The 57,188-nt window shown below is 33.6% G+C and carries 67 protein-coding genes and 2 pseudogenes (2 of these 69 only partly in view); 16 read left to right on the top strand and 53 right to left on the bottom strand.

Annotation, left to right across the window (positions count from 1 at the left end; all coding sequences use genetic code 11):
• On the bottom strand, nt 1-10 hold the start of the coding sequence (locus tag ACFQU5_RS03185; RefSeq protein WP_390284624.1) for a transglutaminase-like domain-containing protein. It extends 599 nt beyond the left edge of the window; 10 of the gene's 609 nt are visible here — the first part of the coding sequence; the start codon lies at nt 8-10; its stop codon lies beyond the left edge, outside the window.
• 335 nt (nt 11-345) lie between these two features.
• Here ACFQU5_RS03185 and ACFQU5_RS03180 point away from each other — a divergent pair, with 335 nt between their 5' ends.
• Complete coding sequence (locus ACFQU5_RS03180) at nt 346-831, top strand: GNAT family N-acetyltransferase (RefSeq protein ID WP_390284622.1); 486 nt, start codon at nt 346-348, stop codon at nt 829-831.
• Between the two features lie 189 nt (nt 832-1,020).
• Here ACFQU5_RS03180 and ACFQU5_RS03175 read toward each other — a convergent pair whose 3' ends face one another.
• Nucleotides 1,021-1,608: a GNAT family N-acetyltransferase gene (locus ACFQU5_RS03175; protein ID WP_390284620.1), complete on the bottom strand. Its 588-nt coding sequence runs from the start codon at nt 1,606-1,608 to the stop codon at nt 1,021-1,023.
• A 96-nt stretch (nt 1,609-1,704) separates the two neighbouring features.
• Between ACFQU5_RS03175 and pdxR the strand changes: the two genes are divergently transcribed.
• Nucleotides 1,705-3,075 carry a MocR-like pyridoxine biosynthesis transcription factor PdxR gene (pdxR, locus tag ACFQU5_RS03170; RefSeq protein WP_390284618.1) on the top strand — a complete coding sequence of 457 codons (1,371 nt, stop codon included), beginning with the start codon at nt 1,705-1,707 and terminating at the stop codon, nt 3,073-3,075.
• A 30-nt stretch (nt 3,076-3,105) separates the two neighbouring features.
• On the opposite strand, the gene ACFQU5_RS03165 is transcribed toward pdxR, so the two are convergent.
• Both ACFQU5_RS03165 and ACFQU5_RS03160 read right to left on the bottom strand, forming a co-directional pair.
• Nucleotides 3,106-3,453, bottom strand: a complete 348-nt coding sequence (locus ACFQU5_RS03165; RefSeq protein WP_390284616.1) for a DUF3147 family protein — start codon at nt 3,451-3,453, stop codon at nt 3,106-3,108.
• The gene (locus ACFQU5_RS03160) at nt 3,450-3,842 is read right to left on the bottom strand and encodes a MarR family winged helix-turn-helix transcriptional regulator (RefSeq protein ID WP_390284614.1); all 393 of its coding nucleotides are present in this window, start codon (nt 3,840-3,842) and stop codon (nt 3,450-3,452) included. The genes ACFQU5_RS03165 and ACFQU5_RS03160 overlap by 4 nt, the downstream gene beginning before the upstream one ends.
• Nucleotides 3,843-3,996: 154 nt before the next feature.
• Here ACFQU5_RS03160 and ACFQU5_RS03155 point away from each other — a divergent pair, with 154 nt between their 5' ends.
• Nucleotides 3,997-4,191: a hypothetical protein gene (locus ACFQU5_RS03155; RefSeq protein ID WP_390284612.1), complete on the top strand. Its 195-nt coding sequence runs from the start codon at nt 3,997-3,999 to the stop codon at nt 4,189-4,191.
• Nucleotides 4,192-4,290: 99 nt separating this feature from the next.
• On the opposite strand, the gene epsC is transcribed toward ACFQU5_RS03155, so the two are convergent.
• Both epsC and ACFQU5_RS03145 read right to left on the bottom strand, forming a co-directional pair.
• A complete protein-coding gene (gene epsC, locus ACFQU5_RS03150) occupies nt 4,291-5,190 on the bottom strand; it encodes a serine O-acetyltransferase EpsC (protein WP_390284610.1) in 900 nt (299 codons plus the stop codon).
• A gap of 192 nt (nt 5,191-5,382) precedes the next feature.
• A complete protein-coding gene (locus ACFQU5_RS03145) occupies nt 5,383-6,351 on the bottom strand; it encodes a 2-hydroxyacid dehydrogenase (protein WP_390284608.1) in 969 nt (322 codons plus the stop codon).
• 123 nt (nt 6,352-6,474) lie between these two features.
• Between ACFQU5_RS03145 and ACFQU5_RS03140 the strand changes: the two genes are divergently transcribed.
• A complete protein-coding gene (locus tag ACFQU5_RS03140; protein WP_390284714.1) occupies nt 6,475-6,900 on the top strand; it encodes a CBO0543 family protein in 426 nt (141 codons plus the stop codon).
• A gap of 91 nt (nt 6,901-6,991) precedes the next feature.
• On the opposite strand, the gene ACFQU5_RS03135 is transcribed toward ACFQU5_RS03140, so the two are convergent.
• Nucleotides 6,992-7,180 carry a DUF6366 family protein gene (locus ACFQU5_RS03135; protein WP_390284606.1) on the bottom strand — a complete coding sequence of 63 codons (189 nt, stop codon included), beginning with the start codon at nt 7,178-7,180 and terminating at the stop codon, nt 6,992-6,994.
• 446 nt (nt 7,181-7,626) lie between these two features.
• Between ACFQU5_RS03135 and ACFQU5_RS03130 the strand changes: the two genes are divergently transcribed.
• Together ACFQU5_RS03130 and ACFQU5_RS03125 are read left to right on the top strand one after the other, a co-directional pair.
• A complete protein-coding gene (locus ACFQU5_RS03130) occupies nt 7,627-8,259 on the top strand; it encodes a copper amine oxidase N-terminal domain-containing protein (protein WP_390284604.1) in 633 nt (210 codons plus the stop codon).
• A 73-nt stretch (nt 8,260-8,332) separates the two neighbouring features.
• The gene (locus ACFQU5_RS03125) at nt 8,333-8,647 is read left to right on the top strand and encodes a hypothetical protein (protein WP_390284602.1); all 315 of its coding nucleotides are present in this window, start codon (nt 8,333-8,335) and stop codon (nt 8,645-8,647) included.
• 508 nt (nt 8,648-9,155) lie between these two features.
• Here ACFQU5_RS03125 and ACFQU5_RS03120 read toward each other — a convergent pair.
• The 8 genes from ACFQU5_RS03120 to ACFQU5_RS03085 form a co-directional block, all read right to left on the bottom strand.
• On the bottom strand, nt 9,156-9,533 hold the full coding sequence (locus ACFQU5_RS03120; RefSeq protein ID WP_390284600.1) for a hypothetical protein: 378 nt from the start codon (nt 9,531-9,533) through the stop codon (nt 9,156-9,158).
• Nucleotides 9,534-9,778: 245 nt separating this feature from the next.
• A complete protein-coding gene (locus ACFQU5_RS03115) occupies nt 9,779-9,949 on the bottom strand; it encodes a hypothetical protein (protein WP_390284598.1) in 171 nt (56 codons plus the stop codon).
• Between the two features lie 289 nt (nt 9,950-10,238).
• Complete coding sequence (locus tag ACFQU5_RS03110; RefSeq protein ID WP_390284596.1) at nt 10,239-10,700, bottom strand: GNAT family N-acetyltransferase; 462 nt, start codon at nt 10,698-10,700, stop codon at nt 10,239-10,241.
• Between the two features lie 858 nt (nt 10,701-11,558).
• Nucleotides 11,559-12,380 carry an STAS domain-containing protein gene (locus tag ACFQU5_RS03105; RefSeq protein ID WP_390284594.1) on the bottom strand — a complete coding sequence of 274 codons (822 nt, stop codon included), beginning with the start codon at nt 12,378-12,380 and terminating at the stop codon, nt 11,559-11,561.
• 254 nt (nt 12,381-12,634) lie between these two features.
• Nucleotides 12,635-13,246: a PP2C family serine/threonine-protein phosphatase gene (locus ACFQU5_RS03100; protein ID WP_390284592.1), complete on the bottom strand. Its 612-nt coding sequence runs from the start codon at nt 13,244-13,246 to the stop codon at nt 12,635-12,637.
• Between the two features lie 76 nt (nt 13,247-13,322).
• Nucleotides 13,323-14,327, bottom strand: coding sequence for a PP2C family protein-serine/threonine phosphatase (locus ACFQU5_RS03095; RefSeq protein WP_390284590.1), 1,005 nt, complete (start codon nt 14,325-14,327; stop codon nt 13,323-13,325).
• A 2-nt stretch (nt 14,328-14,329) separates the two neighbouring features.
• Nucleotides 14,330-14,743: an anti-sigma regulatory factor gene (locus tag ACFQU5_RS03090; RefSeq protein WP_390284588.1), complete on the bottom strand. Its 414-nt coding sequence runs from the start codon at nt 14,741-14,743 to the stop codon at nt 14,330-14,332.
• Between the two features lie 3 nt (nt 14,744-14,746).
• Nucleotides 14,747-15,109, bottom strand: a complete 363-nt coding sequence (locus ACFQU5_RS03085) for an STAS domain-containing protein (protein WP_390284586.1) — start codon at nt 15,107-15,109, stop codon at nt 14,747-14,749.
• 938 nt (nt 15,110-16,047) lie between these two features.
• On the opposite strand from ACFQU5_RS03085, the gene ACFQU5_RS03080 reads away from it, so the two are divergent.
• Nucleotides 16,048-16,233, top strand: coding sequence for a hypothetical protein (locus tag ACFQU5_RS03080; protein ID WP_301137274.1), 186 nt, complete (start codon nt 16,048-16,050; stop codon nt 16,231-16,233).
• A 349-nt stretch (nt 16,234-16,582) separates the two neighbouring features.
• On the opposite strand, the gene ACFQU5_RS03075 is transcribed toward ACFQU5_RS03080, so the two are convergent.
• The 19 genes from ACFQU5_RS03075 to nikA all read right to left on the bottom strand — a co-directional run bounded on the left by ACFQU5_RS03075 (nt 16,583) and on the right by nikA (nt 32,603).
• Nucleotides 16,583-16,849: a hypothetical protein gene (locus ACFQU5_RS03075; RefSeq protein WP_390284583.1), complete on the bottom strand. Its 267-nt coding sequence runs from the start codon at nt 16,847-16,849 to the stop codon at nt 16,583-16,585.
• Nucleotides 16,850-17,183: 334 nt separating this feature from the next.
• Nucleotides 17,184-17,633, bottom strand: coding sequence for a hypothetical protein (locus ACFQU5_RS03070; protein WP_390284581.1), 450 nt, complete (start codon nt 17,631-17,633; stop codon nt 17,184-17,186).
• A gap of 186 nt (nt 17,634-17,819) precedes the next feature.
• On the bottom strand, nt 17,820-18,404 hold the full coding sequence (locus tag ACFQU5_RS03065) for a hypothetical protein (protein WP_390284579.1): 585 nt from the start codon (nt 18,402-18,404) through the stop codon (nt 17,820-17,822).
• 288 nt (nt 18,405-18,692) lie between these two features.
• The gene (locus ACFQU5_RS03060; protein WP_390284577.1) at nt 18,693-20,006 is read right to left on the bottom strand and encodes an FtsW/RodA/SpoVE family cell cycle protein; all 1,314 of its coding nucleotides are present in this window, start codon (nt 20,004-20,006) and stop codon (nt 18,693-18,695) included.
• Nucleotides 20,003-20,425 carry a PadR family transcriptional regulator gene (locus ACFQU5_RS03055; RefSeq protein WP_390284575.1) on the bottom strand — a complete coding sequence of 141 codons (423 nt, stop codon included), beginning with the start codon at nt 20,423-20,425 and terminating at the stop codon, nt 20,003-20,005. Before ACFQU5_RS03055 ends, ACFQU5_RS03060 begins: the two co-directional genes overlap by 4 nt.
• 3 nt (nt 20,426-20,428) lie before the next feature.
• Nucleotides 20,429-20,980, bottom strand: a complete 552-nt coding sequence (locus tag ACFQU5_RS03050) for a sigma-70 family RNA polymerase sigma factor (protein ID WP_390284573.1) — start codon at nt 20,978-20,980, stop codon at nt 20,429-20,431.
• A gap of 466 nt (nt 20,981-21,446) precedes the next feature.
• On the bottom strand, nt 21,447-22,577 hold the full coding sequence (gene dnaN, locus ACFQU5_RS03045; RefSeq protein ID WP_390284572.1) for a DNA polymerase III subunit beta: 1,131 nt from the start codon (nt 22,575-22,577) through the stop codon (nt 21,447-21,449).
• Between the two features lie 305 nt (nt 22,578-22,882).
• Nucleotides 22,883-23,356: a GNAT family N-acetyltransferase gene (locus ACFQU5_RS03040; RefSeq protein WP_390284570.1), complete on the bottom strand. Its 474-nt coding sequence runs from the start codon at nt 23,354-23,356 to the stop codon at nt 22,883-22,885.
• Between the two features lie 224 nt (nt 23,357-23,580).
• Nucleotides 23,581-24,093, bottom strand: coding sequence for a GNAT family N-acetyltransferase (locus ACFQU5_RS03035; protein ID WP_390284568.1), 513 nt, complete (start codon nt 24,091-24,093; stop codon nt 23,581-23,583).
• Nucleotides 24,094-24,256: 163 nt separating this feature from the next.
• Nucleotides 24,257-24,814, bottom strand: coding sequence for a GNAT family N-acetyltransferase (locus ACFQU5_RS03030; RefSeq protein ID WP_390284566.1), 558 nt, complete (start codon nt 24,812-24,814; stop codon nt 24,257-24,259).
• Between the two features lie 302 nt (nt 24,815-25,116).
• Entirely contained in the window at nt 25,117-25,524 is a 408-nt protein-coding gene (locus ACFQU5_RS03025; protein ID WP_098310206.1) for a GNAT family N-acetyltransferase, read from the bottom strand.
• Between the two features lie 161 nt (nt 25,525-25,685).
• Nucleotides 25,686-26,018 (bottom strand): hypothetical protein, encoded by a 333-nt coding sequence (locus ACFQU5_RS03020; RefSeq protein WP_390284564.1) that lies wholly within the window; start codon nt 26,016-26,018, stop codon nt 25,686-25,688.
• A 196-nt stretch (nt 26,019-26,214) separates the two neighbouring features.
• Nucleotides 26,215-26,646: a GNAT family N-acetyltransferase gene (locus ACFQU5_RS03015; protein WP_390284562.1), complete on the bottom strand. Its 432-nt coding sequence runs from the start codon at nt 26,644-26,646 to the stop codon at nt 26,215-26,217.
• 349 nt (nt 26,647-26,995) lie between these two features.
• Nucleotides 26,996-27,307 carry an MATE family efflux transporter gene (locus tag ACFQU5_RS03010; protein ID WP_390284560.1) on the bottom strand — a complete coding sequence of 104 codons (312 nt, stop codon included), beginning with the start codon at nt 27,305-27,307 and terminating at the stop codon, nt 26,996-26,998.
• Between the two features lie 154 nt (nt 27,308-27,461).
• A complete protein-coding gene (gene nikE / locus ACFQU5_RS03005) occupies nt 27,462-28,301 on the bottom strand; it encodes a nickel import ATP-binding protein NikE (protein ID WP_390284557.1) in 840 nt (279 codons plus the stop codon).
• Nucleotides 28,302-28,333: 32 nt separating this feature from the next.
• Complete coding sequence (gene nikD / locus ACFQU5_RS03000) at nt 28,334-29,164, bottom strand: nickel import ATP-binding protein NikD (RefSeq protein WP_390284555.1); 831 nt, start codon at nt 29,162-29,164, stop codon at nt 28,334-28,336.
• A gap of 18 nt (nt 29,165-29,182) precedes the next feature.
• Nucleotides 29,183-30,013, bottom strand: coding sequence for a nickel ABC transporter permease subunit NikC (gene nikC, locus ACFQU5_RS02995; protein ID WP_390284553.1), 831 nt, complete (start codon nt 30,011-30,013; stop codon nt 29,183-29,185).
• Entirely contained in the window at nt 30,010-30,954 is a 945-nt protein-coding gene (gene nikB / locus ACFQU5_RS02990) for a nickel ABC transporter permease subunit NikB (RefSeq protein WP_390284551.1), read from the bottom strand. Before nikB ends, nikC begins: the two co-directional genes overlap by 4 nt.
• A gap of 17 nt (nt 30,955-30,971) precedes the next feature.
• Nucleotides 30,972-32,603 (bottom strand): nickel ABC transporter substrate-binding protein, encoded by a 1,632-nt coding sequence (gene nikA, locus ACFQU5_RS02985; RefSeq protein ID WP_390284549.1) that lies wholly within the window; start codon nt 32,601-32,603, stop codon nt 30,972-30,974.
• A gap of 106 nt (nt 32,604-32,709) precedes the next feature.
• On the opposite strand from nikA, the pseudogene ACFQU5_RS02980 reads away from it, so the two are divergent.
• The 3 genes and pseudogenes from ACFQU5_RS02980 (at nt 32,710) to ACFQU5_RS02970 (ending at nt 34,523) form a co-directional block, all read left to right on the top strand.
• A pseudogene (locus ACFQU5_RS02980) lies at nt 32,710-32,967 on the top strand (DMT family transporter).
• Nucleotides 32,968-33,247: 280 nt separating this feature from the next.
• Nucleotides 33,248-34,027: pseudogene (locus ACFQU5_RS02975) on the top strand (IS110 family RNA-guided transposase); the annotation flags it as partial.
• 256 nt (nt 34,028-34,283) lie between these two features.
• Nucleotides 34,284-34,523, top strand: coding sequence for a hypothetical protein (locus ACFQU5_RS02970; protein WP_390284547.1), 240 nt, complete (start codon nt 34,284-34,286; stop codon nt 34,521-34,523).
• 235 nt (nt 34,524-34,758) lie between these two features.
• Here ACFQU5_RS02970 and ACFQU5_RS02965 read toward each other — a convergent pair whose 3' ends face one another.
• The 5 genes from ACFQU5_RS02965 to ACFQU5_RS02945 form a co-directional block, all read right to left on the bottom strand.
• Complete coding sequence (locus ACFQU5_RS02965) at nt 34,759-35,691, bottom strand: aminoglycoside phosphotransferase family protein (protein WP_390284712.1); 933 nt, start codon at nt 35,689-35,691, stop codon at nt 34,759-34,761.
• A 236-nt stretch (nt 35,692-35,927) separates the two neighbouring features.
• Nucleotides 35,928-36,383 carry a hypothetical protein gene (locus tag ACFQU5_RS02960; RefSeq protein ID WP_390284545.1) on the bottom strand — a complete coding sequence of 152 codons (456 nt, stop codon included), beginning with the start codon at nt 36,381-36,383 and terminating at the stop codon, nt 35,928-35,930.
• Between the two features lie 3 nt (nt 36,384-36,386).
• Nucleotides 36,387-36,524, bottom strand: coding sequence for a hypothetical protein (locus ACFQU5_RS02955; RefSeq protein ID WP_390284543.1), 138 nt, complete (start codon nt 36,522-36,524; stop codon nt 36,387-36,389).
• A gap of 198 nt (nt 36,525-36,722) precedes the next feature.
• Nucleotides 36,723-37,229: a GrpB family protein gene (locus ACFQU5_RS02950; RefSeq protein WP_390284541.1), complete on the bottom strand. Its 507-nt coding sequence runs from the start codon at nt 37,227-37,229 to the stop codon at nt 36,723-36,725.
• 235 nt (nt 37,230-37,464) lie between these two features.
• On the bottom strand, nt 37,465-38,034 hold the full coding sequence (locus ACFQU5_RS02945) for a hypothetical protein (protein ID WP_390284539.1): 570 nt from the start codon (nt 38,032-38,034) through the stop codon (nt 37,465-37,467).
• 338 nt (nt 38,035-38,372) lie between these two features.
• Between ACFQU5_RS02945 and ACFQU5_RS02940 the strand changes: the two genes are divergently transcribed.
• Entirely contained in the window at nt 38,373-38,735 is a 363-nt protein-coding gene (locus ACFQU5_RS02940; RefSeq protein WP_390284537.1) for a DUF3888 domain-containing protein, read from the top strand.
• A gap of 175 nt (nt 38,736-38,910) precedes the next feature.
• Here ACFQU5_RS02940 and ACFQU5_RS02935 read toward each other — a convergent pair whose 3' ends face one another.
• The 7 genes from ACFQU5_RS02935 to ACFQU5_RS02905 all read right to left on the bottom strand — a co-directional run bounded on the left by ACFQU5_RS02935 (nt 38,911) and on the right by ACFQU5_RS02905 (nt 45,560).
• Entirely contained in the window at nt 38,911-39,444 is a 534-nt protein-coding gene (locus tag ACFQU5_RS02935) for a hypothetical protein (RefSeq protein ID WP_390284535.1), read from the bottom strand.
• A gap of 547 nt (nt 39,445-39,991) precedes the next feature.
• Complete coding sequence (locus ACFQU5_RS02930) at nt 39,992-40,357, bottom strand: hypothetical protein (RefSeq protein WP_390284533.1); 366 nt, start codon at nt 40,355-40,357, stop codon at nt 39,992-39,994.
• 294 nt (nt 40,358-40,651) lie between these two features.
• Nucleotides 40,652-41,020, bottom strand: a complete 369-nt coding sequence (locus tag ACFQU5_RS02925; RefSeq protein ID WP_390284531.1) for a hypothetical protein — start codon at nt 41,018-41,020, stop codon at nt 40,652-40,654.
• 456 nt (nt 41,021-41,476) lie between these two features.
• Entirely contained in the window at nt 41,477-41,833 is a 357-nt protein-coding gene (locus ACFQU5_RS02920) for a hypothetical protein (RefSeq protein ID WP_390284529.1), read from the bottom strand.
• An 865-nt stretch (nt 41,834-42,698) separates the two neighbouring features.
• Nucleotides 42,699-44,000 carry an NCS2 family permease gene (locus ACFQU5_RS02915; RefSeq protein WP_390284527.1) on the bottom strand — a complete coding sequence of 434 codons (1,302 nt, stop codon included), beginning with the start codon at nt 43,998-44,000 and terminating at the stop codon, nt 42,699-42,701.
• Nucleotides 44,001-44,335: 335 nt separating this feature from the next.
• Nucleotides 44,336-44,848, bottom strand: coding sequence for a hypothetical protein (locus tag ACFQU5_RS02910; protein ID WP_390284525.1), 513 nt, complete (start codon nt 44,846-44,848; stop codon nt 44,336-44,338).
• Between the two features lie 364 nt (nt 44,849-45,212).
• Nucleotides 45,213-45,560 (bottom strand): winged helix-turn-helix transcriptional regulator, encoded by a 348-nt coding sequence (locus tag ACFQU5_RS02905; RefSeq protein WP_390284523.1) that lies wholly within the window; start codon nt 45,558-45,560, stop codon nt 45,213-45,215.
• A 136-nt stretch (nt 45,561-45,696) separates the two neighbouring features.
• On the opposite strand from ACFQU5_RS02905, the gene ACFQU5_RS02900 reads away from it, so the two are divergent.
• On the top strand, nt 45,697-46,569 hold the full coding sequence (locus ACFQU5_RS02900) for an SDR family oxidoreductase (protein ID WP_390284521.1): 873 nt from the start codon (nt 45,697-45,699) through the stop codon (nt 46,567-46,569).
• A gap of 239 nt (nt 46,570-46,808) precedes the next feature.
• Here ACFQU5_RS02900 and ACFQU5_RS02895 read toward each other — a convergent pair whose 3' ends face one another.
• The 3 genes from ACFQU5_RS02895 to ACFQU5_RS02885 all read right to left on the bottom strand — a co-directional run bounded on the left by ACFQU5_RS02895 (nt 46,809) and on the right by ACFQU5_RS02885 (nt 48,714).
• On the bottom strand, nt 46,809-47,381 hold the full coding sequence (locus ACFQU5_RS02895; protein WP_390284519.1) for a hypothetical protein: 573 nt from the start codon (nt 47,379-47,381) through the stop codon (nt 46,809-46,811).
• A gap of 223 nt (nt 47,382-47,604) precedes the next feature.
• Complete coding sequence (locus ACFQU5_RS02890; RefSeq protein WP_390284517.1) at nt 47,605-48,009, bottom strand: HIT family protein; 405 nt, start codon at nt 48,007-48,009, stop codon at nt 47,605-47,607.
• A gap of 474 nt (nt 48,010-48,483) precedes the next feature.
• On the bottom strand, nt 48,484-48,714 hold the full coding sequence (locus ACFQU5_RS02885) for a hypothetical protein (RefSeq protein WP_390284515.1): 231 nt from the start codon (nt 48,712-48,714) through the stop codon (nt 48,484-48,486).
• A gap of 333 nt (nt 48,715-49,047) precedes the next feature.
• Here ACFQU5_RS02885 and ACFQU5_RS02880 point away from each other — a divergent pair, with 333 nt between their 5' ends.
• From ACFQU5_RS02880 to ACFQU5_RS02870, 3 genes are all read left to right on the top strand, one after another.
• The gene (locus ACFQU5_RS02880) at nt 49,048-49,551 is read left to right on the top strand and encodes a hypothetical protein (protein ID WP_390284513.1); all 504 of its coding nucleotides are present in this window, start codon (nt 49,048-49,050) and stop codon (nt 49,549-49,551) included.
• A gap of 301 nt (nt 49,552-49,852) precedes the next feature.
• On the top strand, nt 49,853-50,899 hold the full coding sequence (locus ACFQU5_RS02875; protein WP_390284511.1) for an NADH:flavin oxidoreductase/NADH oxidase: 1,047 nt from the start codon (nt 49,853-49,855) through the stop codon (nt 50,897-50,899).
• Nucleotides 50,900-50,944: 45 nt separating this feature from the next.
• Nucleotides 50,945-51,358, top strand: a complete 414-nt coding sequence (locus tag ACFQU5_RS02870; RefSeq protein ID WP_390284509.1) for a MarR family winged helix-turn-helix transcriptional regulator — start codon at nt 50,945-50,947, stop codon at nt 51,356-51,358.
• Nucleotides 51,359-51,772: 414 nt separating this feature from the next.
• Here ACFQU5_RS02870 and ACFQU5_RS02865 read toward each other — a convergent pair whose 3' ends face one another.
• Nucleotides 51,773-53,260 (bottom strand): MFS transporter, encoded by a 1,488-nt coding sequence (locus ACFQU5_RS02865; protein WP_390284507.1) that lies wholly within the window; start codon nt 53,258-53,260, stop codon nt 51,773-51,775.
• 397 nt (nt 53,261-53,657) lie between these two features.
• The gene (locus tag ACFQU5_RS02860; protein WP_390284505.1) at nt 53,658-54,509 is read right to left on the bottom strand and encodes a DUF3221 domain-containing protein; all 852 of its coding nucleotides are present in this window, start codon (nt 54,507-54,509) and stop codon (nt 53,658-53,660) included.
• A 256-nt stretch (nt 54,510-54,765) separates the two neighbouring features.
• Between ACFQU5_RS02860 and ACFQU5_RS02855 the strand changes: the two genes are divergently transcribed.
• On the top strand, nt 54,766-55,329 hold the full coding sequence (locus tag ACFQU5_RS02855) for a DUF7010 family protein (RefSeq protein ID WP_390284503.1): 564 nt from the start codon (nt 54,766-54,768) through the stop codon (nt 55,327-55,329).
• A gap of 193 nt (nt 55,330-55,522) precedes the next feature.
• Here ACFQU5_RS02855 and ACFQU5_RS02850 read toward each other — a convergent pair whose 3' ends face one another.
• A complete protein-coding gene (locus ACFQU5_RS02850; protein WP_390284501.1) occupies nt 55,523-56,590 on the bottom strand; it encodes an Ldh family oxidoreductase in 1,068 nt (355 codons plus the stop codon).
• Nucleotides 56,590-57,188, bottom strand: the 3' portion of a protein-coding gene (locus ACFQU5_RS02845; protein WP_390284499.1) for an Ldh family oxidoreductase. It continues 478 nt past the right edge of the window; only the last 599 of its 1,077 coding nucleotides appear in the window; the start codon falls outside the window, past its right edge; the stop codon is at nt 56,590-56,592. The genes ACFQU5_RS02850 and ACFQU5_RS02845 overlap by 1 nt, the downstream gene beginning before the upstream one ends.

The raw sequence follows: 57,188 nt of genomic DNA, 5'->3' as shown, positions 1-57,188 counted from the left end.
TTAAAATCATATTTTCACCCCAGATGATGTATTTTTATGTATATTTACGAATTATAATACACCATTTTCAAGTTAAGCACTATGAAAATTTATAAACATGTTGACCTTTTTGGTTAACGGGGTCAGTTTTAAACTACAAAACATAGAAAGAACATTGAAATTAACAATTAAATTAATATGTAAGCAACATTAGAATTAGGCGATAGAAAAAAAGCATTGTCCTCCGCAATCCTCTATTACTCGTTTTTTCCCAAATATTCGAAGGAAATGTCCTTTTCTATTAATCGAAATGATATAATGTTTAAAATTATTGGAATTAATTAACAAACAGAAAGGCTGTTGAGATTGAGATTTTTTATTCGTAAAATGAAAGAGGAAGATATTCAGCAAGTGCAACAAGTTGCTAAAACAAGTTGGAATTACACATACGAAGGGATTATTCCTTCTGAAATTCAAGAGAATTTTTTAAAATCTGCTTATAGCGATGAAATGATGCAAAGACGTTTAGAGCGTTCTATCATATTTGTTGCAGAAGTTGACGGAAAAATAGTTGGTTTTGCTAATTACTCTCCTGTAAAAGAAGACGGTAAAGCAGAACTTGCTGCAATTTATTTATACCCAGAGTATCAAGGGAAAGGGATAGGAACAGCTTTGTTGAAAGAAGGTTTTAAATACTTAGATGGTGTCAAAGAAATCTTTATAAATGTGGAAAAAGAAAATAAAATCGGAAAAACATTTTACGAAGCGAAGGGGTTCAAAGTTGTCACAGAATTTGATGATGATTTTGATGGTTACATCCTAAGGACAGTAAGAATGGTACTAATAATTTAAAGCTCGCATAAGCGAGCTTTTTTAGAGTAAGTAGATAGTTAATTAGTTTGATACAAGTTTTAACACAAATCCTTATATATCAATAATAATATAATGTCCAGTTCAAATTGGATTTGAACCTGGACTTACTACACTAATTTGATTTTTGTACTAAAGTAAACCGAACCCGTTCCTTTTTGGTCCATCGTTTCATTTGAAGGTTAGCAATTCTCTTAGAAACCGCTCTTTAATTTGTTGCCACTCTTCCTTAATGATGCTATACATAACCGTATGACGAATTTTCCCTTCTTTACGAATCATGTGATTTCTTAGAATCCCTTCTTTTGATGCTCCTAGACGTTCAATTGCTTTTTGAGAACGGTGATTTTCATGGCCGGTCTTAATTTGCACGCGATTAAGCTCCATCTCTTCAAAGCAGTATTTTAGTAATAAATATTTGCAGTTTGTGTTGATGTTTGTCCGCCAATAATTTGGTTGGATCCATGTCGAACCAATCTCTACTCTTTTATGATTCTCTGAAATATCTAAAAAAGACGTACTACCAATTATCTGATTGGCTGCTTTATCAACAATGACAAACTTATAAGATATATTTGCATCACGTTCTTTAATTGCATTTTCAACATAATTTCGGACATCTTCCTTAGTTAGTAACGAAACCGACATATGCTCCCAAATTTCAGGATACTTTGCAGCATTCAGGATGTCATCAACATCTTCTCTTCCAACAGGTCTTAATTGTACGACTTCATTTTCTAAGCAAATCATTTTTTTCATTTTACTTCCCTCCCTATTTCTAGTTAACTGTAAATTTGATACGATAAAAAGTATCAATAATGAATTTATTTACCATACCAGAGGAAGTGGAGATTCTTGGAGATATCAATTATTTTTTCGCACAAACAACCAAAGTATCTAGATATTTATGAACAATTAAAGAATATGATTGTCAACCAGACACTGATTACCGAAGAAAAACTTCCATCTAAACGGAGCCTTGCCAAAGATTTAAATGTTAGCATTCATACTATTAAGGAAGCTTATGAACAATTAGCAAGTGAAGGCTATATTTATAGTGTAGAGCGTTCTGGCTATTATATTTCACCTTATGATTTGGAGTGGGAACTGCCTAGTGTGAATGAGGAAAACAAAATTTTAAAGCCAGTCCCCCAAGTTATTTACAATTTTAAGAATGGACAGGTTGATCAGCAATACTTTCCACTAAAAGAATGGTTAAAGATTTATAAAAGTCAATTATTGTCTGATATCGTGCCCAACGGACCTTGGCAAGGAGAGTTGGCATTAAGAGAACAAATCGTTCAGTACATAAAAAAATCCAAAGGCGTTACTTGTGGGGTTGATCAAATTTTCGTCTATAGTGGCACACAACATCAACTCAATGAAATGTGCAGGTTCTTAGGTAATGTCCCTGTAGCCATAGAAGAACCTGGTTTCAGAAGAGCAACCTCAATTTTTCAACAAAATCAATTAAATGTCCAATATGTACCCATCGATGCTAAAGGGGCAACTATCCCTAAACAGCCGTGTCAGTATTACTATATAACACCAGCCCATCAATTTCCCTTAGGAGGCGTAATGCCAATCGAGAGAAGAATTGACTTATTAAAATGGGCATCAGTTAACGGTGCTTACTTAATTGAAGATGACTATGATTCTGAATTTCGTTATAAAGGAAGCCCTATTCCCCCATTAGCACAAATTGATCAACTACAAAGGGTCATCTATTTTGGTACATTTTCGAAAACATTAATGCCTTCCGTTCGAATGAGCTATATGATATTACCTAAAACCCTAGTTGAAAGTTTCAATACTTTTTATGGTGACCAAAAGACTACAGTTTCTAAAATCGACCAATTAGTTATTGCTGAATTTATGAAAAGTGGTTTGTACACAAAGCATATTGCAAAAATGCGGACATTATATCGTAAAAAAAGACTAAAATTAATCGAAAGTTTACAGGCTTATTTAGGGAGTAACTATGAAATCATTGGGGATGCAGCAGGTCTGCATATCGTCTTGAAGTTACCGGAATCGCTTAAAGAAACGACTGCTATTAAACTTGCCCTAGACGCTGGAATTGCTCTGGACCCTATTTCAACTTCCTATCAATTAAGTGCAATTGATAATTGCGTGATGATTGGATATGGAGCAATTTCTTATGACGAAATTGAAGAAGCAGTATCCCTTCTTTCGACCCAATGGAAAAATCACCATCAATGTTGAATTTGATGGTGATTTTTTAGTTTATTAAAGTTAGAGTTGAATATTAAAATGTTCAAATAGCATTTTTTGAATACCTAAAAATACACCCCAAGCAATCATTCCGACTACGAGTGATAAAACAAAGGGAAATGAATGTTTTATCATCATATAAACGACTACCAACAAAACAATTGTTGCTGGTAATCCCATTATGACACCCATTGTAAACGTCTGAATTTGTTTAACGGTTTCACCTTGTACAGTTAGCCAAAATATACTTAGCAGGCTTATTAAAGGTAGTGCAGCTATAATTCCCCCATAGAGGGGGAATTTTTTTGCCAGTTCAGTTACAGAGGCAATAATTAAAGCGGAAGTTAGAAGTTTTACCCAGACCATCATTTTGCTGCCCTACTTAATAAACCAAAGGCATGTATAACTTCATTTTTTTCCGCCTCACTTAATTTATTCATAGCTGCTTGCAATTTTAATTTGTCCAATTCAGTGTTTTGTTTCACAACTTGCAAACCCTCTAATGTTAACAGCAGAAATACGATTCGTTGGTCCTTACTACTGCGTTTTTTAATGACCCATCCATTATTCACAAGCTTTTTCACATGCTCGGAAGCGGTATTATGGGAAATGTTTAAAGCTTCTGACACAAATCGAACGGTAACTTCTTGTTCTTTCTGGATCATTTGTAAAATTCGAATACTTTGATGTGAAATTGTTTGTTCATGGGTCGGATGAAGATAATAATAAATATCTGTAAAGTAAGCATTTAGTTCCATAGTGCACCTCTTTTATATCGATAATACAGATTATATCGTATATAACGATATAAAATAAAGTAGTTTTTATTTTATTTCTACATATTAAAAGTCAACTAGTAGTACATAAACCAAATTGAAAATACTCATATTAGTCAAGAAGGGAGCTGAAAGTATGACAAATAATAAAGATTTCGAAAATCAAAACAATAATAATCCATTAGATGTCTCAAAAGAAAAAGTTCGTTTTAGTAAAGATGAAGAATTTGGGCTCATCACGGTTGAGCACCCCGAGAAGAATAACTCTGAAAAGCTGTCGATGAAGGATGTTATTAAGAAAATGGACAATAATCAAGGTGGCATGGCTTAGTAGCTCGTAGTGTCCAATAACTAGTATAGAAAAAGCCTGTCAAGGAGTTAGTTTCCCCAACAGGCTTTTAAGTATGAATCGAACATTTTTAGGATTTAGTTAACTTTTGATATTTGGTGACGGCTGAGTTTGATAAACTCTTGAATTTGCAGATACGGATTGAGTTAACCAAATATTCCCCCCAATTACCGAATTCTGTCCAATAGTTGTATCCCCACCAAGAATCGTTGCACCAGCATAAATGACAACATTGTCTTCAATATTCGGATGGCGTTTAATTCCTTTGATTGGATTTCCATATTCATCAAGCGGAAAGCTCTTCGCTCCTAATGTAACGCCTTGATAAATTTTAACATTCTTGCCAATCGTACATGTTTCCCCGATGACAACCCCAGTTCCGTGGTCTATGAAGAAAAATTCTCCGATGGAAGCACCAGGGTGGATATCAATTCCTGTCAGCTGATGTGCATACTCCGACATAATTCTCGGTATAACTGGCACACCCTCTTTGTAAAGTTCATGTGCAATTCGGTGTATACTCATTGTTTGAATAGAAGGATAGCTTAGTAAAATCTCTTCAGTTGATGTTGTTGCAGGATCACCATTGTATGCAGCTTGAATATCGGTTTGCAGCATTCTACGAAGTTCCGGAAATTTATTGATTAGATTCATCACGATTTCTTCTGATCTTGAAGTAATTTCATTCAATGGAGTATCACTATTATTCAAAAGAACCTTTTCAATTAGATCTTTTAAATTCAAGGCAGATGTTCTTAAATTGTTCCCGATTGTAATATTTAATCTTACATTGTCAGTCGTGATTTTATCACATAGGCATGGGAAAAGTGCAGAACGGAAATTTTTCAATATTTTATAGATTGTCTCTTGCCCTTCAAAACCTATTGTCTTATCAATTGAAAAATAATCTTTATGTATATCTTCAAGTGACTTCGAAATATTGGGAACTTCATTATTTAACCATTCATTTAATTTCATCATGCTTCTCCCCTTTAATTTATCATTTCTAGTCTTTCTCGCCTGTCTATTATTCTATGATACTCTTAGTCTTAAGTAAATAACTTCGAATTAAAAGTATTTGTACTTTTACTATCGATTCTTTTTAATGAATTGTAAGAAAAAAGAGCAATCTGCCAATTGTGCCAAATTGCTCTAGATTAAAAAATGAACTTATTAATACACTTCCTCGTTGACTGTATGCAGCAACCGTTCGCCTTTTAATCCATTTGTAATATTTGTTAGTGTTATTTCGACCATTTTATCCCTTGTTTCTTTTGTAGCACTCCCTATGTGAGGCACGGCAATTACATTGTCTAAAGACAGTAAGGGATGATTTTGTTGAATTGGTTCCACTTCAAATACATCTAGCCCTGCAGCGAAAATTTTATTTTCTTTTAAAATCTTATATAAACCTTCCTCTTCCACAGTAGAACCCCTTGAAACATTAATAAATATACTCGTCTCTTTCATTAGCGAGAATTCGTTATAACCCATCATATGATATGTTTCTGCCGAAGCAGGAGCCAACATGACCACGTAATCAGACTCCTTTAGAAGGCTAGTTAAATCCCGATAATCGATGTCGAGGGCCATTTCGGTTTTTTCATCACGTCGGCGATTCGAGTAAACTACTTCCATATTTAAAGCCTTCGCCTGTTTCGCAAGAATTTTGCCAATACGTCCCATTCCGATGATCCCTAATTTGGCACCGGAGATTTTTTGCCCCGCAAACAAATATGGGCCCCAGCTTTCCCATTTGTTATCTTTAATGAATTGCATGCTTTCACCAACGCGTCTAGCACAAGCAAACATCAGTGTTAACGCAAGCTCTGCCACTGCTTCAGATAATACATCCGGTGTATGGCCTACTGGTATACCGCGCTTTGTTGCCTCTTGAAGGTCAATATTATCAAATCCAACAGCCATCGTACTCACAACTTTTAATTTCTTGGCATGCTCAAAAAATTCAGCATCCAATATATCCGTTAAATTAGTAAAAATAGCATCCGCATCTGCAACTTCTTTTAGTAGTTCGTTCCTTGGCATGACGCTATTCTCTTCTTTCCACATTACCACTTCATATTCTTCAGAAATTTGCTCCAACAGAGGAGACTCAATTGAACGAGTAAATAATATTTTCATTTTCAACACACCCTTTTTCTTTTATATCAATTTTACAGCAATACCCTTATTGAAACCATGGTGAATTGAGTTTGATAGATTGCAGGATTCCTTTTTAGTGACAATAACTAAGANGTTACATCTATAGGTTTATTCATTGTATGGATTATTATTTTAGACAAAAAAAGAATATTTGAGATTATCACATACGGATTTTTTGTAGGGACAGTAGCAATATATGGAGACTTAATAGGTGCTTGGTTTGGGTTATGGCAATACCCAATTACAATAACACCTATGCATTTACCTATTGAAATACATAGATTGCAAATGCCTATTATTTACATGATGATCTACCAGTATTTTACACCATGGAAAAAATTTTTGATTGCCGCAACAATCAATGCATTTGTTTTCGCATTTCTTTTGGAACCATTTTTGGTGTGGTTAGGGATATATGAACCCTCTCATTGGAAATATATCTATTCATTGATACCTTATTTTGTCATAGCTATGGTATTCAAATGGCTAATCAATATATTTAAACAACTGGATCAAAATTATCAATAGTTTTGTTTAATATTAAAATTTTTACACCTTATTCAACTAAATGTCCCTTCTCATGAAAAAAGGTGCTTTTCATATTAATGAAAAGCGCCCTTTAGTTGAAGAAAGCTAAATAGATTATTATACAAACTATTATTATAAGGATGAGTATTCCTGCACCTTTCCAACCCAGATTCCCAATAAAATCTTGAAGTCCTCCACCATGAATACTTCCTGATGGGTTTCTTTTCAACTCTTCTTGTCTCAATCTTTCTCTTCTTTCTCCTGGAGTTTCTTTGTTCAATAAATATACACCTCCGCTATAATTTTATAGAACAACTCTAATTAATTGATTTAAACTAAGTTACGTTTCATTTCCTTCTTATATTTTAACATAAATATCCAATTTTATTATTAAGTCTTACTCCACAATCTGGCCCGATTGTGGAATACAAATGAGTGTTAATTTTCACCTAACCTGGACCTAGTGAAAGAAGCTAATCCTTAATGCAAAATACCCCGTTAAATATAAAAGAATCAACCTTATTTTCATTCGAAATATCTATAAATTGGATTAGGTAAAATATGGTAATATTTCAAGGAACTACATAAAATCATCAACTACATTGATAAAAGGATAAAGTAATAGGTAGTAAATATGGCTTAAATATCATAAATAAATATCATTTCTGAGTAATCTATCTTATTATTATATTGTAAAATTCTTCTACAAAGAGAGGAAATTAGGAAATGAAAAAAGGAATATTATTAGTACCTATATTATTGATCGGATTGACATTGCCAGTAAATGGCGTTTATGCAGAAGAACCTTTAGCAGAAACTCCAACTGAACAAAAAGAGGTAGTAATCGAAGATACAACTACAATACCTGCTACTACAGAATCTGGTACAGAAACACAAACTGGAACTACAGAAGAAGCTCCTAAAACAGAAGAAAAACCGGTTGAGGTTATACCACTGCCAGAAGCAAAGCCAATGGAAGTTACCGTGATCAATGATGGCAAACTTTATAAAGGCAGAACTCTATTGCCGTTACGTGCAATCTCAGAAGGATTAGGATTAGATGTTAAATGGAATCAAAAGAAGAAGCAAGTTACTTTAACAGATGGTTTTGTTGAAGTAGTTATGACACAAGACTCCAATAAGATACAGATTAATGACTGGCCAACTAGAACTATTGATGTGCCAGTTAAAAATTTCAACGGAAAGATTTATGTTCCTATAGCTGCGGCTTTCCCCATTAATGATAATGAACAGGTTGAATGGAACAACAAAACTAAAGTTGCTACAATCACGCTTGGTAACTACCAAGTTATAGTAGGTACTGGTAAATATAAAGTTTCACTAGATGACAAGCAATAGCAATTGCCAGCGGTAAAATAAGGTCATTTGACAAATGATAGAGTAATGGGCTCTTATCGATAAGGCAAATGATATGACAAAACTATTGTCAATCAGTCAAAAACAAACTTACTTTAGACCTTACTTCACTCAATCATATATAAGAGATATTATTCGTCAAAATGAGATTAGCGAATATGCTAAACTATTTAAGAACGTGAAAGAATACAAGGCTACAGAAAATAAAAGCAACGCAAATATCATGTATATTGAACAAAATGTATATAACGTTTGTAAGGATAATAAAGAGAATGTTGAAAGAAGACTCGTTCTTGAGAGAGATGGTTCGGTATGGAAAGTTCGTAATATTGTTTTCGATGAGTTCATCAAGATGAATTTAATTACTTGATAGATTAGTAGAACACCATTAACTGTTGATAATCCCCAAATGAGGCGTTTTAGGTTTCTGCGAAATTAATCTGAGTTAGTTGCAATCTCAAAAGCTGATTACGATTTAGTTATTAAATGCAATAATGACTGGGATTCACATAATGAAAAAATATTATACACTAAGATTGAAGAAATACTCGGAACTGAAGAGATTGAACCTCCGTACTTGTAGGGAGGTTTTTATATTTATTTACCTATCGTTTAACTAATGCCCCTCTTTCTACGTATCCGACGCATTTAGGAAATACTACTACATTAGATTTCAAGCTCTTGTATTTTCGAAAATAAAAGTATTATTCCATTAAATGGCCCTTTAATTGAATAAAGCACTTTCCTTACTCAATGAAAGCGCCCGATTGTTGAATAAAAAGGCTGCTCTTTTCTGTACTTAGGTGGTTATAATTTACGCAATTACTTGCCTAGTGCAAAGGGTTATAACAGTAGCATTAAAAAATATAAAAATCTTTTTATTCTCCTTTGTTTTTCAATTCAATAACTTCTACATTATCACCCCAATTAATTATTATCTCGATTACTTCATCTTTTTGCAGAATAGGGGTACCTTCAGATGCACCACTTTTTCCTATTTGCATTTTGTTTGTTACTTCATTCTCTTCATATATAAACGATCCACTACTTTCACCAGCAGATGTCGTATACGAATATGAAAAATCATTAACAGCCGATAATTCTTCCAATTCGCCTATATATTTTATTAGTAAATTATATTTATCTTTTGATTCACCAGTAATTTCATAATTATATTCTACTTCCCAGTATTCTCCTTCGCCCTTAAAAACATAATGTTTAGTGTTATCAGTACAACCAATAATAAAAACAGACAATAGTATTATATATAAATATAAAATTCCTCACCTTATTGATTTCCCCGCTTCCGCTTTAGCTATACTTTATATTAATTCCATAATTCCCTTTCTAATTTAACAAAAATATCCAGTAACTATCATAACTTCTATATACATTTTTTAAAGTGTTTTTCAATTTTATCGCCATAAATGGAAAAAAGCATTCTTCATTAAAGAATTGCGCCTGATTGTTGAGGATTGTTTTTCGACTAAGCCTGTAAATTTCAAAAGCCTGGACCTGACAAAATATAAATCAAAGCAAAAAGGAATATAATCAAAGAAATTATAAAAATCTCTCTTTTATTAATGTGATTAGCTTTTCTGTTTTGATGTATTACCTTTCTGTAATTCCCTTGAATTTTTCTTTTCTTTTGATTTTTTTCTTCTAAATTCATTACACCAGACTCCCTTCAATTATTAGATTTTTAAACAAACCTACTCCCATTATTTAACACATCTATATATATATCACCTTATTTTTAACATAATTATACAATTCATTTATTGAGTCTTACTTCACGTTATGGCCCTTTAATGGAAAAAGCACTTTCCTTATTCAAGGAAAGCGCCCGATTGTTGAAGTTCAGTATCTACCTAATTACAAGTTAGCCACTCATGGCAAAATTTCACCACAGAATGAAAGATAATTATGTTCTTCTTTCATGGCAGTTTAATAAAAAATAATTAAAGCTTTAGCTTTAAACCTTCATGCGTAGCTTTAAACCCTAACCGTTCATAAAACCTTAACGAATCTGGTCTCTTTTTATCAGTTGTGAGTTGTACTATATGACAACCACGTTCTTCTGCACGTTGAATTGCCCATTTTATAAGTTTAGTACCCACACCCATTCCCCTCACAGAAGAAGATATTCTTACTCCCTCGATAGTAGCTCTCCATCCACCTTGATGTGTTATATATGGTGTAAAAGTAATTTGTTGTACGCCAATTACTTCATCGCCCCGATATGCCACCACTAACTCATTATTAGGATCAGATGTAATAGCCTCAAATGCTTTCAGATAACTGTGGGGAAGTGGATGCTCATATCGCTCTCGTTTACTTCCGAGAACATCATCTGCAAGCATTGCAACAATACTTTCTAGATCTTTTTCAGTAGCTATTCTAAACCGGATTTCTGTTTCCAATTAAATCCCCCCTTAATTAATCGACCATTTTATTCTACTTGGGTTATACCAGTGATTCTCAAATAATTGGATAATCAAAGTCAATAACATGAAAATGTAATACAAAAAAATTACCATCTCGTATTTCCTTTCTTACTTAAAAGTTACCATATAGGAAACATAAGGTAAATTATCATTATTTAATCCCAAATCATTAGTAAAACTTATATAAGCAACCTAACCTAAAACCTATTCTCTTTAAAGTTTTCTCCTCAATCTGGCTCTTTAACTAAATAAGGCACAATTTCTTTTTCAAGAATTGCGCCCGGTCGTAATATAAGGTCAGCCAGATTTTTCTGGTTGACCTTTTTCTTTCAGGTCACATTATAACGGTAGTCGGGGTAGAACGTAGCGCCCGTGGGACTCGATCCCGTCCGCAAAACTGTTCACCCCCTACTTGTATAAGCATGTTTCAAGCTGGTTGGGACAAGGATCCCGTTTAACAAGCGAACCTATGATATTACAAGCAGCTTTAGGGGTTACCGACTAATTTAGCAGTTTCTTAGAGGAGGAGATTTCAATATGAATCCAGTCGTTGATCTGGATGTTTCAAAAGGAGAAAGTCAGGTTCGAGCCTTTTTGGATAAAGGACAGCCTTATCGTTGAAACAATCTCAATTTTTTCAGATAGTAATTAGTGAAATTTTTCCCTTTTTTCAAGGCCAACCATATCGAATACTAAAGTCACAAACCTGTTAAAGGTAAATTAAAAGGATTGAGTCCGGCACAATACCGAATCCAATCCTCCATAACAGCTTAACTTTAATCATAAAAATCCCTGCGCAGTAGACCTTCCCAGGTTATATATATATTTATAGGATTAGCCAAGATAATTATTTAATGTCTGCTGCAGGGTTGCTTTTGTTTCTGTATAACTAGTAAGATCGATCCCTAAATGAACCATTTGTCTAACAAGTTCTGGTCGTAATCCAGTTATGACTGATTTGGCCCCCATCAGCGTGATACCAATCAACACTTTTTGAAAACGAGCGATTGTTACTTCGTCCATGTCTGATATTCCTGACAAGTCAATAATTAATGTCATAATCCTTAACTTTGCAATATCTGTTAATACTTTTTCTTCAATAATATCCATACGATAAGCATCAAATGTACCAATCAACGGCAATACAGCTACCGTTTGGCTTACTGGTATGATAGGTACCGAAAGATGTTCTACTAATTTCCTTTGAGAAAGGATTAATTCATCTTTATATTGTGAATAGCTAATAAAAAACGAGTTTAAAAACTCATCAATCCCATCATTAACTTTTTCTTCCAATTCGAAAAAATTGTCTGCAAAATTAACATCTTCATTTGTTTGATCATATTGTTTGATAAAATACCATAAAGTACGTCTAATTGCATGTACCCATTCTAGTTTGAACGCAACAGTTAATGAATATTTCGCCCAAGCAATGCCTTCTTCGTTAGCGAATGCAATTAGTTCTTCGTTTCTATCTTCCACTACATAAAGAACGAGCTTTTGAGCATTCTTCAATAAATCAATATTTCCTTCTTTTAATATACTCTCAATATTAGTGGCTACATTGACTGCCTCCGATAATAGTTTCTCCTGAAACTCCAGCTTATTAACGGTAATATATCGGGATATATGTGTAGTATCATAGTATGTTTCCAAATTTTAGTCCCCCTTAGTTAAGTCTCTTCTACGCTTTACAGTGTTAACTTCATGTTAATACCCAAATTATGAGCAATTAAACTTTTTTACGGCTAATTTCATGCACTTTGTTACATTTGATGTTAAAAAAGAATTAAAATTTGCAGTTTCTAGGCAAACTATCGCAAATGTCTTTTAAAAAAAAGCAGGAAGCATTTAATTTTGCATTATATGACTTATACGATAAAAAATTTTATAAGCGAAAATAGACTTGTTTAAAAAAGTTGACCTACAATATAAGTCAAGTCGTCTTTCCCTGTTTTTGCATGGTTATCTATATAGTTATATATTTCTTCAATTGAACTTGAGGAGCTTGCTAATGACTTTATATCGGTTATCACTAGACCATCCGTGTGGATAATAAATTTTGATCCTTTTTCATAAGAATATGTTTCGCATCGATATTTTTGCGGCCTCCCAGATAAATAGCCCAGAATAGGCAGTGGATAGATAAACTTTCCAGAGGGGCAAGAAAGAACAAACTGATTGTTTCCCACCGTACTATAGGTGAAAGTCCCTTGTAGAAAATGTACCTTTAAAATGCATAGAGTGGCGCCTCTTTTATCTTTGAGGACCTGATTGCAATACTCAATTAATACCTCTACATCTTTATCATGGTTTTTTTCTACTTCCTTGCGAACCGCATCTGACGAATGAAATGCATACTCCCCACTGCCTAACCCGTCACAAACAGCACAGATAAAGTATTCGTTAGTTACTTTCATATAAATGCTGTCCCCGTTTATTACATTTCCACTCTTAGGAACTTGATAGGCAATTGCCTGAATATGTTGGTTGCCACATTCAAGCTTATTTTTATCCATCATCTTTACCAGTGCCTTTCATAAATTTTTAGTTATTTTTTGTTATCCCGATGCTTGATATGATTGATTTGAACTCCCACTATAGCCTTTTAAAAATAATTAGCGTAAAGTCATCCCTTAACTCGTATTTTTGTAATTTCTCGATATCACGATAAATGTTCTCCACCATTTCTTGTGCAGACAAATGCATATAGGTTTGAATTAAATCAGTTATTATCGATCGTTCAATGAATCCATTTTCTGTCCTAGACTCAGTCACACCATCTGATAGCATAACGATCATATCCCCGGGATTAACCTTCTTTTCAAATTGCTCATATGTAATATCCTGTTCTACACCTAGAACCATGCCTCTGGTTGTAAGGTCCTCAAAGGATTGAGAAGCTGCATGATAATAGAACCCTTGTTCATGCCCTGCAGCAGCATAGGTAAATGTATGATTACCGAAATCATATACTCCGTAAAACATGGTAATAAACATACTTGAATCAAGATTTTTTTCTGCGACTCTATTTAGATTTCCTAACACATCATTTGGTTTAGTTATTGACTTAGGCAAACTATCCATTCCATATTTAATCAAAGTCATACAAAGTGCAGCAGGTATTCCTTTTCCTATTACATCTGCAATTGCAACACTAATACTTTTTTCATCCTCAACAAAGCGATAAAAGTCTCCATTTATTTTCTTTGCCGCTACACTAATCGCACCAATATCAACTTCATCCACCTTCGGAATTGACGTTTCTAAAAAGTACTCTTGTATGCTCGCAGCCATTTCAATTTCCGACTTAATTTCAAATTGCTTGTCCTTCAAACTCTGGTATTCATGATAAGCTAAGCCATAGTTCATCATAAATTCAATAAGGAAATCAAATGAATCTAAAATTTCTTTACTAATATCCGGAAATAAATCCTTTAAGACTTTACAGTGGATACTAATAATTTCTTCAGGGGATATCTGCTGTTTAATGGATTTCCTGCTGAACATTTGACCTTGATACAATGCAGCTTCAGAAGATTCTTCTAAATATCTGCAAAGTACCTCCCGATAACCGGATTCTAAAATTTGTTTAAAATCCATTTTTACCCAAACCCTCCTCGAAGCCACTTTACTACCACAACAGTTGTCCCTTTCCCAATTGTTGTGGTCAAATCAAATTCATCCATTAAACGTTTTACCCCCGGTAACCCAGCCCCTAAACCACCAGATGTGGAATATCCATCCTCTATGGCTCTCCTAATATCCTGAATTCCCGGACCATGATCCTGAGCCATTACTTTTAAACCTTGTTTCCCAAGAGCACTGACAAGCTCGATATGAATCTCTCCCGTGCCGGCATACAAATAGATGTTTCGCGCCAACTCGGAAATTACAGTAGTGATTCTTGTCTGGTCAACTGTTCCAAACCCAAGCTTCTTAGCAATGTTTCGACCAAGCTGCCTAGCTTTAACGATATCACTTTCTGATACTATTTTTATAGAGGATTGGTAATCCATGATTTAATCCCCCAACCCTTTTTGTAATATTTCTAACCCCTTTTCTAAATCTAATGCTGTATCGACATCTTGGAGATGAATCCCGAGTTCAACCAAAGTAATCGCTACAGCTGGTTGAATGCCGGTTAATACAACTTTTACACCCATCATTTTGGCCATACTAATCACATCGCCTAGTACCTTAGCAATAAAAGAATCAATCATATCAACATACGTTAAATCAATTACTACACCACTAGCTCCAGTTTCATATATTCTTTGAAGCAGTGATTCTTGAAATTGTAAGGCTGTTTGATCATCAAGCTCCCACTGAATGGAAACAAACAGATAATTATATAATTTTAAAATCGGTATTTTTGTATTCATTTTATTCCCTCATTTATTCAAGCTTTCGTTTCGTCATTACTACTGTATTACTACATTGCGCTGTTATTTACGTAACTTTAGCTCTAAATTCTTATAATAAGTTAGAATTACCGGTCTTTGTCTTGTGACTAAACACGATATATTTGTATATTTCAAATCACGACTAGCCAAAAAGGACTTCAATAAGATAGTCAAGTAGGGATATAATGAAAACAACTATTAATACATACCCGCATATTTAAGTATCAAACCTTTTTTTTATCATTTTGTGAATTCTTTAGACTATAATAATTGGCGGGATTTTCGGTTGACTTGCAGGTACGCTTTTGGGAAAAGATATTCCAGGTGGCCTTAGTGGTAATATCTTCTCAGGTGTAATCGGTGCAGGGATTGGTGGTGTACTTTTTGGAAGTAGGGGGCCTAAAAGATTTTTAGTTTATCTCTATACGGTTAAGTGAATCATATGTAAGCAGCAATTAATGGTGACAGTATATATAATAGTAAAAGTGCCTTCCACAATCTAATTTGTGGAGGACGCTTTTTCCCTTTAATGGAAAAGGACACATTTCTTATTAAAGAAACGCGCCGGATTGTTGAATAGTAGAAAATGCGAAAGAGCTGTAAATGAACTTAATTAATGAATAAATAAAAAGAATCCAATTTAAAAAATTGATTAAAATGGATTCTTATCTAGTAGACTTAAATCTTGTTTTTATAAAAAAGACAATAGTTAGTAATTAATTGTACAACCCCTGAATACTTTTATAGTAATCGGGGTACCAGTATTTGAAATAAAATTGCGACCTTTTATTAGTAGAGCTGGTCGCTTTTTTATTTGTCCAATTATTCAGTAAGTTTTTTCTTTTAGACATTAGCCTAATGGGCTTCCTGACATTTGAATACGTTGTTTATAGATGGAAAGAAAAAGGAGAGAATCAATGGATCCGCGTTTAGCACAACTTCTTCAAATGACAAGTTTATATGGTACTTTAGCGAAATATTATGAACACATAGATCCGAAATTGCATATGTATTTTTACGAATTGCATTTTAAGTATGAGAATCAACTGGTCCAATATTATTGGCAGCTTCATGAACAAAACCCAAATATGCCAAATCGATAATTTTAGGTAATTCAATTTAGTTAGCGGCTTTTTTATTTACTCAAAATTCAATAATAATTTTTGGATATATTTATTTGTGAAATGGAACTGGTATGTAGTTGATTCCAAGAAATGATATTAATCTAAAGGGCGTTGATCCAAGAAGGGTTGATGCCTTTTCTTATTGAATCTATTGTACTAATTGGGCAGATTACTTGAATAAGGACTACTATTATTTAGAACATAATGAGGGTAAATTAACCAAAAGAATTGTAAGAGATGTTATTGTTAACAATTTGATTTGGTGATATTTTAATCATTTCTGTAATCCTTATTCCATGAAAGCGCCCGATTGTTGAAAAACAGCACTTTATAATAGAAGTAAAAACCAAAATAGCGATAGTAGTATTAATCCAAATGATACAATAATCAATATTCCTTTCGTTAACTTAAGTGGAAGGACATTTAACACTCGATTAATTATGGCGAATATGATTATTTGTTCAAAAGAAGGATTGTAAGTTTCTTTAACATAGCTTTCTTTTTTATGAATTTCCAGATTTAACTGATTTAGTGTCCAAAAAAATAAAGTAACTCCGGATAACAAAATCATTGTTGCAGCAAAAATAATATACATTTTGTAATTCTTCCCCTTAGTTCTGTAGGTGACATCTTAACATAGATAAACAGTATAAGTATAGAGAATATTATTTCCAAAAATGACCCTATTCATGAAGAAAGACCCCCTCCTTATTCAAGGTAAGCGACCGATTGTTGAATAAGCTACTGCATAATGTCCTATCATAGTAGTGTTTATCACAAACTCACCTAATATTCTATATGAATAAGTGAAAGTGTTTCTCAACAATCTGTCCCTTTTGCTAAAAAAGGCACAATTCATCTTTGAATTGCGTCCGATTGTTGAATATTGTTATTTAACTAAAGCATCTTGACAGTTTAAGTACTTTCCTTCACATTCTTTTCTTTAAATAAAATGAGCAAAATCCTGAAACACAAAGGCAGGCTATAAACGTCCAGAAGTTAAAAAATAAATGATTTGTAAAAGGATTTAAATAGGATATTTCGTATTCAAAATATGGGTTGATTTCATTTCGAAATGAAACGATTCGGTAAATCGTCATTCCCGAAATCAACACAAACACCCCTGAATAGCATGCTTGAATTAGTTTCCTTTTCACTGAAAAACGTTCATGTAACTTTTCAAAAACAAACATCATTGCAAAGAAAAAATAAAGCATAATTAACATCGGAAACATAACAAACATTAAGCCTGGGTTGCCGTTTCCAAAAAAATTGTCACCTGTGGGGTCAAAAGAAGAAGTAGTCATATTAGTGAATGCAAAACCGACAACACTTACAATTCCCGAGATTACAACACTTAACCCAAAAAGAAAGCTCATTTATACTCCTCCTCAACAAACCTCGCATTTTTCTTAGTAATTAATATGTATAACACTACTTGAATTTTAGCATAACTATCCAAACTTCTATAAGGACGTTATTCAATTATATGGCCCTTTAATTAAATAAAGCACTTTCCTTATTCATGGAAAGCGCCTGATTGTTGAATAAATCTCATCATCAATTTAACTAATGCAGCTCTGTAATTTGAGTATCAATTCTTCTTTATTACTGTAAATATCCATAATGAATAGCACTGCAAAATAAGAATGAAACTTGGTATTGCTTAATATGCATTTATCGTAAATTAAGCTAATGTTCAACTGTTTTTTAGGTTCTCTTTCATTTTTCTTTAAAGAATTAGTTAATTCTATATATATATTATGCATCGGATTTTCAATAACATTTTCTACAGAAAATCTTCCTGCTACACTACTCCACCACACTTCAAAGCCTGTGTGAATTTCATTATATGTTTTTAAACTATCTGAATTAGGGATGAAAAGTTTATCGTAAAATAAATCCTTTTCCTCATAGAATATTTTTAAATCTAAACCATTATCTTTTTCTTTATAAAATTTAATTAATATGCCTTCCCATAACTGTTTGAATTTCATTTCAAAGTTATCATAAAACTGAATCATTTCTGTTACGTATGGGAATTTAAATCGTTCTTCCCTTTGGGTCTGATTAAGATAAATATTTTGCAAGTAGATAAAAAAATTAAGTGAATAGAGTGCATCTGTTCGTATTAATAATGAAATATTCATAATTGGACTCCTTTAGCAATCTAAAGTATTTCAATTAAATTTAACACTAATTACCACATCCATTCAATTTTGTTATTCTACAATTTGGCCCTATTGCTGAAAAAGGCGCTATTCTACTCAAGAATTGCGCCCTCTTATGGAATAACTAAATTTGTTCTCATTAATAAAACCAATTATTTCATCAAATTACCGGTACTTCGAGATTAAAAAAAAGGCGACAACTATTATTTAGCTGTCGCCCTTTTTATCATCATTCAGATTTTTGATTTTAAATGTTTATATCATCTGCTATCGGGGTTCTACAATATCCTTTCTTCGATAAATATTTAAAATGAACCCTAAAACAGCAGCGTAAAAGAGGATTGCACTTCCTCCATAACTAATAAACGGCAGGGAAACTTCCATGATGGGCACGATTCCAATGGCCATCAATATATTCCAAGTTGTAGGAACGGCAAATAATACAGCACCACCGATTACGATTAATCTCCCATAAGGATCTTTTGTTTTAAATGCATTTTTTGAGATTCTTAAAATAAAAATCAGCAGAACCAAACAAAGACCGATTCCGAATGTCCAACCAAGAGAATAGACGAGGAAGGGGAAAGCAAAATCTGTATGTGATTCTGGCAACAATTGAAATTTCAAATCATTATTAAGTCCGTTACCGAACCATCCCGCTTCTGCAAGGACATTCCTAACGACCACATACATATATCCGTCTCCATTTGGATCGGCATTTGGGTTTATAAAAGTAGATAATCTAGTAAGAAAATAACTTTGGTGTGAGGTCGTAGTAATAATCATAATGATGAAGATGATACCAGCCACTAGATTTGATACGACTAGGTTGATAGCTAATTTCTTATGAACACGTGCAAATGTAAACATTCCTAGTAAACAGAAAAAGTAAATGACCCCAACCATAAAGTTTGGCACTATCATGTAGAGCAATATGGGAATCCAAAATAAAACAAGAAGAAATCCTTGTTTTTTCCAACTGCGAAACTCATTTATTTTGTTAAAAATACCGGCCCAAGCCAGGAAAAAGAAAAATAAACTCAATATAGTGCCATCGACCGTCAGGCCTGGAAGTGAAATCCATCTTTTTGCTCCGTTGACCGTATATCCAAATAAATAGAGAAATACGTGAATAAACAAGCCGATAGCATAAAAGTGCATCCACCAATTCTTTGATTTTTGATAATTAAAGAAAAGAAACCCAAAAATCACAAGAGCAGCCAAGGAGTACCAGATAGCTTGTCTCCCCATAATATGGGTGATTGATGATGAAATCCCAGGAATTCCGCCAACTAACGGGAGAAAACTGATACTAGCAAAAATAACAAATAAAACAATTAGAATCCAATCCATTTTTGGCTTATGAAGGTGATTTAATTTCTCTCCAATAATAAATGGATTTCCCATTTCTTGAATGGCCTTTTCATCTGAATCTTCTTCAGAAAATCCTCTTTTTTTGTAAGATTGACTTAACTCTTGCAGATGATGAGTAAGCTCTTTTTTTATTCTGTTGTGGGCCTCCGTAGATTTGACTTTGGAAGTGACTTTGCTTAAAAATTCTTCAAATTTTGGGGAACTCATAAAGATGCCTCCGTTATAAAGGGATTAAGGGATAATCCTTGTTTAGTGGTATCTTGTTTATAAGTAGCTAAGTATTTTTTACCTTTAGAGTTTAAAGAATAATATTTCTTGTTATTTATCCAATTTGAAGTAAGCATTTCTTTATTTTCTAATAGATGTAGCAGTGTATAAAGCTGCCCTTCATTTTTTTGGAAAGCACGTTCATTTTTTTGAAAAAGTTGGACGGAAATATTATAGCCATCCTTTGATTCATGCTGAACAGATTCTAATATAGCTATAATTGTTTCTGTATGAAATTGAGATTGCTGATTCGTACGAATGGCTTCACGCACGGCATTTTTTCTTTCATTAGAAAAAGAAAAATCCTTGAATATTGATTTTTCCATCGAACTCTTCAGGTTCTTAAATGGATCATTCATCTCCTAAACCTCCTCTATCATCTTGTCTTTTAATAATTCCTTCGCACGCTTTAATCTCGTTTTTAATGTATTTATATTTACTGAAGTAATCTTGCTTATCTGTTTTAAAGACAGTTCTTCATAATAATGTAGAAATACGACTTCTCTGTACTTTAGAGGCAAATTCATGACGGCATTCGTTAAGCTATTTTCTTCACTATGCTTGATAACCTCATCTTCCACCTGTTTTGACTTAGAAGGGATATGGTCAAATACTTTATTGCTAAGCGTTATTTTGCGATAATGCCAGCTTCTTAAATAGTCCTTGCAATGGTTACTCGCAATGCGATAAGCCCAAGTTTTTATTGTTGACTGCTCATTAAATTGATTTAATTTTTCATAACACTTTATAAATATCTCTTGTGCTAAATCTTCTGCTATGGTTCGGTTTTTTACATATGTATATACAAGATGCAGGATATCATCGCTGTATTCACGCATTAATTGATCAATGATCCGCTCACGCTCATCCAGCATCATTTCATCTGTCACCGCCAATTGGTTTAGTTCATTCATCTAGTTGTCACCACCTCATATATCTTAGACGAAGCTACCCTTCATTCGGTTTGAAAAAATATAATTTTTTTATGACCGTCTGTATTCTGGAGTATAAGTGGAAAAAGGAACAACCTCTTATCAGATTGTTCCAAAATGTTGTAGGTAGGTTAGGTCGCTTTTAAGACTACTTATTCGACTAATGATCCCTTATTTCTCAGAAGGAACTGTAATTACAACAGTTCTAATCAGAATTGCATAACTTGTAAATCTGCATTTACCGTTACCAAATAGTTTAAGTGTAAACCTCTACATTATCTAATTTGCATAATAATTGTTATGAAACAAAATGGCCCTTTTCATGAATAAAGACGCATTTCTTATTAAAGAAACGCGCCCGATTGTTGAAGAATGTTATTTACTTGTTTGTGGAAAATTGTCATACTATTTAATTTTAATCACTAAAAGTACAATAAAAATCTTTTATTTAATATGAACGCACTGGTGAAATAAGATGAAGATAAGAAGAATTATCAATAGGTTCTATTAAGACGGGACTCATCGAACCACCAAAGCTTAATCTTATCTCTTCTTCTTTTATTTTTTTTAAGGCATCTATTAAAAACGTTCCATCAAGCGAGATACTAAGATTGGCTTCACCATTAAGAGCTTTAATAGTTTGAGTTTCTTCTATTGTCCCAATTTGAGATGAATTTGAAGAAATCCTGATTTTTGTCTCATCTTTGATTTCTAAATGTACATTGTTATTTTTCCATTCACTTGCAAAAAGACAGGCTCTATCAATACCTTTTAATAATTGATTTGTATTAAGAGTAATTGTCGTTTTCGAGTCCTTAGGTAATAACCCTAGAATGTTAGGATAACTCCCCTCAATTAACCTAGAAAAAAGAGAAGTGGTATTTGATTTAAATACAATATAGCTGTCTGAAACAAAAATATGTATTACTCCACTATCCTTATTTAGTAAATTGGTCAGCTCATTTAAACTAGGACTGGGAACAATAAAAGATCCATTTATATTGGATTCTACTGTTAGTATTCTTAACGCAAGACGCTGAGAATTTGTTGCCACACATTTAAGTTGGTTATCTTCGAATGACAAATTTACTCCTGTCAAAACAGGTCTAGACTCACTCCTAGAGACTGCAAACACGGTTTGTTTAATCATCTCCATCAAGTCCATACTGTGGATTTTAATGTAATTAGCTTCGTCGATTTGAGGTAGATTCGGATACTCTTCAGAATTAAACCCATACAGTTTAGTTAAAATTTCATCAGATTGAATTGTAACCACATGTTTTTCATTTACTCTTATATGTACTTTAGCTGTTAATTTTCTAACAATCTCATTTAAATATTTAGCAGATATAACAACACTTCCTGTCTCATAAACTTCTAATACATTTGCTCCATCAATTGTTAAAGGAATAATCTTTTCAATCACTATGTCTGAGTTGCTTCCTACTAAGATTAAACAATTGTCATCAGCTATTATCTTAATACCTGTCAAAATAGGGAAAGGCGTTTTTAAGGATACAGCTTTATTAACATCTGAAATTGCTCTTTTAAAACATTCATGGTCTATAATAAATTCCATAAAAAAATTCACCTCATAATTATCGTTAATGTAATTAATTCGACAAAATTATTAATAAACCCTGTTTTCGTGTTCTATTATCCTGTTGCGTTAGTCTAAGTGTACTCCTTCACAATCACGATTGTACTAATAAAAATATATGTTTGCTTTCCTTGACACTCTGGCCCTTAAACGGAAAGAGACACATTCCTAATTAAAGAGATGCGCCCGATTGTTGAAAATCCTTTTCAACTTAAGCCCAGTTACTTACAAGTGGACTTTTTCACAAACTTCATTAAAATAACGATATTAATAAATTTTTCTCTTTATAAGTGTAATGTCATTTTACTACTGATGGTTTTCATTCCAAAACTCTCATAGAAAGAAATAGCTTTCTTGTTAAAATCCCAGACGTTTAAATCTAACGATGTAGCATCTTTATTTTTAGCCCATTCCATACAAGCTTCAAATAAGACTTTTCCTATTCCATTTCTTTGATAGCTATTTTTTATACCAAAATCATTCATGTAAGCAAATTTCCTAGGTACCAAAGAATCAAATGATGGAGAATCACTTAACTCCATAACCGCAAATCCAACCACTTCTTCATTTATTCTAACAATTAGTATTTCAGTATTAGTGCCTTCTAACAATTCACGAAAATAGCTTTCTGGCATAACTATGTCAACCTTATTAAAAATATGTGGTAATGCTTCCGAATGTTCATCTTGACCTTCTTTAACTATCAAATTCACAGCATAATAGTCCTCAAAGGTTGCCGTATCAATTAAAATATTCATTCATTAAACCTCCTGTCTTATAAAAACCTTCTTACATTAACTACCTGTTACTTTAAGAACATCACTTCAAAATCACCTAAATTTTAACATAAGTTCCTTACTTTATATAAGACGTTGTTCAACAATATGGCCCTATTACTGAAAAAGGTACAATCCTTTTTCAAGAATTGCGCCCGATTTGCGGAAGATAAAGATCTGATTAGCTTAATGATAAAGTATAAGTATTATTTAATTTTTGCTATCCATTCCATTAAAACTAGATTATTGTTAAGATCTTTGATTCTCCTAAAACCACATTTCTTATAGCTTGATATTGCTCTGACATTATCACTTTTTACCTCTAACAGAACTTTTGAGGCACCTTTATTACAAAGGAACTTTAACATCATTTCTATCATTTTAGTTCCTATCCCTTTACCCCATAAATTAGGTTCTCCTATAAATTGATCTATTCCATAGATATTTTGGTTTCCTAAATAGCCGTATTTTTTCAATTCATTTTCTTGAATCTCATAATATTGTATATAACCAATTGATTCATTATTGTATTCTACAATACAAGGAGTAACATAGTGTTTACCTTCTATCCTTGGACCGTATTTATTCAACACTCTATCTAAATTTGAAGGTGGTTCTTCATAAAATTCTAATACCCTCTGGTCATTTAGCCATTTTACCATTAAATCAAAATCACCATTGTCCATAAGTCTAATATGTAGTTCTTTGTCTAAAATCACGCTTATTTTTCCCCCACCCATCTTTATATATATAGAAATCATACCTCACAATACGGTTCTACGTATAAAAATGGTCTATCCAGAATTCACCCAATTGTTTGATTATCAAATAGTGATTTCTGCCTTTTGCTTTCTCAACTAAAGCCCTTGTAAGTGAAAGTAATCATTTATTATCTAAACTTTTCTTTTGTATTTCTTTCTCAAACTCTTCTTTTAATAACCCATAGTAAGCTAAATCGTAAAATTGACCAAATCGAGCTACGTGTTGCTTTAATGTACCTTCATATTTCAGTCCTACTTTCTCCATTATTCTCCACGAGCCAGGGTTAGAAGTAAATGATGCGGCAAAAATTTTATTTAGATTGAGTTGATTAAACCCATATTCCAATAACGCTTTAGTGGCTTCTGTACCATATCCTTTACCCCAATACTGCTTACCAACCCAATAGGCTAGTTCCCCTCTTTTATATGGTGCGGACAAGTTTATGTTAATTAGGCCAATAAGTAGTTGTGATTCTTTTTCTGTTATCGCAAACATTATAATTTTCTCACTTTTTTCTGCACTAAAGATATTTTCAATGAATTGTATCGCAGATCCTTTAGGATACGGATGAGGAATATTTAAAGTAGATTTAGCTACATCATAGTCGCCAGCCAATTCTTCAATTCTCTCCGAATCATCAGTAGTTAATCGTCTTAGTAATAACCTTTTTGTTTCCAAGAATATTTCCCCCAATATTTATAGACTTTTATATTCTTTGTCCAACAATTCTGCCCCTTTAGTTTAAGTGTATTTATTCACTGTTCAACCCAAATATTAACACATATAACCATATATTACCTATTAATTATTATTTCGTTAGATGTACATATAATGGAAAAAGACACATTCCTTATTAAAGAAATGCGCCCGATTGTTGAAGATAGTTGCTTATTCAATATAAGCATCCGTTAATTCTACAAATGGTTTTGGCGGAAAATTTCAGTTTTTCAGCCAAAACCCCTCAATAAATTAATTTAAATTTATCGATTTATATTCTTTGTCATACCAATGGTAAATTTCTTGAATCCAAAAGTTTCATAATATGTTTCCAAACTTTCTACACACATAAGTTGAGGAATTACTCGATTTTGCTCACAATGTTGAATAATTCGATTCACCATTTCTTTTCCGATTCCCTCAGACTGATAGCTTGGTAGCACACACACTCCACATACAATTCCAGTAATTACACCATCCGAAATAACACGTCCCATACCTACTAATTGTTGTTTATCAAAAGCATATATTGCATACCAACTTTGATTACACATTTGTTCCAATTCATTAACTGTTAATTTAAGTGAATTCCATCCTAAAGATTCATATAGAGTTAGTAATTGCTCAAAGTTATCAGGGGGCTCAATCGTATAATGTATAGATTTTTCCAAATAATCACCTCCTGACTATTTTAAATCACATTTTAACATCAACTCATAAATTTATATTTTCACATAGCCTCTTCCATTAATTTATCCCGGTTACTTGAAGAAACCGCACTATCATTGTTCCAGTAACACGCCTGATTGTGGAAGATCGTTTTCAAGTGCAGTTATACCCATTGTTTCTTTTTAGTGAAAGTGTAAATATTTAAAATAACTCCTATAACAAACATAATTATTGCATTGAGTGCCAGTACTATTGCTATAAATCCTCCTGCAAAGGCAATCCCTTCTCCTGTGTCATCCGGATCAGTATTGTTTTTTTCAAAATAATCAATTCCTAAAGCCACAAAACTATAAACGTTCACTGGAATTAACAGGGCTATAATAATTCCTGAACCCCATAAAGTGATTCTTTTTTTATGGTATAAATACACTGCTATCCCATCACATATCACAATAGATAATAGTATAATCAACCAAACAATAGAATCTCCGTCCATTTTAATTACACCCCTTTAATGAAGGTTAACCTAATATGGAATTTTTTTCAATTTCAAGTGGAAAAGAATAACCCCCTCTTTTACCTACAATATGGCCCTATTGCTGAAAAGGCACAATTCTACTCAAGAATTGCGCCAGATTGTGATAGATTATTCTTTTGTATTTTCATGTAATAAACTAACTTGCAAACGACACCTAACTTTTTTCCCATTCCATTAAAAATTCTTCTTCGGAAGTATGTTCATCTAATGATTCTTCTTTTATTACAAAGCCATTTTTCAAATAAAAATCAACAGCCTTGTGATTTTTCTTGTACACTTTTAATTGTATATTTTCCCTTTGGCTTTTTATAAAATTTAACAATCCCTTTCCGTACCCTCCACCTTGGTGTTTAACATCAACAAATAATGCAGCCAAATAATTATCTACCATTGATACGAAGCCGACAACATCATTTTCATTACTTATAACATAGGTTTCAGACATTGGGATATACTTTTTTTCCATCTCCATTTGCTGCGATTTCCAATAATCCTTATCAATAAAGTCATGTGCTATTAAAGAACCTTTATACCATATTTCTACTAATTTATCGATTTCTGTTTTCTTATTTAATCTAATATTCACGTTATCAACCTTTCGAAATTCAGATTATTACGCCCTCCCATTTATATTGCTAATAACTTCATATTAACATATTGGTTATTATATGTAATATTTTCCAACTAACTGAGGGAGCTCAATAATTATTACTCCAGAAAATGGCCCTATTCATGAAGAAAGACCCTTTCCTTATTCAAGGAATATATTTATTACAATCATCCCTATTTGCAGATATACAGTTAATTTTACATATGACGAACCGATTAGCCATCCAAGAATAACATAGTTGATAGCGTAAAGGGGGCACCCCAAATGCGAATATCATAATATAATGCGGCTTGGTCAGCTACACCAGAAGTAGGGTTTATTATCTTTAAAGCTGCCATTTAACAGGTTCTTGAAACAGAATTAATAAGCCACCGATGACCATTGCTATTAACATCGGTCTTAATAAGGAGTACAGTAATTCAACATTATTATTGGCACCGTGGGCCTGAGAGGTAAAACCTGATGTACTCACTCTTAAAAAACCAACGACCCAATACAAAGTATTAAATATTAGACTACCAACGGCTACACCACCTATAAAAATTGGATTCGGAAGTTGTCCGACTACCGCAGTATCAACTGCCCCAAGGAGTGGTGTCGACATCTGCGATAAAATAATTGGCACGGCTAAAGCCATGTATTGCTTATTCGTTAGAGATGATTTAAAGTGCTTGTATACGTAGAACTTTGTAAACTCATATTACTTCCCCTTTAAACAATAAAAATGTCACAGCATTTTAATATGTTGTGACATTGACATCTTGGATTCGTTTAATCTGACTCCCCGATAATTAGGTAATCTTTTCGCTGTTTTCTATTATGCTATGTTTTGTAAGTGTTCGAAAACGTGGGTGTTCTGCAAGAATGGAGTCTCTTAATTGTTTAACAATAGGGTTTTTGGAAGAGAAAAATTGGTCTTTTGAATTGTAAAGTTCAATCAATTCTCCTTTTTCAAGTACGCCAATATGATCAGAAATTGAAAAAGCAGCTTTAATATCATGTGTAATGAAAAGATAAGATAAGCCAAAATCATTCTTTAATTCGTTTAATAATTGTAATATTAAGCTTTGTGTAACCATATCTAAACTACTTACTGATTCATCAAGGACGATTAACTTCGGTTTTAGTGCGATTGCTCTAGCAATATTTATCCTTTGCAATTGCCCACCACTAAATTGATACGGATATTTTTTTGAATCCTTTTCATCTAAGCCTACTCTTTCTAATAGTTCAATAACCCGTCTTCTTTGTTCGTCTAGAGTTAGTTTTTCATAGTTCTCTAACGGCTCGCTTATAATACGTTCGGCTGTCATTCGGGGATTAACAGCTGAATATGAGTCTTGAAATACAACTTGGAGATCGCGACGTATTTTTTGTTGGGTAGCTTTATCCGCATTATAAATGTCGTGGCCATTAAACAAAACCTGACCTTGCTGTGGACGTTGAATCCCGAGAATTACTTTCCCTAAGGTACTTTTGCCTGCACCACTTGAACCAATTAAGCCTAAACATGTTCCTTCTTCAATAGCAAAGGAAATATCATTAAGAACTTTATTTGTTTGATTCTTCCCTTTAAAAAGCTTTCTTGAATTAAAACTAAAATTTACTTGTTTTACTTGTAATAAGCTCAATGATTTCACCCCTGGTAAATTCAATCTAACTGTCACAACATATATGTATAAGGTTGTTTTTGAGAATATAAGGTCGGTCTTGTCCTTAACAGCTTCTTCGTGTATTCATGTTGTGGAGTCTCAAATAATTCTAACACATTTGCTGTTTCTACTATTCTCCCATGTTGCATTACAATTACATCATCAGCCATCTCTGAAATAACTCCAAGATCATGAGAAATGAGTAATATAGAAGTTCCATATTCAGTACGAATCTTGTCTAAAAGACGTAGTACTAATAATTGGCTATGAAGATCAAGTGCTGTAGTTGGCTCATCTGCAATAATAACGGAGGGCTGTAAGCATGCAGCCATGGCAATCATCACTCGTTGAAGCATACCTCCACTTAATTGAAAAGAGTAGCTCTTTAATAATTTATTGGGTTCTGGTAAATTTACACTTTCCATCATATCAATTGCAAGCTCCTTTGCTTGCTTTTTATTTAATGAAGTATGGGATTTAATCGTTTCAATAAATTGATGGCCAATCGTGAAAACGGGAGTAAAAGCATTCATCGGATTTTGCATAATATAAGCAATATCCTTTCCTCGGATTTTCCGCATTTCTTTATTTTCTAGACCATTCAATTCCCTACCTTTTAATGTAATGCTCCCTCTAATATCCATATGCTTCTTATCGTGTAGCTGAAGGATAGACATACTTGTAATGGTTTTACCACTACCGCTTTCCCCTACCAGACCTAGAATCTTCCCTTTTTTTATTCCAAAGTTAATGTCCTGAACAAGTGTGGAAAAACCCTCGTCGGTTGTTACTTGTACATGTAAGTCTTTTACATTTAAAATGTCTCGATTATTAGCTTCCATTCTCATCAATCCTTTTCATTAGCGGCGTTTAACCCCAAAATGTTCTGATAGTGATTCACCTAATAAATTAAAGGTAACAACAACTAGCATAATCATTAAGCCAGGATAAATCATTAATTCTGGATTTGTTCTAATAAATGACTTCCCCTCAAGTATCATTGCCCCCCATTCAGGTATAGGAGGTTGTACACCTAAGCCTAAAAATGACATGGATGATAAATTCATAATCGCCCAACCCATTTCTAATGTTCCCATTACCGCTAGTGATGGAAGAACATTCGGAATAATATGTTTCTTCATGATGGTCCATGTAGAAGAGCCACTGATTTTAGCTGTAGTAATATAGTTCTGTTCTTTCAGACTTAGAACCATTCCTCGAATTACCCTTGCGTAATAAACCCATTGTACGAGAATTAATCCTAGAATCACTTGTTTAAGACCAGCCCCCCAAATACCAACAAAACCGAGAACAAACAAAAGGCTTGGGATTGCCATCAGACCATCACCGAATCTCATTAATAATTGATCTACCCAACCACCTTTATACCCAGCAATGAGACCAATAATCAAACCAATACTTAAGGCTGATATAAAAATTAGCATGGCAAACCCTAGTGAGATACGAGCACCATATAGGATACGAGAAAACATACACCGACCTAAATGATCTGTTCCAAATGGGTAATCCATAGAAGGTGGCTGTAACTTATGAGCCAAATTGATGGCTATAGGGTCATTAGGTGCAATCCACGGTGCAAAGATTGTGATTAAAAATAACACGCACAACGTTAGAGAACAAATGACAATCACTTTTTGACTTTTTAATTTATCACGAAACTTTGCGATCATTGATACTGCCTTCCTTTTCTAGAAATACGTGGGTCTATATACATTTGGATAAGGTCGACAATTAAGTTGCTTATAAGAAATAAACCAGCTGCTAATAGTACATAACCTTGAATTACAGGAATATCACGGTTAAAAATAGCCTCAATAAAATACCGCCCAAACCCTGGCCATGAGAAAACTGCCTCTACAATTATAGCTCCAGTCATTAAGTTTCCTAAATTCATCCCAAGTCCAGTAATCATAGGAGAAATGGCAATTCTTAAAACATGTTTGCCCATTATGACTTTTTCATGTAGCCCTCTCGTCCGTGCGAAAAGCACATAAGACTCTTGTAAATTTCCAAGAACACTTGCACGTAATAGTCGGGTATATAAGGCTATTAAAGGAAAAGCCAACGTGACTGAAGGTAAAATTAAATGTTTCCAAGTGCCCGTGCCTTCTACTGGGAAAAGGTCCAATTTTACAGAAAAGAAAAAAATCATTAAATATCCTAGCCAAAATGATGGGATGGATGCCCCTATAAAAGAGAGGAAACGACTAAAATGGTCAATTCCACTGTTCTTTTTTATGCCTGCTAAAAAACCAATAGGAACACTTATTAAGATTGCAATCAAAAGACTACCTATAGTTAACTGAATAGTTGCCGGCATTCGAGAATAAATCTCTTCCCAAACAGGTTTATTCGTAACATAAGATATGCCGAAATCAAGTTGGCATATCTTACTAAGGGCGTTCACATATTGGATAAGGAGAGGCTGATCTAAGCCAAACTCATGTCTTTTTTGTTCTAACATCTCATCTGTTGCTTGGATATGTGCCGCAGCAAAGTATGCCTCAGCTGGATCCACTGGTGATAGGTTAATCATTCCAAATGTTAGTAAAGAAGCCAAAAGAAAGACTGGAACGATGGTGATTATTCGTTTCAAGACATAAGTACCCATGAAAACTCTCCTGTCGCTTATTTGTTTATACTAATTCCAGTAAAAGGATGTTCATCGCGGTTTGCAGGGAATTTAAAATTAGAAACATTCTTTTGATAAACTGCTATTTTTTTAATATACGAAACAGGTACAATGGCACCCTGATCTTGTAGTGATCCTAAAATTTCCGTGTATAGTTCTTGACGCTCTTTTTCATCAGTTGTTTGTTTAACCTTAGCAATTTGGTTCAGTAATTCCTCTTTATTAGGATAAGCTGAAATAGCTTCTCTAAATCCAAACCCTTCTGTAGCAACTATGTTTACGAAAGTATGTGGGTCATATGGAGATCCATAGTTACTAAAGAAGTTCATATCAAACTCATTCGCTTTAAATCTTTCAACTTGAGTGGTAAGCTCAACCCCAACAATATTTAATTTCACACCTAACCCTGCCCACTCAGATTGTAATATTTCAGCCATTGTTTTTTGAATGGATTCAGCAGAGTTATACATTAACTCGATTTCAAATGGCTTCCCATCTTTTTCTCGAATATTTTTACCTTCTGGCAACTTCCAGCCTGCTTCATCTAATAATGTTTTTGCTTTATCAATATCATAATCAATTGTGGTTGCATCAACATCTGATGTATAAGGGAAGTTTGTTGGTAGGATATAGTCAGCCTTCTCTTCCATACCAGATGTCACGCCCTCAACCATTGCTTGTTTATTAAATCCATAATGTAATGCTTGACGAACACGTAAATCTGAAAGCTGATCTTTATTCGTGTTCATAACTAGCTGTCTAGTAGCTACTGGTTCAGAAATGCTAGATTCATAGGAACCTGTGGATTCTAATTGCTTAAAAGAATCTATACTGATAACACCCTCACCATAAATAAGGTCTAAGTCACCTTTTTCGAAAGCAAGTACCCGTGTTTCAGCATCAGGAATAACTTTAACTTTAATTTTTTCTACACTTGGCAGTTCTCCCCAATAATTTTCGTTACGTTTGAAAATAGCAAATTCATCTACTTTATACTCTTCTAATACCCATGGGCCTGTCCCAACTGGCTTTTCTACACCTTTTGAGGTGTCGCCGTCTTGAGGGAATCCAGCTTCCCCTAGGAATCGTACCGGACGTACAACAGCCAACTCCTGAATCGTAGGGTAATATGCTTCAGTTAATGTTAATTTAAATGAATGCTCATCGATAACCTCTGTTTTTGCTATCTTCGAAATAAATCCTAACCAACTGTGTAAATCTACATTTGTTAATATTGCATCAAAATTCTTCTTCACAATCTCTGCATTAAAACTTGAGCCATCAGTAAATTTTACACCCTGACGTAAGTGGAACAAATATTCTTTTCCATCTTCGGAAATCTCCCATGACTCTGCTAAATGCGGTTTTAGCTCTCCCCCTTCTTGGTAGCTAACTAATGGTTCATATACCATGGATTGAGCAAATAATTGTGACGGATTATAGATATGCGGATTCATTTCACCTATATCCCTTGGCCAAGCAAAAGTAATCATATTGTCACTGTCAGAAGTAGATTCAGATTTTTCATTTTCTACGGATTCACTTGAACAACCAAGTAAAGCTATAGTTAAAATAAGAACCATTACAGACATAAGTATAAATCGTTTTTTACTTTTTGGGTTAATCATAAAAAGTTGTTCCTCCAATTTGATAATGATAATTATTATCAATAGTAGGTTGTGAACATCTGATTGTCAATACAATTTCAATACATTTAAGCTATTAATGTGGGAAATGTTTGGTGTTGCTAAGAACAATCAATTGCCCAGAAATCGTAATTGGCAATCATTAGTTCTTCCAATTCTTAGGTTTGAAGCAAGCTTTATATTCCTTGCTTAGTCAATGGAAACACTTCCTATGGGTACAGGTTATACAATTTGGACATGAATTGGCGTGTCTGGCGGAGCAATTTTAGGAATGGTTTTATCTGACGAATTGAATGATTGGGGACTTGGTGGTGTTGTTCAACAATATGGCCCGATCGTAATATGAGGTTAGCCAGATTTTTCTGGTTGACCTTTTTCGTTTAGGTCTTATTATAACGGTAGTCGGGGTAGAACGTCTGGCCCGTGGGACTTAATCCCGTCAACAAAACTGTTCACCCCCTACTTGTATAAACATGTTTCGAGCTGGTTGGGACAAGGATCCCGTTTAACAAGCGAACCTATGACATTACAAGCAGCTTTAGGGGTTACCGACGAATTTAGTTTTCTTTAGGAGGAGATTTAATTATGAATCCAGTCGTAGGTCTGGTGTTTCAAAAGGAGAAAGTCAGGTGCAAGCCTTTTTAGATCAGGTTTTCCATGAATATAGAAGTGTCTTTGGGAATCTCTATTCAAAAATTTCGTTACAGATTTTATCAATCTTCCCAACCTCCAAAGAGGTTTTAAGTGTTAGCGAATCAGATCTTACTAATAAAATTGCGGAATTATGTACAACCCGTTCAGAAAAATGGGCAAAAGAAAAAGCAATTAAATTGAGAGAAGCTGCATTACGTAATCCATTTCAAAACAACATGTACCAAAGCCATATCTTTAACCTAAGAATGTTTATTAACATTGTTCTTCAATATCAAGAGCATCTATCAAAGTTAGCAGCAGAAATAGATGCCCTCGCTAAAGAAATTGAAGAATATGAGATAATCCAGTCTATCCCTGGTGTTGGAGAAAAGATTGCGGCAACAATCATCTCTGAAATTGGAGAGATAGAGCGGTTTAATCATCCTAAAAAGCTAGTAGCATTCGCTGGAATAGATCCTAGCGTTTACTCTTCAGGTAGATTTACTGCTTCCATAAATCGCATAACCAAAAGAGGTTCTAGCAGGTTAAGGCAAGCATTGTTTATGGCTGTACAATGCGGTATTAGAGATGCACGTAAGCAAAAAACAAGTGATGAAATACTCCCTAGAAATAAGAAATTAAGAGCGTTCTACGATAAAAAACGCGAAGAAGGAAAACCTTTTAGAGTAGCCATAATTGCTTGTGCTAATAAGCTTTTACATTGGATTTATGCCCTACTAAAAAGGAAAGTAGCCTTCCAAAACGAGGATTAAAAAGTATATCTAAGCACATTAAACAAAACCTTCCAATTTTAAAGAGGAAGGCTTATTTGGTGTACCCTTTTTTAGTATAGCATGTAGGTTTTAATATTTTTATTGAAAAATCTTGACAACTATTAGCTGGTTTTGTTGAAAATTATAAACCACTTTGAGAACATTTCTTAACAGATTCCCTAATGTTTTCAAATTTTTACATTAAAATTCGTTCAGTTGCAGTGTATATTTATAAAAAGGGGAAAGGAGGAATAGTATGAAAAAATTTAAGTTAGGTATATTTTTTTGTATTCTTGTAATTTTAATAGTTTGTTCCAATAAAGAAGAAATAGCTTCTGTAGTTCAAGATAACACACCTCAAATTAACGAACTTAAAGAAGAAAATCAGAAATTAAAAGATGATTTACAGAATTTGAAAAGTGATTATAGTGTATACCTCCAACAATTAAATGTTCTTGCTTTAATTTTTGTGAACATCCCCCTAGCAAAAGGATAAATAACAACCATATGATTATCGAAAAGCTCTTCATAACTTCCCCTCGCTATTACTATACCTTGTGTACTTTTTGACGATAAGAATTTGTAAAAGTTTCAATTTTTAATATTTTTCTTATTAAAGATAATAGCCCTATTCATGAAGAAAGACCCTCTCCTTATCCAAGGAAAGCGCCCGATTGTGGAATATCAATAACAAAATGCTGCATAATAATTCCCATTTTGCAACAGCTCTTTTAATCAAATGTACATTCCTCCGAATACCACTTAGGTTTCATTTTACTAAAGTAATCATGATCTTCTAAAAAAGTGTAAACTTTACTTAACATATCATCCATGTTATCTGGAATAGTTTTTAAGGTCCAAATTACAGTAGAGAAGACACACATTGCCAGATAAAGGGAATAAAGTCTCCAAAAATATTCATCGGGTTCAGTATTATTAAAATACCCCCTGATTTGTCCTATAGAAAAAGGTATACTTACCTCTCGACTGAAGATGCCAATTTTAAGAAATTCATGAATAGGATCTCCCCAATCAAACCTGTTAAAATCTATAACTCCAGCAAATTGTTTATTGTTAACAATGATATTTCCAGGATGAAAATCATCATGTTGAAATAAATTCGGGCGATTTTTCATGAGTTGGATATTTTCCTCAATAAAGTTCATTATTTTTTGGTCGTTTTCAACTTTAATGCCACATGCTAAATAGTCGTCAATATATTTCTTATGCTTTTTCTCTTTCCTTGAATACCACGGAGTGACATGACTCGGAGCGGAAAATTGATGGATTTTCCTTAATTCTTTCCCAGCCTCAGAACCAATATCAAACTGTTTTTGTGCTGAGTATTTTTGGATTTCATCCTCGGCATCTTTACCCTCGATGTACGATGTGATCATGTAACCCCGACTTCCTAACTCACCCATAGAAATCGGCCGCGAACAAGTAACTTTATATTCCAGCATTCTTTCTAGAATAGAATATTCTTTCTTTTTTGATTCAAACTCTTCTAACTGAAATGTTCTAAGAAGTAACTTTTCGTTTTCATCATTCATATGTACTAGAAATTTTTCATCTGAGGAATACCCCTTATTAATTTGAATAACGTCCTTACAATTACTTATCATAGGGATTTGCTTTAATAGAGTTTTTTTATCTCTGCACATTGAAGCCACACACCTCCAGGGTAATTAAAGTCCATCAAATCCTATCTATACTTTAACATAAATATCCAATTTATTTATAGGTGTTGTTCAACAATCTGGCCCTATTCATGAAGAAAGACCCTCTCCTTATTCAAGGAAAGCGCCCAATTGTAGAATAACTATTTTTAATTATTGGCACTTTTAAATTTTATTATTATTTTTTATAACGCGATTTTATAAGGCTCAACACTTTTATGTTAATCCTCATCATCTAAAATAGAAACCACAAAAGAAGGTAAGAAGCTACTTACGTTTTTAAATGTAGAAAACTTTAAATCATTCGAAAAAATAGTAAGAGAAGTTCCTGCATACGGTAAATAATATACTGTATGACCCTCTTGGAGAATAATATCTATTGGAACGAGTGTAAACCCTGACCTATTTTTAAATTCATCACCAACTGAAAAACAGCCTTTTTGTGTTGACCGTAAAACGATATCATCCATACCACTAATAACATTTAATAAAGGGAAAATACCGCAAAATTGTTCGCCATTATTAACTTCAATAATAGTTACTAAATAACCGTTTTTAAATTGTTTACTCGTATATTGTTTTATTTTATGTTGTATACTTGTTTCTTCAAACATTTCTATAAAAGATTCTTGTACTTGTACACAAAAGTATAAAGGGAATGATTGGCTTTCTTTCATCCATCAACTTAATACATCGATCGGCATTCCATCTGCCTCTGGAAAAAAACAATCATAAACATAGCTAATATTTGCATTCATATCAAATGGAAGGGACTCTTTCCAATCTTCCATAGAGGATTGATAGATTTGGCATTTCATTTTATCACTCTTTTCTAAACCCAATTTTAAGTCAAAACAATTTTATTTATTTCTATATATCATTGAACAATTTGGCTATTTAATGCAAATCGAACGCATTCCTAATAAAGAAATGCGCCCGATTGTTGAAGATCAAAATAGTGATTACAACCTTTTACTTGTTGAATTAAAACCCCTTTAAGCTTAATAAATATACCTTTAAATCTTTTCTAAAATTGATTTAACAAATGCAGTTTTCTCTTCAGCATATTTGTGTTTATTATTTTTGTTTGACTTTGCCAAGTTAATTTTCAGTTGTTCGTATTCAATTCTTGCTTCAGTATTATCCCGCAAGTAATCTCTGAACTTTAGTTGTTCAATTAAATATTTATTTCCATATTGATACATATGGATTTGATGGGTTCTTGGTTCACCCTTACTAAAATAATGTCTCTCAGGTAAAATGTTTATTCCTTTATAAGAATATCCCAACTCCTCTAAAAGTGAGGAAGTCTTCCCACCAACATTAAAATCTGTGATCTCTATTGCTATGTCAATAATAGGTTTTGCACTTAAATATTTTACTGATGTACTTCCTATGTGGTGAATATTAATAATGTATCCACCTATTTTATCTTGTATTTTTTCTTTTTCTGATAAAAATTCCTTATTCCATTCTTCTGTCCAATGAACTAAAAAGACCTCACCACTTGGCAATCCTAACATAATATTCCTCCTTTAAACGTTATTACCGTTTTTTAGACATTGGAATATCATACCATATTTAAAGATTCTTGTTACACTAAAACTGCCCCTTTAGATTAAGTAGAATTCTACAGAAATTCACCCTTCAAAGTGTTGTTCCACAATATGACCCTTTTCATGAATAAAGACGCGTTCTTTATTAAAGAAACGCGCCCGATTGTTGAAAATCACTAAAACCTTCGTCAACGCTATAAGATTAATCTTCTTTCTTAAATGATTTAACTCTTTTTGAGTTCCATTTCCAAATTATGATTAACGAAATGGCTATAATTAAAATCGCAAGTTCAAAATCTAAATCCTTGTCATACTTGAACAACATTTTATAGCCCAAGTTAACCTCTTCTTTTGGTTTTAAACCATCACCAAGTAATTGTTCGTAATCGTTACTTGATTCTACTAAAACAATTGGGCTACAAGGACTATTAAGATAGTTCCCATTTTCTTCGTTCAAATAAATAATGTATTTGCTCCCCTTTTCAAAGTTATAAGCCCATGTAAAATCAGCTTCAAAAATTAATTGGGAATTTACTTCAGTTTTCCAACTTTTCTCAACGTCTACCAAAACATACTTTTTTGTCTCTTTTGGACCAGTGATTCCTTTTTGTTCAATATCATTTTTTACATTTAAAACTGTCCCAACAATCGCAGCATCAAAATGATTAATAGGTGGTCCTTCTAATTCAACGCAACTCAACGCTTTAATTTGAATTGGAAAAATTGAAGTTAGAGATATTGATAACATCATTATCAATAGTATTAATCTCATTATTCCTCCACAAGTTAAATTTACGAATTAGACGTCTTCGTTTAATTTACGTTTCAAAAATCTTCAATTTCTTTTTATACTTAACACCAGCCTTAGTTTAAGTCCAATTCTTCAAAACATTTACGTTATAAATACTTGTTTTACTTTCTCTACAATCTGGTCCTTTAAAGGAAAAAAGCGATCTTCTTTATTGTAGAATTGCGCCAGTTAATAGAACAACTAAATTACCTTTGCTGTATTTACCTAAAAATAATACATTATACACAGTTCGAAAAAAATTGTATCTCCTTCGTATTTTAGAACAATCTAAAGGAAAACGATTAGCGAGGTTTACCTTCATGAAAAAATGCCTTTCAATATTGTTTACCAGCATACTCCTTTTATCTTTTTCATCAGTAAAAGCTGAATCCGTCAATGTGGATGATGTACAAGTGCGTGATGACTTAATCCTTTATTTAATGATTCCTTTAATTATTAAAGAACTCGATAAAAATTATGGAAAACCTACGCAGTACGAAGACGCAAAAATCCTTAAAATCAAGAAAAGGGATGGCTATTTTGATGTTAATGTGCAGGTCACTACATTTGAAGGTGCCCACAATCCTCCTAATGACTTAGTGTCTATTACTTTTACAAATTATCATGCGCCAAATTGGCGAGCGATTGATTTCAAAAGTAAAAGGTTAACCTCCAACGAATAACCAAAAGCATACAGTATTGTCTAACTGGCAAGTATATAACTTCTTTCCTATTCAATTAAATGGCCCGTTTACTGAAAAAAGCACATTTCCTTTTCAAGAATTGCGCCCCAATTGTTGAATATCGTTATTCAACTAAAGGCCCCGTTAGTTAAACAAAAGAGTTTTTTGACTTAATTCAATAATAAGTAGAATTAGCTATCTGAACTAAAATTTCAGGAGTAATTTTTTCTGAGATTCTTTTATCTATACTGAACCTGTATTGTAAGTTATCTTTTTCAAAGATCAATAAAATTCCTCTTCCATAGTCCAACAAGTATGCAGTGTTTCCACCTTTAAGTTTAAATTTGTTTATAACTTCTTTATCCACTATCTTAATACTATCCTTTGGTGCTACACTTATCAGGAAATTATTCTTATTTAGTTTTTCATTTATAAATTCCATTTCAAAAAGATCTCCCTTGTCTCCTTCAATAGTTCGAGCATATACGTGAGTATAGACAACAGGTGGAACTCTTAATGGAAGTTGTAATTTCTCTTTATAGTGGTGTTCATAATCTCTTAATGCTTCACCTACTGATTTATATCCTATTTCAAGATAACTTTCTTCAATAGTTCGAGGTTGGTAGTGAGTATTGGCATTTACTTTTCCAATACATATTGTTCCACAAAACACGGTAGACATTAGTAAAAGTAGAATAAACTTGTTCAAATAAATCACCCTTTATTTATTATTTGAATTATTTTAACCAAGTCAATTCTTACTATCCTTATTCAACTATATGGCCCGATTGCTGAAAAAGCACAATTCCTTTTCAAGAATTGCGCCCGATTGTTGAACAAAATTAATATTATTTAATGCTTTTATCTTGATTAAGGGAGTTAATAATTTCAGTAAGTTTTTCGTTTTTCTCTCGGTCTAATTTTGTTTTTTCATTCGTGAACTTAACTACTTTGATTACAAAATAAATAGCCAAACTATAAGAACTAAATAAAAAAAGTAGGTAAAAAACTGAAAAGAATAAACAAATCCCCTGCCGTATACCCTATGTGATCCATAATAATCCTCCAAAAAAAGTATTATTTTGTATTTATAAAAATAATCTGGCCATTTAATTCCAATATCTTCTTCCTATTTTAACATAAATATCCAAATTAGTTATTCAGCGTTATTCTGCAATATGGCCCTCAAGAATTGCACCCGAATGTTGAAGTTGGTTATTTAACTAGAGCCTGCGTTAACGCAAAATGAAATCTTTTTATTTACTGGTAAACCCCTTCCCAAGAACTGTTTTTTTATCCAAGTCAACATAAACTACAAGGTTTCCAGTAGTATTTGTCTCAGTATTATTAAAAGTAACAGAATAAACTTGGTCTTTACCATAATTTATATCAATTGATGCTTTTATATCATTATTAACAGCTACTTGTTTTACAATTGAATCCTTTGGGCTTACTGGTATTAGAGCGTTTTCTTCATCCGTTAAACTATTGAAAGCTACCATCTCAATTGGTATTTGGCTTTCGGTCTTGGATACAGAGAAGAAAGATACCATTCCTATAACAATAAATATTAAAAGCACTCCAAAAATCCAAAAAGTGGGAATTTCAATTAATTTCTTCATAATTCTCTTCCCTTCAATTACTCTGCCATATTTATGTATATTATTTCACAACCATCATCGTTTTTTAACATAAATAACCAATTATTTAAAAAATGTTATTCAACAATCTGGCCCTTTTGTTGAATAACGATTAAGCATATATTAGCTGGTTTGTTAGATAGTGATTACTGCCTTTTGTTTGTTAAACTAAAGCCCTGATTAGTTTAAGTACAAACATGCATCAAATACTTTTATCAATCATTCTGCATGTTGTTCAATTTCAATTTCTTCTACGGATTCACCTGATAAAGTCCACTAACCTACTTGCTTTATTACTGTATCTTCAACTGTATATTCATACACCATTTTTGGTTCACTATTGAAAATTACATGTAGATATATAATAGATTCTATTTTAGAGTCGTCTGTATCATAAGCTTTCCAAGAATCTGTTGGATATTTTTCTTCTAAATGACCTTCTAATACTTCCATAGCTTTCTCGGTTTGTTGATTTATAATCATTGGTCTAATCGCACCTTGAAAAATATATGTACTAATTAAAACGATACCTAATATAACCCAAACAATCCTCCTAAATTTCTTAGGGATTAGAAAAGCTAGTAGACTAACTGCAAAAATACATATAGTAATAAAAAATAAACCAATCCAGATTGTTGGCTCCATCTTTTTCTCCTTACTGAATATCTAATAACTTCACTTTTATTAAAGAATTGCGCCCGGTTGTTGAATATTGAAAAACACCGAAAGCTGCAAATTAGTTCCTCTGTTTTTTTTCTAAAGCCTTCGAAAATCAGTATAAATAAGAAACTAGAACGAATCACTATTCAATCACTTAGAGAAAAGGACGGTATACCAGAGAAAAGCCTATTAAAGTTGTAACGACAATGGTCGCTATATAAATCACCTTATTATTTGCTTTTTGATAGAACCAAGAGCCTAATATTACTAAACTAAGGAAGTTAAATATGAGTTGAAACAAAAAAGTATGGTTGCTATATAAATAAATACTTACACCAATTGTTTCGGCAGCTAATCCGCTTACAGGTAATGCGTACAAAAAATTACTCAGTTTGTTATCTTTGTTCCAAAAGTAAAGCACAAAACTAATCGCACTACAAACTAAGGCAAAAACACTATATAGTAGAAAAAGGACCCATTGAAATCCTTCATTGTAGAATCTTGGAATAAAAAAGCCAGTATATAGTTTAAGTAGTAGAAACTGAAATTCATAGCCATTAGGTACAATAGAACGTTAATAGCAGCATTTTTATTAGAAGAACTAAAATATATAATTAATGTCACTGTTAACATCCAAAAACCAAATAAAGTTGCTATTGAGCTGAAACTCCATAAATCATCATTTGGGAAAAAATCCGATAATCTAGTGATAATGCCTGCCCCCAATCCTAACCCGACAAATAGTATGTAGGACTTCAATTCGATTTGGACTTTTTGAGAATGTACTGCCACTGTCATTAAAACTCTCCTCCGTATTGCCTTTATTTCAATTATAGCTATTACTCTTATAATTCCAATTTTAACATAAATATCCGTAACCAAATAATGGTTCTATTCCGTTAAATGGCCCGATTGCTGAATAACACTTTTTTTTCAAAACGACAAAGTTTATAATGTTTCACAAAAAAGTCAATCATCCACTAATCAAATAAAAAGCTACATTCACTGGTCCTTCTTTACATAGTTGAGAGGACCTCTTTTTATTACTTCTATCAATATAAAAATACCATTACTGTTACTGTTTAATTTGAAGAGATTCCCCTCCACTCGTAATGTGAACATCGCCTTTTCGTGTTAAATACACTTTCGTTAATGCGGATTCAATTAAAAACGTTCAATCCCTTTTGTATCAAGGGTTTGAACGTTATTGGTTCAAGAAGCTAATTCAGGTTAACTCTAACTATGTTCACTAAACTCTTTTTCGAATATCGGACCGAGTAATTGATGAATTGCCTGTTGAACTACTTCTTGCGACCAACCGTTTTCGACTGTATCTATGTACATCCGCAAGACGTCCCAGGGTAAGACAGCTATCTTTCCTGTTTTTCTCGCTTGATATACTCTACAAAGTTACGCACATCTTTTGTACTTTGATTTGTATTGGAGTCTCATCCCTTTGTAGAGCCTTGGTATCAGCTTTCTGTTCGTCGAGCCAAGATTTTATTCCACGCTTCCTCCAGCCCTTATCTCGCGATAAGTACCTTGCGCTTCCTTAGTGGTTGGTTGATGTGTACCTCCACAGTGGACTTTCACTACCTAGATAGTTGCCATGCCTGGCACACAATAAAAAAGCCTCTCGCTTTAAACGAGAGGCTTGAAGTTTTTAGTGAGGCATAAATACTAACTGGATAATGAATAAAATCGCGAAGAAGTAAAGTAATGGGTGAACATCTTTACCTTCACCCTTGAATAACTTAAATAATGGGTAAGAAATAAACCCGAATGCGATACCAGTTGAAATACTAGATGTTAATGGCATGATTAAAATAACTAAAAATGCTGGGATTGCTTCTTCAACTTTATCCCATTCGATACCGCGAACAGCACCAATCATTAAACTACCTACGATAATTAATGCAGGTGAAGTAATGGCAGAAACACTTGCTAACGCACCCGCTAATGGTGAAAAGAATGCAGTAATTAAAAATAGTACTGCAACTGTTAACGACGTTAAACCTGTACGTCCACCCATTGCTACGCCAGAAGAAGATTCTACGTAAGCTGTTGTTGGGCTTGTACCAAACATTGAACCGATTGTTGTTGCTAATGAGTCACCAAGGAATGCTTGACGTGCTCGTGGTAATTTATCATCTTTTAAAATACCAGCTTGTTTGGCAACGCCGACCATTGTACCTGTTGTGTCGAATAATGTAACTAAAATGAACGAGAATACTGTCCCGTATAAGCCGTATTTAATTACATCGCCTAATGCTTCAATTGGATTCCATACTAAAATACCTTCTGGTAATGCTGGCATAGCAACAACACCATCAAATGTTAAGTTACCAGTAAATGCAGCGATTATTGCAGTGACAATCGTACCCCAGAAAATTGCACCGAATACACGGTACATGATTAAAATAGCAGTAACAAAAACACCTACGATCGTTAACCAAACCATAGGGCTTGATAAATCGCCTAATTTTACTAAGTTTGATTCGTCACCTGTCACTAGGCCTGCTGAACGCATACCGATGAAAGCGATGAATAAACCGATACCAGCCGTAATGGCTAATTTTAAGTTATTTGGAATTGCTTTTACGAGCATTTGTCGTAAAGGCGTTAAGCTAATAATGAAGAAAATAATACCGGCTACGAATACAGCAGAAAATGCTGTCATATAGTCAATTTCACCTTTAGAAGCTTGGACAACCGTGAACGTAAAGAATGCGTTCAGACCCATACCAGGAGCCATTGCGATTGGATAATTTGCAAATAGTGCTAACCATAACGTACCAAATACAGCAGCGATAATTGTCGCTGTAAATACTTGTTCACTAGGCACACCAGCAATAGATAGAATTGAAGGGTTAACGATTACAACGTATACCATTGTAAAGAAAGTCGTTAAACCTGCTAAAATTTCAGTTTTTACAGTAGTATTATTTTCTTTTAGTCGAAACAAAAAGTTCAACCTCCTAAATACGAACATTTAACACAACGAAATAAATAATATTCGGTTTTTAGTTTTAATGCAAGTGTTTTTATGTGAATTTTCGTCTCATACAAAAAGTTGTTATAATAAGAATATTTAGAATATTGGGAGATGGTCATGTGATAATCAACCAACGAAACGTTTAAGCAATGGAGTAGAAATTCCGATTATCGGTTTAGTCGTTTATAAAATGACAAATCCATCCACAATATGGCCCTATAATTGAATAAAGCACTCTCCTTATTCAAGAAAAGCGCCCGATTGTTGAATATTGAAATCATGAAATCTGCAAAATCATTTCTCAGTTATTTTGAAAAATCCCCAGTAAATTTAAGTGAATTATTACTATATTTTGGATTTACTAACCAATTCTCCATAACCTGTTCTACGTTCACGTCTTTTGGCATTCTAATGAAAGCCTTTTTTAAATGCTCGATATCAGACTCTAAAAAAAGAATTTTTTCATTAGAATTTTTTGCATAATAACAATATCCTTCATATTCAATTTGATTTATATATACGATAGGATGTTCGTGTTCCATCGAGCAAAGGATCATTTCTGCATTTAAATTTGCATATATGGATTCTACTTGATATAAAAAATCTTTGTGTATAGGGATGACTGGGGCATATAAGTATTCTCGTTGTTCATCTCCTAAATATTGTTCTTCAACAAAAATTTCATAATAATCCGATTCTCTAAATTTTTCTTTTTCACGTTCTTTAAGGAAAAGATTAATAAATTTATTTGATAGTTTATGTAAATGTCGATGTGGAGGAAGATTCTCTCCAAATAATAATAAAGTTAATTTTTCCATCCAATACTCCTAACTTATTTAATACCTTTTTTCTTAACTAAGGTAGATAATTCATTTCATCTTCAATAATTCGTTCGATTACTTTAAGTATACTTCTTCATAATTACTTTTCAATCTAATCGTAAATATCTCTTTAAGTGAGTTACTCCAGAATCTGGCGCGATTGCTGAAGAAGGCACAATTCTACTCAAGAATTGCGCCCTTTAACGGAATAACGAAAATTAGAAAAAAGAATATGAATCAGCTTATTTTTTCTGGAACTAACGCCCTCGTTAGTTGAAAATGAAACTATTTAAGCATAACTAAAAAGTTAAAGACCAGTTTGTGCTTTAAGCTTTTAGTTATTTGATGATGGATTACCTATTTATTTACTCTTTAAATGTTTTTTACTCCAATCACCCATACTATCAAGTATAGGAATAAAACTCTGCCCCAAAGGTGTTAACGAGTATTCGACTTTAGGTGGAACTTCTTTAAATACTTCTCTGTGAACCATTTGGTCTTCTTCCAACTCTCTCAACTGACGTGTCAGTATTCCTTTTGAGATATTAGGCAATAATTTTTGAAGTTCATTAAATCTTCTTGTCTTTGTACTTAAATGCCATAGAATAATGATTTTCCATTTTCCCGCAATTATGTCTTGAGCTTGTGTAACAGGACAAACCTCTATTTGTTCCTCTGGCGGTTCGCCGACGAACCAACTTCGTGCCATAGTAAATACCTCTCTTTCTTTATGGTACTATTTTTGTGACTATGTTATAAAAAAATGACTACTTTTAAAAAAATATCTAACACTATAATATTAGATTAAGCTTAATAATTAAACAAAAAGATTGGAGAGATAACTAATGAAATTATTAGTAACAGGAGCAACAGGAAAATTTGGCACCAAAGTTGTAGAGGCTTTATTGAAGACTGTACCAGCCAGTCAACTAGCTGTAAGTGTTCGTATTCCAGAGAAAGCGAAAGGGTTACAGGCTCGTGGAATAGAAGTTCGACAAGGAGATTTTGATTATCCGGAAACATTGGACTCGGCTTTTGCAGGAATTGAACGCTTATTAATAATTTCTGCGGATGGAGATAATGAAACAAGGATCCGTCAACATGCCAATGCAGTGGCTGCGGCAGAACGTGCTGGGATTAAATTCATTGCGTATACCAGCATAGCAGATGCACAAGAAAGTACAAATTTATTCGCACCAACGCACAAGGCAACTGAGGAAGCGATTAAGAAAACAGGCATTCCTTATTCCTTCTTGCGTAATAATTGGTACTTAGAGAATGAAATTCCAAGCATTCAAGGTGTCCTAGCAGGGGCTCCTTGGGTGACATCAGCAGGTAATGGAAAAGTCGGATGGGTATTACAACAAGATTATGCCGAAGCAGCAGCTGCGATATTATCTAGTAATGGGCATGAAAATACCATATATGAGTTTTCTGGTAAGCCTTTGACTCAGGAAGAATTTGTTTCTGTCCTTGGGGATTTACTGGGTAAAGAAATACCTATTCAACAAGTAGATGATGCTACTTATGCCGATATTATGAAGGCTGCTGGCATACAGGATTTCGTTATTCCTATACTTGTTGACATCCAAAGAAGCATTCGAGAAGGCTCATTAGATTTCGAGAGTAAGGATTTCGAAAAAGTTCTTGGTCGTCCAGCTACGCCAATCAAAGAGGCACTTACTCAAATTGTAAATGGAATTACCCAAAATAAATAATTGAACTAAATCGACCTTATTTACCCTAAATAGGGTCGGTCTTGTTATTACGTTTAACAAAAAACTAGGGATAGATACAATTCTCTAGTTTTTCTTATTTGTATCAAATGTCATAAAATGTTTGCTCCACAATCTGGCCCGATTGTTGAATAACCATATATCTCTTTAATCAAAAAACCATCATTAATTCTAAAACCTCATAAAAGTGATTTAGCTCTCCCTGGAAATAAACATTTTAGTTAATTTTCACTTTCAGTTACATATTCAATAGAATTCGCTATCTGAACGAGCATCTCTGGTGTAACTTTATCAGAAACATCTTTATCAATACTTAACACATATTGCCACTGCTCTCTCTCAAAGACTAACATATTAAATCCAAATTTAGGATCATTGATAAATAATGCATCATGCCCACTGTTTAGTTTCAAAACTTGTGTAGTATATTTATTAAAAGGAATTTTATGCTGAACTGGTCGAACATCAATTTTATAATGATTTTTAGGAGCTTGATCACTTATCATTGTCACTTCAAATTGATCGTTCGTTTCACCATCTAAATTACTAAACCTTCCGAAATGATGCGTAAAACTAATTGGTGGTACTCTTAACGGTAGCTTAAGTTCTTGTTTAAAATGTTGTTCAAAATCTTTATGTGCAGCTTCTACCGTTTTGTATCCTATTTCAGGGAAAAATTCTTCAAATGGTTGTGGTGAATCACTCTGATTAGCATTTGCTATTTCTTTATTTATTCCAAATATAAAGACAGCAAATAATAACAATGAAAGTGGAAATATTTTATTCAATTCCATCACTCCTATAAATACTAATACGTGTATTTTCTCCAAGTTGACTACATCTATTCTTCTTCCATGAAGCTGGCCTTTAAATTGAAAAGACACATTCCCTATGCGAGAAATGCGCCCTTTAACGGAAGACTCGATTCTAAATTAACTTTGAAGAGCATAAAAATAATCTTACTTTTTTCCAAATGATTTAAGATTTAAGGAATCTTGAAATCCAACTTTGGTTGCATTATAGGTATTCAATTAACTTCATTTTTAGTAATTTGAAATCAACATCATTTACATCAATATCTGGTTCGACCCAAGAGAATCCATCATCCTTAAATCTCGGTACTATATGCATATGATAATGTTCCACATCTTTAAAAATTCCATTATTTTGCATAATGGTTATACCATCAGTATTTAGTAATTTTTCGAGCGATTGAGCAATTTTTTGAGCAGTGAGGATAATTTCTATGAGGCTATTTGAATCGACCTCGCTAAACTCTTGATAGTGTTTTTGGGGAACAACTAAAACGTGCCCTTTATTTATTGGAAATTTGTCTAAAAAGCAACAGACAAAATCATTCTCGTATATAATATAGGCCTTCTCTTTTTTTGAAATAATCTCACAAAATATACACGATTCCATTTTTCTCCTCCTACTTACATACACTAATATTAAGTTTCGGTTTTACTGTGTGCTTCACTATTGCGCCCGATCATAACCATTCATAAAAAACTAAATACTTATGAGGTTATTGTCTTTGGTTAATTATAGCCAGCCATTAACATATGTTAGTAAACCAATAAGAGCACCAATACCAGCTGCAGGAAATACATAAAGAGCTAGCTGTAAATCCTGTTTTTCTTTTTTACCCGCTTCTTTATACATATTTTTACCTCCTACGTTTATTTTTTCACAATTCCAACTATTTTTTACCATAAATATCCAACTTTTTTTCAGAAAGTTGTTATTCAATTAAATGGCCCTATTCATGAAGAAAGACCCTCTCCTTATTCAAGGAAAGCGCCCGATTGTTGAAGATTGTTTTTCAACTAAGTTCCCCATTATTTTAAGTACACTTTTACAATTTCTTTCATCAAAACTCCCCAGTAAAACAATCTAAAAATCTTTAATAAGTGCATTCAGTACAAGAACTAAAATCCCTAATACAACACATATCTCTACAAAGATTCTACCAATTTTACTATTTTCAGTATCATTCAAATCAACCATATCATCATTGTAATCATTCATATGGTCCATATCTTCACTACGCTGGTGTTTTAGCTCTCTATATAAGCCTTGAACCTTTTTTTGAATGTAGATCTTGTCTCGTTTGTTTTCGTTCAACTACTCCTCCTCCTTTTTAATTATTTGCTTTAACAAATCCCAAAAAGGTATGTCTTAAAACAAAAAGAATTTAGAGAACACAGTTAATTTTGTTCCAGATAAGTACTTATCGGTTGTCGTATAAATTCTATCAATATTTCTAATATTAACACAAATATACAATTATGTTAAAATGCAACCAAAAAGACGCATTCCTTATCAAGAAAAGCGCCAGATTGTTGAAGATTATAAACCACTTTGAGAATATTTCTTAACAAATTCTCTAATAGCTTTCGAATTTTTACATTAAACTTCGTTCAGTTGCAGTGTATATTCATATTAAGGGGGAATAGCATGAAAAAAATTAAGTTAGGTATATTTTTTTGTATCCTTGTAATTTTAATAGGTTGTTCAGATAAAGAAGAAATAGCTTCTATTGCTCAAGATAACACAACTCAAATTAACGATCTTAAAGAAGAAAATCAGAAATTAAAAGATGAATTGCAGAATTTGAAAAGTGATTATAGTGTATATCTCCAACAATTTGACAGTACATCCAGAACGATTATGAAGTTGATCAACGAAGAACAATATGAACAAATAAAAACCGATTATAATACTGATTTTAATGTTTTAGATGGGGAAATAAACTTCAAGACCCCAGCCAATACAAATAGTGCAGGATTCCCAATTGAGAAAGCAAATCTCCCAATGTTCATTGCTTATATAAATGTTCAATCCGACAGTACAGATATTGGTTATTATTTAGAAGACTTGGAAAAAGAAGAGAGGCATTTGATAAGTTTTGTATACGATCAAAAAGGAATTTTCCAATATATATATATTGGTGATGTTTAATTAAATAAGACACCGCTTGCTGGCTTAGACGGTGTCTTTATATTTTTAAGATTTTATAACATAAGTGGTAAACTAATAACGTAAGTTTTAATACCCTCAACAATAGCTTTTTCCTGCTTCTGTACATTCTCTTCATTTTTAAGAATAGCGCCCGTTTGTTGAATAAAGAGATAATGATTATGAAAGCTACCATTATCTATGCCGTAACCCCCTCCCATTACGTTTGCTTATATCTAATAATTGATTTATCATAATTACATGCATGTGCATACATGTAATTATGTACAGGAAGGAAAATATAATGAAAACAATTAATACCCCGTTTAAAATTCAAGGCTTACAACTTAAAAATCGAATTGTAATGGCACCCATGTGTCAATATTCTGTGGAAAAAGAAGATGGAGTACCTAATGATTGGCATTTTGTTCACTACGTCTCCAGAGCTGTAGGTGGCACAGGTCTCATCATTATGGAAATGACGAGTGTGACCCCTGAAGGAAGAATTACGAACCAAGATTTAGGATTATGGGATGATTTTCAAATTCCTGCCTATAAGCGTATTGTATCAGAGGTTCATAAGCATGGTTCAAAAATCGGTATACAAATAGCACATGCAGGTAGAAAAGCTGAAGATGCAGACCAGCCGGTTGGACCTTCAGATTTACAAGGTGAAGCTTTAGCAGAAGAAACAAAATATGGTGGTCTTAAACAACCTCGTGCTTTAACAATTCAGGAAATTAAACAAACGATTGAGCAATTTAAGGATGCGGCCAGAAGAGCAGTCGAAGCAGGTTTTGATACAATAGAGCTTCATGGAGCACATGGCTATCTACTACATCAGTTTATGTCTCCTAGTATTAATAATAGAAACGATGAATATGGTACAGATTTATCTAAATTTGGTGTAGAAGTAATTCGCTCAGTGAAATCCGTAATGCCCGAAGATATGCCCTTAATCATGAGAATTTCTGCAACTGAATATATCGATGGTGGATATGGATTAGAACATTCACTTCATATTGCTGAAAAGTATAAATTAGCTGGCGTGGATATCTTCCATGTTTCGTCGGGAGGAGAAGGAGTACCAGGCACCTTAAAACCTGGAAATTATCCGGGCTATCAAATCCCCTTTGCCAGAGCTTTCAAAGAGAAACTTGAAATCCCTGTCATAGCTGTCGGTATGTTAGATAATCCGCAAGTAGCCGAGGCAACCTTATCAAATAAAGATGCTGATCTAATTGCCGTTGCCAGAGGAATGTTAAATGATCCTTATTGGAGTTTGCATGCAATAAGAGAAGTTACACGGAAGGTAACCCCACCATTTCAATATAGTAGAGGAATACGATAACAGGGAATGATATAATTGGGTTAGCATTTTTGAAAGGTGATGACCATGAATCAACCTGAACAATTAATCTATGATTGGGTTAACTTTTCAAAGTTCCATAATAGAGTTACACAATCACTAGATTATTTCCTTCAACAAAAATACCATTTTGGTTTGAATGAGTTTTACTTAATGATGTTTCTAAATGAAACAAGCGATAAGAAACTCCGACTATCGCAACTTCAGAGTATGATCAGTCTTAGCCAAAGTGCTTTATCCCGTTTGGTTTCAAGACTTGAGCAACACCACCTGCAGCCAGTGGAAAGAGCTAGTTATATTGATGACAAACGAAGTGTTTATGTTGTACTTACTCCCAGTGGTCAACAGCATATAAGAACTATACAAAGTGAGGTAAATCTTATCTTGCAAGAATCGCTTTCAGAAAAGGATATTAGCAACATACAATTATTTACTGAATAGAAATCCATACAAATGCATTACCCAAGTATCTTCTGAGAAGTTACTGGGTAATGCATTTTTGCATGAGTTGATGTGATTAGGATGAGAATTAGTTCTATGAATATCTTTATTAGGTTCTCTCTAAGTCTGAATCTATAAAAGAACTATTCAACAATCTGGCCCGATTGTTGAATAACAAAATCATAGTTTTTACGAAAAAGCAAAAGTAATTGGTATTCCAATTACTTTGACCTAAAACTTTTTTATGAAGTTTGTTAGCACTGTTTCATCTAACTAATTGCTATTTATCACTGTGGGTCGCTTATCAAATATCCTCAAGGTACTAATGGAATTCAAAAAGAAAGGGCGCAATTTCATTAGAATTGCGCCCTTCGAATATAAGATAATAAAATACTTCTTTTAATTGCTCATAATTTACTTTCCGTCTTCCGAACGATCTTCAATACGCTCTTCTATTTCTTTCTTTTCTTCAGTCCACCATAATGCTTCTTCTGGTTCTTCCAAAATCTCTTTTATTTCAGCTTTCTCTTCAACCGCCGGAGGTGAACCTCGAAGAGCTTTTCCTGAAGTATCTTTTAGAAAAAGGGTTACCACAATTAAACCAACAATCGATGCAAATATCGCATAGTAGGCAGGTATCATTTGATTCGCCGTTTTGCTAATTAGCCAAGATACAAGTAAAGGTGTCGTTCCCCCGAACAACGATGCAGAAATATTAAATGTAATCGCCAATGCCCCATTCCTTACATTTGTAAAAAATAGAGAAGGTAATAGTGCTGGCATTGTCCCCTGGAAAGAAGCGGAAAATATCCCAAGAATCATTAACCCAAAAAATACATGTATGGTATTTCCACTGCCGATTAAATTAAACGCAGGTATACTTAAAAGAATCAACCCGATTAAACCGCCTTGAATTACTTTCTTTGCTCCAATACGGTCACTAAAATAGCCCATTAACAGAACAATCGGAATCATAATTACCATTACAATAACAATTAACAAAAGTCCTTCTGTTTCTCCATAACCAAGAACAGCGGTTAAATGAGATGGCATATATGATAAAACGATATAATTTACAACAATATAAAAGAAAACAACAAACATACCAATCAGGATTGCTCTCCAATGGTACTGTAATATATGCTTTACGGATTCATCATCATCGTCGGATTTATTTTCCTGCATTGCCTCAAATGCAGGTGTTTCCTCTAAATTATTTCGCAAATAAAAGCCAATTAAACCAATAGGGGCAGATAAGAAAAAAGGAATACGCCAACCCCATTCCAACATTGTATCCTCCCCTAAAATATAGGTGAGTAGAGTAACAAGACCAGCTCCGGCGATATAGCCAACTAAGGTACCTACCTCCAGACCACTTGACATAAAACCTCTTTTTTTATCGGGTGTGGATTCGGCAATAAACGTCATAGCACCTGAATATTCTCCACCCGCTGAAAATCCTTGAACTAGACGAGCAATGAGTAAAAGCACTGTCGCAGTAGTGCCAATTGATGAATAGCCTGGGATTAAGCCAATACTTAACGTTGCCAGAGCCATCATCATTAAGGTAATAGCTAAGACTTTTTTACGGCCTAAACGGTCCCCAAGCATTCCAAAGAAAATCCCGCCAATAGGTCGAGCTATAAAGGCAACTGCAAATGTTGCAAAAGCAAATACCAATTGCATCGGTCCACTTACTTCAGGGAAAAATACTTGTCCAATTGTAACTGCTAGATACGAGTAAATTCCAAAATCAAACCATTCCATTCCATTACCAACAGAAGTTGCAAAAACGGCTTTACGTGCGGAATCCGTGTCAACAATAGTAATTTCTTCTTTTTTCAACTTTGGTTTCGATTTTCTTTTCAAATTTGGGCTATTATTATTCTCGTTATAAGCCAATCGAAATCCTCCTTGTTGATTTATTGATGTTAATCTTAAACTATCCAAAATTGAAATTATTATTTATCTCTGTTCAATTTAATGACCTAATGAAAAACACTTTCCTTTTTGAATAGGAAAGTGCCTGATTGTTGAATACTGTGTTTCTATATACTTGCTAGTTCCTGCATAAATGCTTCATATCGTTCAGTAACAGATTTTCATTTTGATATATATATTTTATTTTCAGTGTTTCGTTCTTTGAATGTCCTCACCAATCTTCTTTTGCCTAAGATGAAAGAAATTATAAATAATAGTAACGGTACGCTCTCTATCAAAAAGAACACTAAGGATGATTTACGGTTACCATTAATACTACTTGCCATCTATTAATATTTCCATACTCCCAAAACCTCCTTTATTGTAGCTGAATAGCAACCGCATAACCAGAAGCCGGCAGCGATTCCTCAATGCCGCCATCTGTCCAAACCGCTACTTTGTCCCCTACATTTAATTGTTCGGCTCCGATTGTGTTGCCATTCTGATCTTTAATCACCGTTGCACTATTGACTAATACATAAATTTGATTGTCAATCAAAAAAACTAGGTTCTCGGCTTCCTTTTCCTCCATAATATTACCGACAATATAAGGTTGAGCTGTTGGAATCCCCTGCTCATCGACTGATCCCATAACGCCTTCTTCTATGCGGACAATCCCCTCGTTTCCAACGGTAATTTCAGCAAGGAGTTCCTCATTTAAATCTTCTCGATTTGACACATAAAGATCGATCCGATTTTCCATTTCGTTGATGCCGAATGACAATACGGGTCGTTCTGTAACGATTAATGCCTCATGAGATGTATTTAATTGATTCGCTACCTTTTCTAGTGTTAGATAAGAAAACGTTGCAGACTTTAATTTTACCCTATATTCCCCTTCACCTTTGCCCATTTGCAGTGAATATTTTCCAATATCATCTGCTACATCTTCGAGAGGATATAATTCCTGTATCAAGATAACGAAATGCTTAAATGGTTCATGTTCCAAATAGAGTCCTGAGTAAGCCTTTTCTTCAAGCTCATCAGCAACATAACTACGTATAAGTTGAACAGCTTCCTCATCCGTTGTTGCTGCGATAGTAATCTCCACTTCTTCAATGGATGCCGGCAGTTCCTCGTTTGGATTTTTTTTTGATAGTGTATTACTTTTTCCTTGTCCACAGGCAGTTAAAACCAATGCAACAACCATTAGCAATATTATTCTTTTCAATTTAATCGCCTCCATATTGAATGAGTCGGATTCAGCGATGTTTCGTTTCATGTTATTTATCTAGTCTCTTCCAACAGCTACCTTCATAGTGTCTATAGCAGATAATACATCATCCTTTTTTATCAGATTCTCATTTCCGAAAAGAGTTCCTTAAGATTTAATTTAATTGGAAGAGAAATAGAAAATGTAGTGTATAAATGATTCATAAAAAAATACAGAAGAGCGAAATATTAGCAATTATAAAAGGGGAAAAGATATGGATTTAATGGCAATGAAAAATGAATTATCTCTCAAAAGCAAAAATGGTACCTCATTCTTGTTATCAGGTGTAATTATATGGGGCATCATCACCATTCTCTTTTTGCAATCGTTTGAAATCAATATGAAGAATATATTTGCCTTGTATTCAACTGGTTTAATGTTTCCATTAGCAGTTTTGATTTCAAAGTTTATGAAAGTTGATTGGAAGGCTAAGAGCAACCCACTCGGTAATCTAGGTTTAATTTTGAACTTAGCACAGTTTGTTTATTTCCCATTAATATTTTGGGCTTTCTTTTCAAAACCAAATGAAGCGCTTGTATTTTTTGCCATGGTAACGAGTGCACATTTCTTTCCATATGGTCGGCTATATAATACAAAAGTGTATTATATCTTATCCCCTATAATGGTTCTGTTAGTTTTTTTAATTGGTATGAAATTAAATGATGCATACTTATGGGTAATTCCTTTAACAATGTTAGTATCGTTGTTGTTTTTAAATTTATTCCTATTAATAGATTACAAGAAAAAAGTGTCTGTACATCTGAACTTAAAGATATAACTAAAAGCCTTGGAAAACTGAAGGCCAATACTACTAAATAAAGCCATACCCCCTCATTCTTGGGGGATATGGCCTACGTTAATAATGCTTTCGACATAGCTAACCGCTATCTCAACCTTCTTGTAATTATCTATTCATACAAATGAAAAAACGTATGATTTTAGTTATGAAACCCGATTGCTAAAAACTCTCCTTAATATACTTCATTTAATATTTGTTCATAGCGTTCCACGTTAACATTATACTTCTTTGCTAATGAAATCAGTTCTAGATAAATCTCCTTATCTAACTCTATTCCATTTTCAAGTTGTTCGCATTTTTTCTCATGTTCAATTTGTCCAGGGAACATGACACGATTAAAGCCTTCTATCGGTTCAGAATTAACAATTTGGTCGATGCGCTCTTTCATATTTTTATAAAAATCTTCTAAATCGATAAACTTAGAAATATCAATTGCCCCAAAAAGATGACCTAAGTTTTGAGGAATATCTTCCTCATACTGACGTGGCACACCACTACCAAAGTTTGCATCGGTTAATACGCCAGCTAATATATCAACCATAATCGCTAAACCAGAGCCTTTCGCACCCATTGGTAGAATATATCCCTGTAATGCTTCAGTCGGGTCTGTTGTTTTATTCCCATCAACCGTGATGGCCCAATTTTCGGGAATTTTTTGATTTAACTTTTGCGCTAAATTAATGCGGCCTCTCGCTGTGATTGCTGTTGACATATCGAGCGTTACAATAACATCTGACCCAGTCGGTACACTAATACAAATCGGATTTGTCCCTAGAGACGGTGTTTTTCCCCCATAAGGCACCATAAGACTAGAGGAATTTGTAAACGCGAAACCAATCATGTCTTTTTTCGCAGCCATTTTTGTATAGTAAGACGCTATGCCAAAGTGATTCGAATGGTTTACTGCTCCAAAACTTACGCCATATATTTTGGCACGTTCAACACATTCCTCCATGGCCTTCTTCCCTGCTACGGCACCCCAGCCATTATTGGCATTCCAAGTAAACGTTGTTATTTGATCGCGTTCTACTGCAATTTCAGTAGAGGCTGAAATCAAATTTTTCTCTTGTCTTACTAGGTAATCAAACACCTTGGTCACTCCGTGTGATGAGACACCTGTTAAATCGGCTTCAATTAAATTATCAATGATGATTTTCGCTTCATGCTGTGGGACTTTACAGGTAAAGACTTCTACACAAAGTGCAGATAATACAACCTCTTTTAGAATGATTTTCCCCATTAGATTTCGCCTCCAATGGCCGAATGTAATTCTTCTATGAATAATGTGTCAACTTCATATGTTTTCGCCAATGAAATTAATTCTTCTAAAACAATTTTATCCAAAGGGATCCCTTGCAGACTATTCTTCTGATACGTTTCGTACGACTGCTGGCCAGGCATTACAACCCGATCAAATCCTTCTAATGGTTCTGTCGAAACGGTCTCATTTACTTTGACTTCTATTCGGTCAAAAAATTTGTTCGTATCTATGAAACTTTCAATATTCATAGCAGCAAAGAGATGACCCAGTTTTTGAGGTTCAGTTCCATCAAATTGGGATGGAATATTAGCACCGAAGTTAGAACCCGTTAATATGCCTGAAAGAATATCCAGCATGATTGCCATACCGGAACCTTTGGCGCCAAGAGGCAACAAATACCCTTGCATCGCTTCTTCTGGATCTGTTGTATTTTCACCATCGATTGTAATTGCCCATCCATTCGGAATGGGTTTTCCATCCCGTTGGGCAATCGCGATTTTACCTCTTGCTACATTACTTGTCGACATATCCAGCGTAATAATAAAGTCATTTTTCGTTGGAACACTCATACTTAATG

Source organism: Ureibacillus sp. GCM10028918 (genome assembly GCF_042666115.1).
In the GTDB taxonomy this organism is placed as follows: Bacteria; Bacillota; Bacilli; order Bacillales_A; family Planococcaceae; genus Ureibacillus.
Note: the sequence above shows the minus strand (reverse complement) of the source record. Positions and strands in the feature narration are given on the sequence as shown.

Excerpts from the sequence above, each read along its gene's own strand:
- ACFQU5_RS02905 (WP_390284523.1), bottom strand. The coding sequence starts at position 45,560 with ATGGCACGAAGTTGGTTCGTCGGCGAACCGCCAGAGGAACAAATAGAG.
- ACFQU5_RS03165 (WP_390284616.1), bottom strand. The coding sequence starts at position 3,453 with ATGATGGTCTGGGTAAAACTTCTAACTTCCGCTTTAATTATTGCCTCT.
- ACFQU5_RS02965 (WP_390284712.1), bottom strand. The coding sequence starts at position 35,691 with ATGTGCAGAGATAAAAAAACTCTATTAAAGCAAATCCCTATGATAAGT.
- ACFQU5_RS02925 (WP_390284531.1), bottom strand. The coding sequence starts at position 41,020 with ATGGAGCCAACAATCTGGATTGGTTTATTTTTTATTACTATATGTATT.
- ACFQU5_RS02855 (WP_390284503.1), top strand. The coding sequence starts at position 54,766 with ATGGATTTAATGGCAATGAAAAATGAATTATCTCTCAAAAGCAAAAAT.
- ACFQU5_RS03115 (WP_390284598.1), bottom strand. The coding sequence starts at position 9,949 with ATGAATTTAGAAGAAAAAAATCAAAAGAAAAGAAAAATTCAAGGGAAT.
- ACFQU5_RS03090 (WP_390284588.1), bottom strand. The coding sequence starts at position 14,743 with ATGGATTACCAATCCTCTATAAAAATAGTATCAGAAAGTGATATCGTT.
- ACFQU5_RS03130 (WP_390284604.1), top strand. The coding sequence starts at position 7,627 with ATGAAAAAAGGAATATTATTAGTACCTATATTATTGATCGGATTGACA.
- nikA (WP_390284549.1), bottom strand. The coding sequence starts at position 32,603 with ATGATTAACCCAAAAAGTAAAAAACGATTTATACTTATGTCTGTAATG.
- ACFQU5_RS03145 (WP_390284608.1), bottom strand. The coding sequence starts at position 6,351 with ATGAAAATATTATTTACTCGTTCAATTGAGTCTCCTCTGTTGGAGCAA.
- nikB (WP_390284551.1), bottom strand. The coding sequence starts at position 30,954 with ATGGGTACTTATGTCTTGAAACGAATAATCACCATCGTTCCAGTCTTT.
- ACFQU5_RS03050 (WP_390284573.1), bottom strand. The coding sequence starts at position 20,980 with ATGAATGAACTAAACCAATTGGCGGTGACAGATGAAATGATGCTGGAT.
- ACFQU5_RS03070 (WP_390284581.1), bottom strand. The coding sequence starts at position 17,633 with ATGAGCTTTCTTTTTGGGTTAAGTGTTGTAATCTCGGGAATTGTAAGT.
- ACFQU5_RS02950 (WP_390284541.1), bottom strand. The coding sequence starts at position 37,229 with ATGTTAGGATTGCCAAGTGGTGAGGTCTTTTTAGTTCATTGGACAGAA.
- ACFQU5_RS02930 (WP_390284533.1), bottom strand. The coding sequence starts at position 40,357 with ATGAAGAAATTAATTGAAATTCCCACTTTTTGGATTTTTGGAGTGCTT.
- ACFQU5_RS03085 (WP_390284586.1), bottom strand. The coding sequence starts at position 15,109 with ATGAATACAAAAATACCGATTTTAAAATTATATAATTATCTGTTTGTT.
- ACFQU5_RS03075 (WP_390284583.1), bottom strand. The coding sequence starts at position 16,849 with ATGTATATTATTTTTGCTGCAACAATGATTTTGTTATCCGGAGTTACT.
- ACFQU5_RS03060 (WP_390284577.1), bottom strand. The coding sequence starts at position 20,006 with ATGAGTTCCCCAAAATTTGAAGAATTTTTAAGCAAAGTCACTTCCAAA.
- ACFQU5_RS03125 (WP_390284602.1), top strand. The coding sequence starts at position 8,333 with ATGACAAAACTATTGTCAATCAGTCAAAAACAAACTTACTTTAGACCT.
- ACFQU5_RS03080 (WP_301137274.1), top strand. The coding sequence starts at position 16,048 with ATGGATCCGCGTTTAGCACAACTTCTTCAAATGACAAGTTTATATGGT.
- ACFQU5_RS02960 (WP_390284545.1), bottom strand. The coding sequence starts at position 36,383 with ATGAAAGAAAGCCAATCATTCCCTTTATACTTTTGTGTACAAGTACAA.
- ACFQU5_RS03020 (WP_390284564.1), bottom strand. The coding sequence starts at position 26,018 with ATGGACGGAGATTCTATTGTTTGGTTGATTATACTATTATCTATTGTG.
- nikD (WP_390284555.1), bottom strand. The coding sequence starts at position 29,164 with ATGGAAGCTAATAATCGAGACATTTTAAATGTAAAAGACTTACATGTA.
- ACFQU5_RS03175 (WP_390284620.1), bottom strand. The coding sequence starts at position 1,608 with ATGAAAAAAATGATTTGCTTAGAAAATGAAGTCGTACAATTAAGACCT.
- ACFQU5_RS02895 (WP_390284519.1), bottom strand. The coding sequence starts at position 47,381 with ATGGAATTGAATAAAATATTTCCACTTTCATTGTTATTATTTGCTGTC.
- ACFQU5_RS02900 (WP_390284521.1), top strand. The coding sequence starts at position 45,697 with ATGAAATTATTAGTAACAGGAGCAACAGGAAAATTTGGCACCAAAGTT.
- ACFQU5_RS03155 (WP_390284612.1), top strand. The coding sequence starts at position 3,997 with ATGACAAATAATAAAGATTTCGAAAATCAAAACAATAATAATCCATTA.
- ACFQU5_RS02870 (WP_390284509.1), top strand. The coding sequence starts at position 50,945 with ATGAATCAACCTGAACAATTAATCTATGATTGGGTTAACTTTTCAAAG.
- ACFQU5_RS03095 (WP_390284590.1), bottom strand. The coding sequence starts at position 14,327 with ATGGATTTTAAACAAATTTTAGAATCCGGTTATCGGGAGGTACTTTGC.
- ACFQU5_RS02910 (WP_390284525.1), bottom strand. The coding sequence starts at position 44,848 with ATGGAAAAATTAACTTTATTATTATTTGGAGAGAATCTTCCTCCACAT.
- ACFQU5_RS02920 (WP_390284529.1), bottom strand. The coding sequence starts at position 41,833 with ATGACAGTGGCAGTACATTCTCAAAAAGTCCAAATCGAATTGAAGTCC.
- ACFQU5_RS02880 (WP_390284513.1), top strand. The coding sequence starts at position 49,048 with ATGAAAAAAATTAAGTTAGGTATATTTTTTTGTATCCTTGTAATTTTA.
- epsC (WP_390284610.1), bottom strand. The coding sequence starts at position 5,190 with ATGATGAAATTAAATGAATGGTTAAATAATGAAGTTCCCAATATTTCG.
- ACFQU5_RS03160 (WP_390284614.1), bottom strand. The coding sequence starts at position 3,842 with ATGGAACTAAATGCTTACTTTACAGATATTTATTATTATCTTCATCCG.
- ACFQU5_RS02945 (WP_390284539.1), bottom strand. The coding sequence starts at position 38,034 with ATGAGATTAATACTATTGATAATGATGTTATCAATATCTCTAACTTCA.
- ACFQU5_RS03010 (WP_390284560.1), bottom strand. The coding sequence starts at position 27,307 with ATGGCTTTAGCCGTGCCAATTATTTTATCGCAGATGTCGACACCACTC.
- ACFQU5_RS02890 (WP_390284517.1), bottom strand. The coding sequence starts at position 48,009 with ATGGAATCGTGTATATTTTGTGAGATTATTTCAAAAAAAGAGAAGGCC.
- dnaN (WP_390284572.1), bottom strand. The coding sequence starts at position 22,577 with ATGGAATTTATTATAGACCATGAATGTTTTAAAAGAGCAATTTCAGAT.
- ACFQU5_RS03065 (WP_390284579.1), bottom strand. The coding sequence starts at position 18,404 with ATGAATATTTCATTATTAATACGAACAGATGCACTCTATTCACTTAAT.
- ACFQU5_RS02940 (WP_390284537.1), top strand. The coding sequence starts at position 38,373 with ATGAAAAAATGCCTTTCAATATTGTTTACCAGCATACTCCTTTTATCT.
- ACFQU5_RS02875 (WP_390284511.1), top strand. The coding sequence starts at position 49,853 with ATGAAAACAATTAATACCCCGTTTAAAATTCAAGGCTTACAACTTAAA.
- nikC (WP_390284553.1), bottom strand. The coding sequence starts at position 30,013 with ATGATCGCAAAGTTTCGTGATAAATTAAAAAGTCAAAAAGTGATTGTC.
- ACFQU5_RS03055 (WP_390284575.1), bottom strand. The coding sequence starts at position 20,425 with ATGAATGATCCATTTAAGAACCTGAAGAGTTCGATGGAAAAATCAATA.
- ACFQU5_RS03040 (WP_390284570.1), bottom strand. The coding sequence starts at position 23,356 with ATGAATATTTTAATTGATACGGCAACCTTTGAGGACTATTATGCTGTG.
- ACFQU5_RS02850 (WP_390284501.1), bottom strand. The coding sequence starts at position 56,590 with ATGGGGAAAATCATTCTAAAAGAGGTTGTATTATCTGCACTTTGTGTA.
- ACFQU5_RS02955 (WP_390284543.1), bottom strand. The coding sequence starts at position 36,524 with ATGAAATGCCAAATCTATCAATCCTCTATGGAAGATTGGAAAGAGTCC.
- ACFQU5_RS03100 (WP_390284592.1), bottom strand. The coding sequence starts at position 13,246 with ATGATGGATAAAAATAAGCTTGAATGTGGCAACCAACATATTCAGGCA.
- ACFQU5_RS02970 (WP_390284547.1), top strand. The coding sequence starts at position 34,284 with ATGAAAAAATTTAAGTTAGGTATATTTTTTTGTATTCTTGTAATTTTA.